General features: G+C 69.3%; 37 protein-coding genes and 1 pseudogene. 24 read left to right on the top strand and 14 right to left on the bottom strand.

The features are described 5' to 3' along the window. Positions 1-86 precede the first annotated feature (86 nt). The 6 genes from ACFVYN_RS35440 to ACFVYN_RS35415 form a co-directional block, all read right to left on the bottom strand. The gene (locus ACFVYN_RS35440) at positions 87-635 is read right to left on the bottom strand and encodes a DUF1062 domain-containing protein (protein ID WP_390006144.1); all 549 of its coding nucleotides are present in this window, start codon (positions 633-635) and stop codon (positions 87-89) included. 232 nt (positions 636-867) lie between these two features. Beyond that, positions 868-2,442 (bottom strand): sensor histidine kinase, encoded by a 1,575-nt coding sequence (locus ACFVYN_RS35435; protein ID WP_390006143.1) that lies wholly within the window; start codon positions 2,440-2,442, stop codon positions 868-870. Further along, positions 2,439-3,173 carry a response regulator transcription factor gene (locus ACFVYN_RS35430; protein ID WP_390006141.1) on the bottom strand — a complete coding sequence of 245 codons (735 nt, stop codon included), beginning with the start codon at positions 3,171-3,173 and terminating at the stop codon, positions 2,439-2,441. The genes ACFVYN_RS35435 and ACFVYN_RS35430 overlap by 4 nt, the downstream gene beginning before the upstream one ends. A gap of 584 nt (positions 3,174-3,757) precedes the next feature. Continuing rightward, positions 3,758-3,994, bottom strand: coding sequence for a helix-turn-helix domain-containing protein (locus ACFVYN_RS35425; protein ID WP_390006139.1), 237 nt, complete (start codon positions 3,992-3,994; stop codon positions 3,758-3,760). A gap of 14 nt (positions 3,995-4,008) precedes the next feature. After that, the gene (locus ACFVYN_RS35420; protein WP_390006137.1) at positions 4,009-4,347 is read right to left on the bottom strand and encodes a helix-turn-helix domain-containing protein; all 339 of its coding nucleotides are present in this window, start codon (positions 4,345-4,347) and stop codon (positions 4,009-4,011) included. After that, entirely contained in the window at positions 4,344-4,727 is a 384-nt protein-coding gene (locus ACFVYN_RS35415; protein ID WP_390006135.1) for a type II toxin-antitoxin system RelE/ParE family toxin, read from the bottom strand. Before ACFVYN_RS35415 ends, ACFVYN_RS35420 begins: the two co-directional genes overlap by 4 nt. Before the next feature lie 181 nt (positions 4,728-4,908). Here ACFVYN_RS35415 and ACFVYN_RS35410 point away from each other — a divergent pair, with 181 nt between their 5' ends. After that, positions 4,909-5,127 carry a hypothetical protein gene (locus ACFVYN_RS35410; RefSeq protein ID WP_390006133.1) on the top strand — a complete coding sequence of 73 codons (219 nt, stop codon included), beginning with the start codon at positions 4,909-4,911 and terminating at the stop codon, positions 5,125-5,127. A 420-nt stretch (positions 5,128-5,547) separates the two neighbouring features. Here the strand turns inward: ACFVYN_RS35410 and ACFVYN_RS35405 are convergent. Continuing rightward, positions 5,548-5,805, bottom strand: a pseudogene (locus ACFVYN_RS35405) (transposase); the annotation flags it as partial. A 267-nt stretch (positions 5,806-6,072) separates the two neighbouring features. Continuing rightward, positions 6,073-8,871 carry an aconitate hydratase gene (locus ACFVYN_RS35400; RefSeq protein WP_390006132.1) on the bottom strand — a complete coding sequence of 933 codons (2,799 nt, stop codon included), beginning with the start codon at positions 8,869-8,871 and terminating at the stop codon, positions 6,073-6,075. 398 nt (positions 8,872-9,269) lie between these two features. On the opposite strand from ACFVYN_RS35400, the gene ACFVYN_RS35395 reads away from it, so the two are divergent. From ACFVYN_RS35395 to ACFVYN_RS35385, 3 genes are all read left to right on the top strand, one after another. Then, a complete protein-coding gene (locus tag ACFVYN_RS35395) occupies positions 9,270-9,470 on the top strand; it encodes a DUF4236 domain-containing protein (protein WP_123763654.1) in 201 nt (66 codons plus the stop codon). A gap of 84 nt (positions 9,471-9,554) precedes the next feature. Further along, entirely contained in the window at positions 9,555-11,084 is a 1,530-nt protein-coding gene (locus tag ACFVYN_RS35390) for a helix-turn-helix domain-containing protein (protein WP_390006131.1), read from the top strand. Positions 11,085-11,594: 510 nt separating this feature from the next. Further along, entirely contained in the window at positions 11,595-12,347 is a 753-nt protein-coding gene (locus ACFVYN_RS35385; RefSeq protein WP_390006129.1) for an aspartyl/asparaginyl beta-hydroxylase domain-containing protein, read from the top strand. 33 nt (positions 12,348-12,380) lie between these two features. Here ACFVYN_RS35385 and ACFVYN_RS35380 read toward each other — a convergent pair whose 3' ends face one another. Genes ACFVYN_RS35380 through ACFVYN_RS35370 form a run of 3 tightly spaced genes read right to left on the bottom strand, consistent with a single transcriptional unit; the run spans position 12,381 to position 15,498 of the window. Next, positions 12,381-12,908: a copper chaperone PCu(A)C gene (locus ACFVYN_RS35380; RefSeq protein WP_390006127.1), complete on the bottom strand. Its 528-nt coding sequence runs from the start codon at positions 12,906-12,908 to the stop codon at positions 12,381-12,383. Then, positions 12,905-15,277, bottom strand: coding sequence for a heavy metal translocating P-type ATPase (locus ACFVYN_RS35375; RefSeq protein WP_390006126.1), 2,373 nt, complete (start codon positions 15,275-15,277; stop codon positions 12,905-12,907). The genes ACFVYN_RS35380 and ACFVYN_RS35375 overlap by 4 nt, the downstream gene beginning before the upstream one ends. After that, on the bottom strand, positions 15,274-15,498 hold the full coding sequence (locus tag ACFVYN_RS35370; RefSeq protein WP_390006124.1) for a hypothetical protein: 225 nt from the start codon (positions 15,496-15,498) through the stop codon (positions 15,274-15,276). Before ACFVYN_RS35370 ends, ACFVYN_RS35375 begins: the two co-directional genes overlap by 4 nt. A gap of 566 nt (positions 15,499-16,064) precedes the next feature. Between ACFVYN_RS35370 and ACFVYN_RS35365 the strand changes: the two genes are divergently transcribed. The 11 genes from ACFVYN_RS35365 to ACFVYN_RS35315 all read left to right on the top strand — a co-directional run bounded on the left by ACFVYN_RS35365 (position 16,065) and on the right by ACFVYN_RS35315 (position 29,521). Next, entirely contained in the window at positions 16,065-17,420 is a 1,356-nt protein-coding gene (locus ACFVYN_RS35365; RefSeq protein ID WP_390006122.1) for an MFS transporter, read from the top strand. A 140-nt stretch (positions 17,421-17,560) separates the two neighbouring features. Then, positions 17,561-18,622 carry a beta-ketoacyl-ACP synthase III gene (locus tag ACFVYN_RS35360; RefSeq protein ID WP_390006147.1) on the top strand — a complete coding sequence of 354 codons (1,062 nt, stop codon included), beginning with the start codon at positions 17,561-17,563 and terminating at the stop codon, positions 18,620-18,622. Continuing rightward, complete coding sequence (locus tag ACFVYN_RS35355) at positions 18,619-18,855, top strand: acyl carrier protein (protein ID WP_390006120.1); 237 nt, start codon at positions 18,619-18,621, stop codon at positions 18,853-18,855. The genes ACFVYN_RS35360 and ACFVYN_RS35355 overlap by 4 nt, the downstream gene beginning before the upstream one ends. A gap of 59 nt (positions 18,856-18,914) precedes the next feature. Then, complete coding sequence (locus tag ACFVYN_RS35350; RefSeq protein WP_390006118.1) at positions 18,915-19,799, top strand: TauD/TfdA dioxygenase family protein; 885 nt, start codon at positions 18,915-18,917, stop codon at positions 19,797-19,799. A gap of 1 nt (position 19,800) precedes the next feature. Next, on the top strand, positions 19,801-20,337 hold the full coding sequence (locus ACFVYN_RS35345; protein WP_390006116.1) for an FcoT family thioesterase: 537 nt from the start codon (positions 19,801-19,803) through the stop codon (positions 20,335-20,337). Positions 20,338-20,434: 97 nt separating this feature from the next. Continuing rightward, on the top strand, positions 20,435-22,027 hold the full coding sequence (locus tag ACFVYN_RS35340; RefSeq protein ID WP_390006114.1) for a long-chain-fatty-acid--CoA ligase: 1,593 nt from the start codon (positions 20,435-20,437) through the stop codon (positions 22,025-22,027). A 39-nt stretch (positions 22,028-22,066) separates the two neighbouring features. Next, a complete protein-coding gene (locus tag ACFVYN_RS35335; RefSeq protein WP_390006113.1) occupies positions 22,067-22,324 on the top strand; it encodes a phosphopantetheine-binding protein in 258 nt (85 codons plus the stop codon). Further along, on the top strand, positions 22,311-26,597 hold the full coding sequence (locus tag ACFVYN_RS35330) for an amino acid adenylation domain-containing protein (RefSeq protein ID WP_390006111.1): 4,287 nt from the start codon (positions 22,311-22,313) through the stop codon (positions 26,595-26,597). Before ACFVYN_RS35335 ends, ACFVYN_RS35330 begins: the two co-directional genes overlap by 14 nt. A gap of 55 nt (positions 26,598-26,652) precedes the next feature. Then, a complete protein-coding gene (locus ACFVYN_RS35325) occupies positions 26,653-27,681 on the top strand; it encodes an ABC transporter substrate-binding protein (RefSeq protein ID WP_390006110.1) in 1,029 nt (342 codons plus the stop codon). Between the two features lie 74 nt (positions 27,682-27,755). Next, on the top strand, positions 27,756-28,721 hold the full coding sequence (locus ACFVYN_RS35320; protein WP_390006145.1) for a FecCD family ABC transporter permease: 966 nt from the start codon (positions 27,756-27,758) through the stop codon (positions 28,719-28,721). Next, positions 28,718-29,521: an ABC transporter ATP-binding protein gene (locus ACFVYN_RS35315; RefSeq protein WP_390006108.1), complete on the top strand. Its 804-nt coding sequence runs from the start codon at positions 28,718-28,720 to the stop codon at positions 29,519-29,521. The genes ACFVYN_RS35320 and ACFVYN_RS35315 overlap by 4 nt, the downstream gene beginning before the upstream one ends. Here the strand turns inward: ACFVYN_RS35315 and ACFVYN_RS35310 are convergent. The 3 genes from ACFVYN_RS35310 to ACFVYN_RS35300 form a co-directional block, all read right to left on the bottom strand. Continuing rightward, entirely contained in the window at positions 29,514-30,008 is a 495-nt protein-coding gene (locus ACFVYN_RS35310) for a hypothetical protein (RefSeq protein ID WP_390006106.1), read from the bottom strand. The two genes, ACFVYN_RS35315 and ACFVYN_RS35310, sit on opposite strands and share 8 nt — an antisense overlap. Before the next feature lie 12 nt (positions 30,009-30,020). Further along, on the bottom strand, positions 30,021-30,716 hold the full coding sequence (locus tag ACFVYN_RS35305; protein WP_390006105.1) for a sigma-70 family RNA polymerase sigma factor: 696 nt from the start codon (positions 30,714-30,716) through the stop codon (positions 30,021-30,023). Between the two features lie 145 nt (positions 30,717-30,861). Further along, positions 30,862-31,593 carry a hypothetical protein gene (locus tag ACFVYN_RS35300; RefSeq protein ID WP_390006103.1) on the bottom strand — a complete coding sequence of 244 codons (732 nt, stop codon included), beginning with the start codon at positions 31,591-31,593 and terminating at the stop codon, positions 30,862-30,864. 674 nt (positions 31,594-32,267) lie between these two features. Between ACFVYN_RS35300 and ACFVYN_RS35295 the strand changes: the two genes are divergently transcribed. From ACFVYN_RS35295 to ACFVYN_RS35255, 9 genes are all read left to right on the top strand, one after another. Next, positions 32,268-33,167: an aromatic prenyltransferase gene (locus tag ACFVYN_RS35295; RefSeq protein WP_390006102.1), complete on the top strand. Its 900-nt coding sequence runs from the start codon at positions 32,268-32,270 to the stop codon at positions 33,165-33,167. Positions 33,168-33,177: 10 nt separating this feature from the next. Continuing rightward, a complete protein-coding gene (gene mvk, locus ACFVYN_RS35290; protein WP_390006100.1) occupies positions 33,178-34,299 on the top strand; it encodes a mevalonate kinase in 1,122 nt (373 codons plus the stop codon). Continuing rightward, positions 34,289-35,335, top strand: a complete 1,047-nt coding sequence (gene mvaD / locus ACFVYN_RS35285) for a diphosphomevalonate decarboxylase (RefSeq protein WP_390006098.1) — start codon at positions 34,289-34,291, stop codon at positions 35,333-35,335. Before mvk ends, mvaD begins: the two co-directional genes overlap by 11 nt. After that, positions 35,332-36,438 carry a phosphomevalonate kinase gene (locus ACFVYN_RS35280; RefSeq protein ID WP_390006097.1) on the top strand — a complete coding sequence of 369 codons (1,107 nt, stop codon included), beginning with the start codon at positions 35,332-35,334 and terminating at the stop codon, positions 36,436-36,438. Before mvaD ends, ACFVYN_RS35280 begins: the two co-directional genes overlap by 4 nt. Then, the gene (gene fni / locus ACFVYN_RS35275) at positions 36,435-37,526 is read left to right on the top strand and encodes a type 2 isopentenyl-diphosphate Delta-isomerase (RefSeq protein ID WP_390006095.1); all 1,092 of its coding nucleotides are present in this window, start codon (positions 36,435-36,437) and stop codon (positions 37,524-37,526) included. Before ACFVYN_RS35280 ends, fni begins: the two co-directional genes overlap by 4 nt. Beyond that, the gene (locus ACFVYN_RS35270) at positions 37,523-38,590 is read left to right on the top strand and encodes a hydroxymethylglutaryl-CoA reductase (protein ID WP_390006094.1); all 1,068 of its coding nucleotides are present in this window, start codon (positions 37,523-37,525) and stop codon (positions 38,588-38,590) included. Before fni ends, ACFVYN_RS35270 begins: the two co-directional genes overlap by 4 nt. Next, positions 38,587-39,783, top strand: coding sequence for a hydroxymethylglutaryl-CoA synthase (locus ACFVYN_RS35265; protein WP_390006092.1), 1,197 nt, complete (start codon positions 38,587-38,589; stop codon positions 39,781-39,783). The genes ACFVYN_RS35270 and ACFVYN_RS35265 overlap by 4 nt, the downstream gene beginning before the upstream one ends. Further along, a complete protein-coding gene (locus ACFVYN_RS35260) occupies positions 39,780-40,757 on the top strand; it encodes a 3-oxoacyl-ACP synthase III family protein (protein WP_390006090.1) in 978 nt (325 codons plus the stop codon). The genes ACFVYN_RS35265 and ACFVYN_RS35260 overlap by 4 nt, the downstream gene beginning before the upstream one ends. An 88-nt stretch (positions 40,758-40,845) precedes the next feature. Then, the gene (locus tag ACFVYN_RS35255) at positions 40,846-41,037 is read left to right on the top strand and encodes a hypothetical protein (RefSeq protein ID WP_390006088.1); all 192 of its coding nucleotides are present in this window, start codon (positions 40,846-40,848) and stop codon (positions 41,035-41,037) included. Positions 41,038-41,077: the final 40 nt, after the last annotated feature.

Here is a 41,077-nt window from a genome sequence, read left to right as displayed (position 1 = left end):
TTGTTTGTGTGGGGTGGGCTGGTTTTTTTTAATACGACCCGGGCGGGGCTTCGGGGGCCGGGCCGCCCCCAGCTGCCCCGGCGGACTCAGCGTTTGAGCGTGAAAGTGAAGGCGCTGGAAAGTCTGGCGTTCAGCCGGACCGCGGAGACCAGCTTGCCCTCCATGATGAGTCTCTCGGCCTCGGCCCGGGAAAGGCCGCAGCCCTCGGCGATCAGCCGCACCGGACGGATGGGGATCCGCGCCGCGAAACGGACCGATACATCGATCACCTCGCGGTCCAGATGATCCGATCCGCCGGTGTCGAGACGCCAGGCGTCGTCCCAGTCCAGGGCGATGCGGTTACGGCGTCGCAGGGCCGGGTCCTGCAGCAACTCGGCTGCGAGGGCGGGGTCGTTGTCGTGCAGCCGGTCCAGCAGTTCAGGTCGTACGGAACGCACCTGCGTCCGCTCCAGCACCGTGAGCTTCGCTGTGTCACCGCAGGCGGTGCAGAGCACGAGGAGCCAGACGTCGATGAGCTTGTGGTTCGCGTTGACGCGAAACTTGCCGTTCGCCCGGAAGCGTTCCGACGCGCACGAGTGGCAACGGCGGAGGACGAGCGGGAGACAGGTGGGCATGACCACCCAGTCGGTGAGCACAGGAGTACACCGGTTTCAGTGAGAAGTCCGCAGCAAAAAGCAGCGCGACGCACAGGTGCGACGCGCGACCGATCAGCGCTCGGGGGGTCTCACACGGTGTACAACGGCACGTCCTTGCCTCGGAGACTCGGTTCGGCAGCACGGTAATGGCGGGCAGCGGCGCGGATCCACTGGTTTTCGACCCTGCGACGGAACTGAACGGGACTGGGTGCCTGACGTCCCCGTAAGGGAGTTACACCGACGCCCCGTTGCCCGAGACCGCCCGCTCCTCCTCCACCACCGTCTCCATGGCCGCCGGAAGCTCGATCGTGAACTCGGTGCGTCCTGGGACGCTGGTCACCTGGAGGTGGCCTCCGTGGGCTGCCGAGATCGCCGCCACGATGGCCAGACCGAGGCCCGAGCCACCGGAGTTGGCGTCTTCGCGGGAGCGGGAGGCATCGGCTCGGGTGAAGCGTTCGAAGACCGTGGGCAGGAGGGTCGGGGGGATGCCGGGGCCGTTGTCGCGGACGCGGATCACGCAGCGGTCGTCCGCGGACTCCACCGATGCCGTCACCCTCGTGCCGGCCGGTGTGTGCATCCTCGCGTTGGCCAGGAGGTTGGCCACCACCTGGTGCAGACGGGCCGCGTCGCCGGTCACCAACGCCGGGGTGTCGGCGCTCAGTCGGAGGTGCCAGTCGTGGCCGCTCCCCGCCGCTCGCGCGTCCCACACCGCCTCCGCGACCAGTGCCGCCAGGTCCACCTCACCGGACTGGAGGGGACGGCCCTCGTCGAGGCGGGCCAGCAGGAGCAGGTCCTCCACCAGGCCCGTCATCCGCGCCGACTCCGCCGAGACCCGGCGCCAGGCCAGCACCGGTTCGATGCGGTCGGTGCCGCGGTTCATCAGCTCGGCGTATCCGGCGATCGAGGCGAGCGGGGTACGCAGTTCATGGCTGGCGTCGGCCAGGAAGCGCCGCATGTGTTCCTGGCTGCGCCGCATCCGCTCCTCGCCGCGCTGCCGCTCGGCGAGGGAGGACTCCACGTGGTCGAGGAGATGGTTGAGCGCGGCGCCGACCTGGCCGGCCTCGCTGCCGGGGTCGGTGTCGCGCTCTGGTACCCGGGGCAGGCCGGTGACCTCGCCGTGTCCGAGCGGGGCGCGGGAGACCTCGGCGGCGGTGGCGGCGACCCGGCCGAGGGGGCGCAGTTGCCGTCGTATGACCACCGCGCAGACGCAGCCGGCGACGGCGAGCCCGGCCACGGCGACGCCTGTCTCGATCATCACGAGTCCGCTGATCATGTCCTGGACGTCGTCCAAGGGCAGTCCGGCGAGGACCCGGACGCCTCCGTTCGTCAGGACGGTGACCCGGTAGGTGCCGAGGCCGGGCACGGTCCGGGTGTGCATCGTCCCGTCCGCCGGGATCCCGGCCAGGGCGGTGCGCTGGCCGGTGCCGAGCTCGCGGGTGGGGGCGTCCTGGACGACGACGGCCGCCGAGACGACGGCACCGTCCTGGTCCAGGCGGGCGGAGAGCATCCCGACGGGCTGCCCGGTCTCCTCCAGGAAGGTCAGGTCGTCCTCGCTGCCCGGGTGCAACGAGGCTCCCCCCAGGGCCCGTTCGGCGGTGTCGCGGACCCGGTCGTCCAGGTTGCCCATCAGATAGGCGTGCTGGAAGAGCGTGGTGATCAGGCCCATCGCGACACATACGACGACCAGCGTGGCGCTGACGAAGACGAGCAGGCGGGTACGGATGGACCGGGTGTGGGTGGACCGGGTGTGGGTGGACCGGGTACGGATGGACCGGGTGCGCGTCCTCGCGCTCCGCCGCCGGCTCATCTCCCGTCCTCCGCTGCCCTGATCGCGTACCCGAGACCGCGTGCGGTGTGGATCATCGGTGGCCGTCCCCTGTCGATCTTCCGGCGCAGGTTGGAGATGTAGACCTCGACGAGATTGCCGCCGCCGAAGGAGCTGCTCCAGACGTGGTCGAGGATCTGCGCCTTGCCGATGACCTGGCGCGGGTGGCCGAGCAGGAGACCGAGCAGGTCGAACTCCTTCGCGGTGAGCCGGACGGGCTCGCCCGCGCGGCGCACCTCGCGGGTGTCCTCGGTCATGACCAGGTCGCCGAGCACATGGACACGGTCGTCGGTGTGTCCGCGCCCGCCCCCGGCCCCGGACCCGGCCCGGCGCAGCAGTGCGCGCAGTCGCAGTACGACCTCCTCCAGGGAGAAGGGCTTGATGACGTAGTCGTCGGCGCCGGCGTCCAGCCCGTCGAGCCGGTGTTCCAGGGCATCGCGGGCGGTGAGCATGAGCACGGGCAGCTTCGGGTTCTCGAAGCGCAGCCGGCGCAGCACGTGGAGGCCGTCCAGGTCGGGCAGCATTCCGTCGAGCACGACGGCGTGGGGTGCGCAACCGCGGGCCACGCGAAGCGCACTGCGCCCGTCCAGGGCCGGGCAGGGGCACCAGCCCGCCTCGGTGACGGCGACGGACAGCACGTCGTTGAGTGCTCGCTCGTCGCCGACGATGAGCACGCGTACACGGCCCGTTCGGGGCCCGGAGGTGCCGGTCATGTACCGATCGTGTCCCGGCCCGCTGAGGGAATCCTGTGTTCCACCTGAGGGCGGGTGATGACCTGCGGCGACGGGGGTACGGCGAAGGGCCGCGCCCCCATCACCGGGAGTGCGGCCCAGGCCCTTGCGCGCCCGGAGCGCTTACTTGCGGATCAGGCTGCGCAGCACGTACTGAGACATGCTTCGATTGCCGTTCTTAACCCTATTCACCGCCGCCGTTTGATCTCACTCTCGACCAACCACACAAAACACCTGGCCAGAGGCGTGCCGAGGGATCAAGTAGGCACTACGGGGACTTTGAGCGATCGGCTTGAACCATTCCGGCGTGTCTGCCGGTATCAGGTTCGAGAAAGAGGTTGGGTCAGGGCCCGCTCCGCTTTTGTGAACGAGGACCGGCGTCTGACCAGCGAGTACATAGTACGTGTGCAGGCCAGGCCGCTCCTACCTGCAAGTTTGCTGGTCAGCGGGCGATTTTACAGTCGCCGGATGTTCATGCTCGTGCGCTGGAGTGTGCTGGTGTTGCCGTCACTACTGCCGTCAGTGGTCTACACCGCCTGGGGAATTCCAGGAATTCCGAATACGTGTCAAGCGGCTTTGTCGTGCGGGGTGAGGCTGATGGTCAGGTCGGCGCCGAGAGCCTGAGCCAGGCGGCGCAGGAGGGAAAGTGTGGGCACGGTCCCGCCGCCTTCGAAGCGGGAGATCTGCGGCTGCTTCATCCCACACCGCTCGGCCAGCTCGGCCTGGGACAGACCGAGCTCGATGCGCCGGTCGTGGATGAGTTGCCCGAGCTCACGGGCGAGCGCGGAAGGCGGGTCCTGCATGGTTCCTCCCCGCCTCAGGCCGCTGGGGCGACGATGGTGACGGTGGGCTCGTCTCCGCCGGCGAGGTGCACGTCCACCGTGAGGTCCAGCGCGCGGGCCAGGCGCATGATGACCGCGATGGGCGGCAGCTCGGTGGCCGTCTCGATGCCTTCGATGTCATCGACGTCGACGTGCATACGCTCGGCGAGATCGGCCTCGCTCAGACCCAGCTGCTTACGCCGGTCGTAGACGGCCTTGCCCAACGTCATGGCGAGGCCGGCCTCTTCGTAGACCCGGTCGTACTCGGAGTCAGCGTCCAGGTGCTCGCCCAGCAGCTGGCGGTGGCGACGGGTCCTCCATTCGCTGTGGTTCATCGGTTCTCCTTGAGGTTGCGGCTGTAGAGGTCGTGCTCAGCGGCGGCTTCATGTTCTGCCTCGCACAATCGCTGTGCGGCGTGGGCGCGGTCCACTTCGGCCTGCTCGCGCATCCTGGTCTTGCGGAACACGGTGAGCAGCACGACACGTTGGCCGGGCGCCAGCCAGTAGGTGATCCGCTGATGGGCATCGCCCAGGCGGAAGCACAGCTCGCGGAGTTCGCCGCCCAGGTGGCGGGAGTGTGGTTCGTCGAGGGTGGTGGGCTGCTCGGCGAGCAGGTCGGCGACGCGTTCGGCCTGCTTGTAGTGATGGGCGGGAATGTTCTCCAGCCACAGCCGCACCTCCGGCTCGATCTCGATCGAGTACCGCCCGCTGTCCATATCGCCGATGATATATGGCACGGGGTGCGAGAGCGCGAATACGTAGTTCAGGTCGTGTGTCGTCGCCGCGACCGCAGCCACTCCAGCGTCGCACACCCCGCACTCCCCCTTCGTCCTGATGCCACGGCGCCGCCCGCAAACCAGCGGCAACCTGCCGAGGCGGTGCAGGGTCGGCGGCGGGGTGGACCTTACGTACGGCGCCTCGGGCTGGTACCGCAGCGACAAGCCGTTCCTGTACGGCACGCCCGACGTCAACAAGGACGGCATCCCCGACATCTGGTCCGTACGCGCGGACGGCTCCGTCCGCTTCCACGCAGGCGGCAAGACCTCAGTCACCGACACCGGCAGCGAAGCAGTCGCCACCAACGACTACTGGCAGAAACGGATTGCCATCGGCTGACCGAGCCAAAGGTGGTGTTGGTCTGCCTGGTGCCCCAGGACACCAGTCCTGGGGCAGCGGGCGTTTGTCTGGGCCGTCGTGCCCCCTTGATCAGTATTCTGCTCCGCGTTGCTGTCAGTCGCTCCGGCGCAGCGGCGGCATGGGTCCGTCGCCAGGCCAGAGGGTTGCTCGGCCGCAAGGCCGGTGAGGAACATGCCGACCTCGGTCAGAACCTTGGTGCGGTCGTCGGTCCGTAGACGGTCAACTTCCCTCTGCTGGCCTTCGCCGCGCACCGGACCCGCATCACGCCCCATCTCGAGGCACCCCAGGCTCGTGGGTGGCTGGTGCAGAGCGTGTCCGCCGGGTGGTGAGGCCGTGCGGGATCGCGCGCTGAACATCGCCCATCTGCTGTGGCGGTCGGGGTCCGTGGTGTCAGTGCGGGCGGTGCGGAAGGCCGAAGTGCTGCCGTTGCACGTCGGCCGAACGGATGCCCTTCTTCAGAAACCCGGTGTCATCGACGATCAGGACGGCCTCCCGGTCTCCGAGGTGTTCCACTCGATCCGGTTCAGCAACCGGTGGATGCGGTCCGGCCCGGCATGGCCGACCTCCTCCGCCCCGGTTGAACCGGTGCACGGACCGCTCATGCAGTACGCCCAGCTCTCCGGCCCACAACCTGGCTTCTGCAAGGTCCCCACCCATGACCACACCTCGAACGAGCCGGCCAGCAGTCACGGCAAGCACCGTTGCGGTACTAGCGGCGCCCGTTCACCACACGCTCGCAAGGACAGAAGAGCCCCGCACCTGGTACCAGGTGCGGGGTTCTTCGTCGTCGTAGGATGCGCAGCTCCGCTCCGGGAACAGTTCGCGTGCGATCCTGCTCGCAGGCGCGTCTTCCGCCCCGTCGAGCGCGAGCGCCCCGTCCCCCGCGCGCGAGATGCAGGGGGAGGGGCGCTCGTTCACTTCAGGTCAAGAACCGGCAAGTTGGCGCAGTACATAGTGCATGATGCCGCCGTTGCGGTAGTAGTCGGCCTCACCGGGGGTGTCGATGCGGACGACCGCGTCGAACTCGACGCCCGTGTCGGTGGTGACCTTGACCGTGCGCGGCGTGGTGCCGTTGTTGAGCTCCTCGACACCGGTGAAGGAGAAGGTCTCCTCGCCGGTCAGACCGAGGGTCTCGGCGGTCTGGCCCTCGGGGTACTGGAGCGGGAGGACGCCCATGCCGATGAGGTTCGAGCGGTGGATGCGCTCGTACGACTCGGCGATGACGGCCTTGACGCCGAGGAGCGCGGTGCCCTTGGCGGCCCAGTCGCGGGACGAGCCGGAGCCGTACTCCTTGCCGGCCAGGACGACCAGCGGGATGCCCTGCTCGATGTAGTTGCGGGAGGCGTCGTAGATGAACGACACCGGGGCGCCCTCGACGGTGAAGTCGCGGGTGTAGCCGCCTTCCGTGCCCGGCGCGATCTGGTTGCGCAGGCGGATGTTGGCGAACGTGCCGCGGATCATGACCTCGTGGTTGCCTCGGCGCGAGCCGTAGGAGTTGAAGTCACGACGCTCCACACCGTGCTCGGTGAGGTACTTGCCGGCCGGGGTGTCGGCCTTGATGGCGCCGGCGGGCGAGATGTGGTCGGTCGTCACCGAGTCGCCCAGCTTGGCCAGGACCCGGGCGCCCGTGATGTCGGAGACCGGGGTGGTCTCCATCGTCATGCCCTCGAAGTAAGGGGGCTTGCGGACGTACGTCGACTCGGCGTCCCACTCGAAGGTGTTGCCGGTCGGGATCGGCAGCGCCTGCCACTGGGCGTCGCCCGCGAAGACGTCGGCGTAGGACTTGTTGAACATGTCCTCGCCGATGGCGTTCGCCACGACGTCGTTGACCTCGGCCTCGGAGGGCCAGATGTCCTTCAGGAAGACCGGGTTGCCGTCCTGGTCCGTGCCGAGGGCATCGCGCGTGATGTCCACCTTCATGGAGCCGGCGAGGGCGTACGCGACGACCAGCGGCGGGGAGGCCAGGTAGTTCATCTTGACGTCGGGGTTGATACGGCCCTCGAAGTTCCGGTTGCCGGAGAGGACCGAGGTGACCGCGAGGTCGTGCTCGTTGACGGCCTGGGAGACCTCCTCCGGCAGCGGGCCGGAGTTGCCGATGCAGGTGGTGCAGCCGTAGCCGACGAGGTTGAAGCCGACCTTGTCGAGGTAGGGGGTGAGCCCCGCCTTGTCGAAGTAGTCGGTGACGACCTTGGAACCCGGGGCGAGGGTGGTCTTGACCCACGGCTTGCGGGTCAGGCCCTTCTCCACGGCCTTCTTCGCGACGAGCGCGGCGGCGACCATGACGTACGGGTTCGAGGTGTTGGTGCAGGAGGTGATGGCCGCGACCGTCACCGCGCCGTGGTCGATCTCGTACGTCGAGCCGTCGGGGGCGGTCACGGTGACCGGCTGGGACGGGACAGCCGCGCCGGTGCCCTCACCGTGCTGCGGCGCGCCGGCGCCGTTCTCCTGGCTGCCGTAGGCGGGGGCGTCGGAGGCCGGGAAGGACTCGGCGCTCGCCTCGTCGACCGGGGAGGCGGATGCGGCGGCGGTCTGCGCGACGGGGGCGTCGACGTAGTTGAGGACGTCCTTCGCGAACTGCTCGGCCGCGTTCGCGAGGACGATGCGGTCCTGCGGGCGCTTCGGGCCGGCGATGGACGGGACGACCGTCGACAGGTCCAGCTCGAGCTTCTCGGAGAAGTCCGGCTCGGCCTTCGGGTCCAGCCAGAGGCCCTGCTCCTTGGCGTACGCCTCGACGAGCGCGAGCTGCTGCTCGGAGCGGCCGGTGAGCTTGAGGTACTTGATGGTCTCGTCGTCGATCGGGAAGATCGCGGCGGTCGAGCCGAACTCCGGCGACATGTTGCCGATGGTGGCGCGGTTGGCGAGGGAGGTGGCGGCCACGCCCTCGCCGTAGAACTCGACGAACTTGCCGACGACGCCGTGCTTGCGGAGCATCTCGGTGATCGTGAGCACGAGGTCGGTGGCGGTGGTGCCGGGCTTGAGCTCACCGGTGAGCTTGAAGCCGACGACGCGCGGGATGAGCATGGAGACCGGCTGGCCGAGCATCGCGGCCTCGGCCTCGATGCCGCCGACGCCCCAGCCCAGCACACCGAGGCCGTTGACCATGGTGGTATGCGAGTCGGTGCCGACCAGGGTGTCGGGGTAGGCCTGGCCGTTGCGGACCATGACCGTGCGGGCCAGGTGCTCGATGTTCACCTGGTGGACGATGCCGGTGCCCGGCGGTACGACCTTGAAGTCGTCGAAGGCGGTCTGGCCCCAGCGCAGGAACTGGTAGCGCTCGCGGTTGCGGCCGTACTCCAGCTCGACGTTCTGCGCGAACGCCTCGTGGGTGCCGAACTTGTCCGCGATGACGGAGTGGTCGATGACCAGCTCGGCCGGGGAGAGCGGGTTGACCTTCGCGGGGTCGCCGCCGAGCTCCTTGACGGCCTCACGCATGGTGGCGAGGTCGACGACACAGGGCACGCCGGTGAAGTCCTGCATGATCACGCGGGCGGGCGTGAACTGGATCTCCTGCGACGGCTGGGCCTGGGAGTCCCAGCCGCCCAGGGCGCGGATGTGGTCGGCGGTGATGTTCGCGCCGTCCTCGGTGCGGAGGAGGTTCTCCAGCAGCACCTTCAGGCTGTAGGGAAGGCGCGCGGAGCCCTCGACCTTGTCCAGCCGGAAGATCTCGTACGACTCGTCGCCCACCTGCAGCGTGCTGCGGGCGTCGAAGCTGTTCGCCGACACGACAGTCTCCTTCATTTTTGTGCGCTTACCACCGCATCCTGCCGCCACGCCCTCCTGGCCGATCCGCTAAGGTAAGGCTAAGTTAGGTACGCCTTACTGCCAGACCCGGCGAACGTGCGACTGCGGTACGCCTCGGCAGATATCTCGATGTCGAGATAACTCTAGTACATGAGGCCGGAATGGTCATGCCCGGCCTCGCGATGATGCCTCGGCGGCACCGGGGCGGCCTCGGCCTCTCGGGCGCCTCACTCGGCCGCGTCGGACTTCGCCCACGCGGTCGCCCGCCCCAACTCCCCCATGGCGGCGCGCCGATGCGCACCCGGCACCCATCACTTCGCCGAGCCGGGGTATTCGAACGCCATCGAAAGCACGCGACCGACCTTCAAGGGGAGGCCCCCATGCCGCTCACGTTCCGCAAGAGTTTCCGGATTCTTCCCGGGGTGCGGCTGAACATCAACCGGCGCTCCTGGTCCATCACGACCGGTGGCGGAAGCCACGGACCGAAGCACACGCACAGCAGCACGGGACGTCGTACGACATCGGTGGATTTGCCCGGACCTTTCGGATGGCGTCGAACCCGCACCGCCAAGCGTCACTGACGGTCGCTCAGGTCCACCCGGGCTCCTCACCCGAACAGACCCGTCCGGAATGCGCCATCTCATATCTGAGATAGCCTCAACCCCATGGCAGACGACTACCTCGTACGTATCGGCAAGCTCATCCGTGACGCCCGTCAGCACCGGGGCTGGACACAGTCGCAACTTGCCGAGGCGCTCGGCACCAGTCAGAGTGCCGTCAATCGCATCGAGCGCGGCAATCAAAACATCAGCCTTGAGATGATCGCCCGTATCGGTGAAGCACTCGACAGCGAAATCGTCTCTCTGGGCTACGCCGGCCCGATGCATCTGCGGGTGGTCGGCGGCCGTCGGCTGTCCGGCGCGATCGACGTCAAGACGAGCAAGAACGCGTGCGTGGCCCTGCTGTGCGCCTCGCTCCTCAACAAGGGGCGCACGGTGCTGCGCAGGGTCGCCCGCATCGAGGAGGTCTACCGCCTTCTGGAGGTGCTGAGCTCCATCGGGGTCCGCACCCGGTGGATCAACGACGGCGTCGACCTCGAACTCGTGCCGCCGGCCGAGCTGGACATGAACGCCATCGACGCCGAGGCCGCCGTCCGCACGCGCTCGATCATCATGTTCCTGGGCCCGCTGCTGCACCGCATGGACAGCTTCAGGCTGCCGTACGCCGGCGGCTGCGACCTCGGCACCCGGACCATCGAGCCGCACATGATCGCGCTGCGCCGGTTCGGTCTGGACGTCGCGGCGACCGAGGGCCAGTACCACGCCCGGGTCGACCGGGAGGTCCGCCCCGACCGTCCGATCGTGCTGACCGAACGCGGCGACACCGTGACGGAGAACGCGTTGCTCGCGGCCGCCCGACATGACGGCGTCACCGTCATCCGCAACGCCTCCTCCAACTACATGGTCCAGGACCTCTGCTTCTTCCTGGAGACCCTGGGGGTCGAGGTCGAGGGCGTCGGCACCACCACCCTGACCGTGCACGGCGTGCCGCACATCGACGTGGACGTCGACTACTCCCCCTCCGAGGACCCGGTCGAGGCGATGAGCCTGCTGGCCGCGGCCGTGGTGACGGAGTCGGAGCTGACGGTGCGCCGGGTGCCGATCGAGTTCCTGGAGATCGAGCTCGCGGTGCTGGAGGAGATGGGGCTCGACCACGACCGTACGCCGGAGTACGTCGCCGACAACGGCCGCACCCGGCTGGTCGACCTCACGGTCCGGCCCTCCAAGCTGGAGGCGCCGATCGACAAGATCCACCCGATGCCGTTCCCCGGCCTGAACATCGACAACGTCCCGTTCTTCGCCGCCATCGCCGCGGTCGCACAGGGCCAGACCCTCATCCACGATTGGGTCTACGACAACCGGGCGATCTACCTGACGGATCTGAACCGGCTCGGCGGACGCCTCCAACTCCTCGACCCGCACCGGGTGTTGGTGGAGGGCCCGACCCGCTGGCGGGCCGCCGAGATGATGTGCCCGCCGGCCCTGCGCCCCGCCGTGGTCGTCCTGCTGGCGATGATGGCGGCCGACGGCACGTCCGTGCTGCGCAACGTCTATGTCATCAACCGCGGTTACGAGGACCTGGCCGAGCGGCTCAACTCGGTGGGGGCGCAGATCGAGATCTTCCGGGACATCTGACGCCGCTCAGGACCGGTTTCCCGGCTCCTCGCCCGGAGCGGGGCACCCGGAGCGGGGCACCCGGAGCGTCGAACGAGCGTCAGGGCCGGTGGTGCGAAGCCGGCCCATGACCGCGCCGATGGCCCGGAGTGAAACGCCCGGGATCGAGGCGATGCCCGACAAGCGTGGGACCGGCCCTCTTCCATCCGATCGTTCTGCCGGCGTGCAACTCGTCGACAACCTCGATATCAGCGCCGGGGAAGGAAGCCCCCGGCGCTCTCGCATCGAGACCCGACTCCGTCACTGACTTGTTCTTTCCCAAAGAGAGTCGGCTCACGGCGCGCCCTGGTTCCCGGCAGCGGCCGGAATTCAGAAGCATGGGAAGCACTACCGGCGCACTGCACCACTCACGCCATCCGGTGTGCCCCCATACCGGCCACGCCGCACCCTTTCCCGGGGACGTGACGGGTACCTCCTGGGTACCCTCCACACGGATGCAGGGACCATCACGCTCGAAATCCTGGAGATTCCATGACCCCGGAGATAGAGAACGCCTTCGCCGCCATCAGGAGCGAGCACGGACCGGATTCGATCGCCCGGGTCGAGCAGATGCTTGCGGCGGGAAGGGGCGATCGCCATCCGTTGCAGAAGGGGGCCAAGTGGATCTTGCCGGGAATTTCACAGCAGCCCTGGCACGATCCGTACGGCCACCCCGAGTTGGCACCGGTGGTGCACGCCTTCGAAGCGAACCACGCCGCTATCAAGAAGGAGTTGGAGACCGCCTGGGCCGCCCGGCGGAAAGCCTTCTCCGATTACGAGCACTACCTCACCCGCCAGTCGGACTGGCAGGCCCTTTATCTCTTCCGCAAGGGCGGCCTGGTGAACGAGTCGGCCGACACGGTGCCGACCGCCTTCCAGGTGCTGAAGGAGGAGGCGGTCGACACCGGGAAGCTCTGCCCCCTGCTGGAGTGCCACTTCTCGACCCTGCTCCCCGGCGCTGCGATCGCGCCCCACTGCGACCTGTGGAACTTCAGCATCAACCTGCACCTGGCGGTCGACATCCCCGAGGAGTGCGGCATCACGGTCGCCGGCGAGACGCGCTCCTGGGTGGAGGGCACGTGCCTCCTCTTCGACTACTCCTTCGAGCATGAGGCGTGGAACGGCGGGCCGCGTCCGCGCACCTGCCTGCTCGTCGACCTGTGGCACCCGGAGACCACGGTCCCCGAGCGGAAGGCGCTCGTCGCGGCCGTCACCGAGATCCGGAAGCTGATGGGCGAAGGGTGACGACGAGGAACGCCTGGTGGCTGCTCTTCCTCGTCATGCGCGCGCAGGAACGGTCACCGCGTCCACGGTCACCTGGCCCGAGTCGCGGAACCACAGGTCGAAGCGGACCCTGTCCCCGACCTTCAGCCTCGGTGGATCCAGGACCATCACGTCGACGCCGTACGGGGTCATGTTCACGCGGCTTCGGGCCGGGATCGTGAGGGAGTCGAGCGGCTCCATGTGTCCTGCCCCGTCCCTCGTGACCCGCCGACCCAGCATCGTCACCCCGAGCTCCGTGGAGGAGACGGACGTCAGCACGTCGTCAGCGGCTCCGGTGTTGCCGATGTCGAAGAAGGCGGCCGTGTTCTCGGAGTTGGGAGGTACGAAGATGCGAGCGTTGCTGACACCGATCCTTGCCGGCGGTGCACCGGCCGCACCCGTTGTCGTGTAGGCCGTCAGGAGCATCAAGGCCGTCACGCAGGTGACCACGGGTACGAGAGCGGCGCTGAGCACACCGGCGGTCACCCGGCGCCAGGGCGGCGAGGAGCGTTCGGCCGGATCGGTGGACGAAACGGAGTTCATCGGATCTCCTCCAGAGACGAGGCGGTGTTGTTGTCCGCGGCGGACAGTCGTGTCCGACTGCCCTCGTCAGCGGAGGCGGACGCAGAAGCGGAGCGGTAGTCGTGCCCGGCGGGCGAATAGGCCCGCAGTCGCAGGCTGTTGGCGACCACGAGAACGGAACTGGCGGACATCGCCACAGCGGCGAACATCGGGTTGAGCCAGCCGGTGGCGGCCAGGGGAACGGTGACGACGTTGTAGCCGAAGGCCCAGGCGAGGTTGGCACGGATGGTTCTCAAGGTCCGGCGGGTGAGCTGTACGGCCGCGACCACCGCCTGCATGTCCTCGCGTACGAGGGTGATGTCGGCGGCGCCGATCGCCGCGTCGGTGCCGCCGCCCATGGCGATACCCAGGTCGGCGGAGGCCAGAGCTGCGGCGTCGTTGACTCCGTCGCCGATGACCGCCACCCGGCGTCCCTCGTCCCGCAGCTTCGCGACGATGCCGGTCTTCCCTTCCGGGGTCACCTCCGCGTGCACCTCGTCGATGCCGACCTGCTCGGCCACGGCATGCGCGGCGGCCGGACCGTCTCCGGTCACCAGAATGGGCTCGATGCCCAGCTTGCGCAGGCGTCGTACGGCGGAGTAGCTGGAGGGCCGCAGTGTGTCGCCGACCGCCAGGACGCCGACCGGGCGGCCGTCCTTCTCGACGACCACCGCTGTGCGAGCGGAGGCGTGGGCGTCATCCAGAGCCTGCTGAAGCGCACCCGGGAGCGGGGTGTCAGGTCGCGGGCGGCCTACGACGACCTCGACGCCGTCGACCTGGCCGCTGACGCCGGCTCCCGGAACGGCGCGGAAGCCGGCCACCGATGGCAGCCGTCCGCCGTCCGCGGCCTGGCGGGCGGCAGCGGCGATGGCTCGGCCGATGGGGTGCTCGGAGCCGTACTCGACCGCCCCGGCCAGTCGCAGGATCGCGCTCGCGTCTTCCCCGGCCACCACCGTCGTGTCGGCGAGGGTCATGCGTCCGGTGGTGAGAGTGCCGGTCTTGTCGAAGACCACGGTGTCGATCTGCCGCAGCCGCTCCAGCGCCTCCGGTCCTCGGAGCAGTACGCCGAGTTGCGCGCCACGGCCCGTGGCGGCCATGAAGGCCGTCGGAGTGGCCAGACCGAGGGCGCAAGGACACGCGACGACGAGGACGGCGACCGCCGCGGTCACGGCTGCCGAGGCGTTCGCCCCGGCGCCGAGCCAGAACCCCAGCACAGTGCAGGCCACGGTCACGATCGCGGGGACGAATACCCCCGCGACGGCGTCGGCCAGCCGCTGGATGCGGGCCTTGCCCGCCTGTGCGTCGCTCACCAGCTTGGTGATCCGCGCGAGTTGGGTGTCGGCGCCGACCGCCGTGGCTCGAATCACCAGCAGGCCGCCGGCGTTGACCGCACCGCCCACCACGAACGAGCCCGGCCCGACCTCCACCGGCACGCTCTCGCCCGTCACCAGTGACAGGTCCAGGGCTGAACTGCCGTCAGTGACCGCACCGTCCGTGGCGACCTTCTCACCCGGTCGTACCAGGAATTCCTGGCCGACCCCGAGTTCGGAGACCGGGACCCGTCGGCCCGGCTCACCCTCGTGCAACTCGACGTCTTTCGCGCCGAGTTGGGCGAGTGCCCGCAGCGCTGATCCCGTGCCCTGCTTGGCCCGTTCCTCCAGATAGCGACCGGCCAGCACGAACAGCGGCACGCTCACGGCCGCTTCCAGGTACAGATGCGCGCTCGCGCTGCCGGCCTCGGGCACCAGGCTGAACGCCATGCGCATGCCCGGCCGGCCCGCGCCTGCGAAGTACAGGGCGTACGTGGACCAGGCAAAGGATGCGAGCACGCCGAGGGATACCAGGGTGTCCATGGTCGCCGTGGCATGCCGTAGCCCCTTGAGGGCCCGTTCGTGGAAGGGCCACGCGCTCCAGCCCACCACGGCGACGGTCAGGTTGAAGCACAGCCACTGCCAGTAGGTGAACTGCAGGGAGGGCACCATGGAGAGCAGGAGCACGGGCAGCGACAGCATCGCCGTGATCAGCAGCCGGCCCCTGTCACCGACGCCCGCGCCGGCCGTCCGCTGCTCGCGTGCCGCGTCCGCGTGCTGCTCCTCGGCGGGCGGCGGCGGGACTTCGGCCGTGTAACCGGCGCTCTCCACCACTGAGATCAGCTGCTGAGCGGTCACCGACGCGGGATGGGAGACACGGGCCCGCCCGGTGGCCAGGTTGACGGTGGCCGTCACGCCCTCGACGCGGCCCAGTTTCTTCTCGACCCGGCCCACGCACGCGGCGCACGTCATGCCGCCGACCAGCAGATCGGTGGTCGCCCCGGGCTCGTTGGCCCGCTCACGGTGATCGGCGGTGGTCATCGGCTCACCCGTACTTCACCGTCGACCGGAGCCAGGCCATGCATGCCCGGCATCCCCGGCTCCTTCGACTCCTCGGAGGCGGGCACAGTGCGGTGCATGCCCGGAGCCACCGGACCTGCCATGCGTCCCACGGCGTACGACACCGCCGTCAACGACACGAGCAGGACGACGAAGCCCAGTAGGGCCGGCGGGAAGAAAAGGACACGCTTCGACTTCTCCATGCGTACATACGGTAGGGGGGTACCCGGCCAATGGCCCGGATCGGGCGTGTGACAAAAAACTTCACTGTCGCCGGGAACCAGACTCCTTCGCCCTGCGACTCTCTATTACTGGGAGTTTCTCCATCCTTTCGAAATATCGCACTCCGGGATTATGAAGGTGCTGAAATCAGCCATCCCTGCCGCGCCGAGATTCGACCGATAAGGCTGGAACCAGCAGACGCCGTCACCCGACCTGTCGAATAGGGAACTCACGCCTCCGCGATCCGCGCGCAGGCCGACACCACTCCCGTTCCCCATTTTTGCAAGCCCACCTGGCATGTTCCATCGCCGGCCCCAGGAGCGACCGCCCCGAATGTTCGACCTTCAATGACGTAGCGAACGATTCTCACAACCGGCTCGCAAGCCAGTCCGAAAGTGAGAGGAGAGTGCTTGTGGCGAGCACAGGAAGTGAGCCAAGCTCCCGGGGTGAGCCGCCGTCCTGTTCCACGGGACGGATCCTTAGGGGGAATCGTTCCGCAATGCCTGCAGTGAATTCGCCATCTGCTCCGTCGCACCAGCGCCTGGGGTTGCCGCTACTGATCCTGGCCGCCGCGCAACTGGTCATCTCCCTCGACTACAACATCGTGTACGTCGCCCTCCCCAGCATCGGCAGCGCCCTCGGCTTCTCCGGACAGGACCTGCAGTGGGTGGTCAGCGCCTACGTCGTGACAACCGGCGGCTTCCTGCTCCTCGGCGGTCGAACCACGGACCTACTGGGACGCCGCCGGGTTTTCGTCGTCGCCGCCCTGCTGTACGCGGTCTCCTCACTGGTGGGCGGATTGTCGGAGTCGGCGGGCGTGCTGGTCGCAGTGCGTGCGGTGCAGGGCATCGGCGGTTCGCTGCTGTTCCCCGCCGCGCTCTCCCTCATCAACACGCTCTACGAGGAGGGTCCCAGCCGTAACCGGGCACTGGCCGCGTGGGGCGCCGCCGGTGCCGGCGGACTGTGCTTCGGTTCGCTGCTGGGCGGGGTCCTCGTCGACGCCTTCGGCTGGTCGGCGGTGTTCCTGGTCAACGTCCCGCTGGCCGGGGCCATCGCCCTGGCTGGAACGTTCCTCTTCCCCCCGGACGGCCCACTGCCCCGACAGCGGGACTTCGACCTCCCCGGCGCCCTGACGGCCACCGCGGGCATCACACTCCTCGTCTTCGTCCTCATCCATGCCCCGGAGGCCGGCTGGACCAGCCGCAGCGTCCTGATATGCGCGGCCCTCTCGGTGGCCTCGCTGTCCGTGTTCGTCCTCGTCGAGACCCGAACGCACGCCCCGCTGACGCCGGGACACCTGTTCCGCCACCGGAGCCTGCTGGGTGCCATGGTGCTGACCGCCCTGTTCAGCGCCACGTTCAGTTCGCTGCCGTACTTTCTGACCCTCTACTTCCAGACCGTGCATGGCTACAGCGCCATGGCCACGGGGGCCGCCTTTCTCATACCGGCCGTCGTCGTGGCCGCCGGGACGAAGGTCGGCGAGAGGGCCGTTGCCGCGCTGGGCGTGCGCACCATGCTGCTGGGCGGCATGGCGACGGGAGCCGTCGGTGCCCTGCTTCTCGCCCTCGCCTTCAGTGCCGACGGCTCCTACGCGCGCCTGCTGCCCGGGATCGTCCTGCTCAGCCTGGGTCAGGGCGCCACCTGGACCGGCATGTGGATCGCGGCCGCGACCGGCATCCCTGCCCAGGACCAGGGCATCGCGTCAGGCCTGGCCTCCACCACGCTGCAAGTGGGCAGCGCCGTGGGCCTGGCCGCCCTCGTGGCTGTCGCCGGCACCGGCGGCCACGAACTGACGGCCGCCGGTCTGCTGGACGGAATCCGAGCCGCCGTTTACGTCGTCACCGCCGGAATCTGTCTCGGCGCAGTGGCCCTGCTGCCCTTTCGGAGGCGGGCGGACGTCTGAGCGCGCCCGCTCCCCCATCTCCTTACGACCGTTCCCCCTCTCCTTACGACCGCTCCCCCCTGTCACCCCAGAGATCTCGCCCCAGGCCACCGGGAAACTTAGGAGCCCTTGTGTCCAGCACCGATGACCAACCGCTCAGCATGTCCGTACCTCCCACCCCGCCGCATGATCGTGCTGCCGTCCTGTGCGGGCTCGCGGGCTGGCTCCCGCCGCGTGTCGTGACCAACGAGGAGCTCTCCCGACGGCTCGACACCAGCGACGCCTGGATCCGGTCTCGTACCGGAATCGGCCGACGCCACTTGGCCGAACCCGGCCAGGCCACCTCCGACCTGGCGGTGGAGGCAGGTCGGCGAGCCCTGGGGTCCGCAGGTGTGGACGACGTGGACGCGGTCGTCGTCGCCACGACCACTCCCGACCGGTCCTGCCCGGCAACCGCCCCTCTCGTGGCCGACCGTCTCGGTCTGACGGGGGTGGCGGCCTTCGACGTCGGCGCCGTGTGCACCGGGTTCGTCTACGGGCTGGCATCGGCCGCCGGGCTCATCGCGGCCGGAGTGGCCGAACGCGTACTGCTGATCGGCGCTGATACCTACTCGACGATCGTCGACCCGGACGACCGGTCCAACGCGATCATCTTCGGCGACGGCGCCGGAGCCGTCGTCCTGCGCGCCGGCCACGCCGACGAACCCGGCGCCGTCGGCCACTTCGACCTCGGCAGCGACGGGGCCGGCGAGGAACTGATCATGGTGGCGGCCGGTGGCTCACGGCAGCGCTCGGGCACCGGTCCGGTCGCCCTGCGGGACCACCACTTCGCCATGCGCGGCAAGGAGGTCTACCGCCACGCGGTCACCCGCATGACGGCCTCGGCCCGGGCCACGCTCACGCTGGCCGACCACAAGGTCGACGACATCGACCGCATAGTCCCCCACCAGGCAAACCTGCGCATCCTGCACTCGGTGGCGGACGACCTCGGACTGCCCACGGAACGACTGGTGAGCAATGTCGGGTCCGTGGGCAACACAGGCGCCGCATCGATCCCGCTGGCCCTGGCCGATGCGGCCGCCCGGCGCACCATCCACGCGGGCGAACGCGTGCTGCTCACTGCGTTCGGTGGCGGGCTCACCTGGGGGTCCTGCCTCCTGACGTGGCCCGCTCTCGCCCGGACCGATCACCCGCACCACACAGGAGGAACGCAGGAGCCATGAGCAACACCTACGACCAACTGGTCGAGATCGTAAAGAAGCTCCACGACGCCCCGAGCGACCGGATCAGCCCGGACGTCACCTTCGCCCAGCTGGACGTCGACTCTCTGACGATGGTCGAGATCAGCATGGGCATAGAGCGCGAATTCGGCGTCCCCATCGACGACAACGAGCTCGAGGAGGACCTCTCCCTCGGCGCGACCACCAAGCTCATCGACTCGAAGCTCGCCCAGTAGCCGCTGTCCCCACCGCTACCACGACCTCTACCGAGGTTTCCGTCAAGAGAGCAGGGATCATGCAGATCAAGGAAGTCACGGGCAAGGAAATCGGCGCCACGGTCGAAGGCTTCGACTACGCCGCTGCTTCCGCGGAGGACATCGACGCCATCAAGGATGCCGTCTACACGAAGAAGATCGTCGTCCTGAAGAACCAGGACCTGGCGCCCCGTCAGTTCCTCGCGCTCGGCCGGCTTTTCGGCCGTCCGGAGACGTACTACGAGCCGATGTACAAGCACCCCGAGGTAGAGGAGATATTCGTCTCCTCCAACGTGCCCGAGGACGGCAAGCAGATAGGCGTGCCGAAGACCGGGAAGTTCTGGCACGCCGACTACCAGTTCATGCCGGACCCCTTCGGCCTGACGTTCATCTACCCGCAGGTCGTCCCCGAGAAGAACCGGGGGACCTACTTCATCGACATGGGCAAGGCGTACGAGCAGCTTCCGGAGGATCTCAAGAAGGAAGTGGCAGGCACCTTCTCCCGGCACTCGGTGCGCAAGTACTTCAAGATCCGGCCCTCGGACGTCTACCGGCCGATCTCGGAGATCATCGAGGAGGTCGACACCAAGACCCCGCCGGTGGTCAAGCCCAGCACCTTCATCCACCCCATGACTGGAGAAACGATCCTCTACATCAGTGAGGGCTTCACCATCGGCATGGAGGACGAGGACGGCAAGCCGCTGGAGACCGACTTGCTCCAGCGCCTCTTCGAGGCGACCGGCCAGCTCGACGACACCTTCGACCACCCCAACATCCACCTGCAGACCTTCGAGAAGGGCGACCTCCTGGTCTGGGACAACCGCAGCCTGATCCACCGCGCCCGGCACACGACCACCCCGGAGCCGACCGTCTCCTTCCGGGTGACCGTGCACGACGCGCGCAAGCTCTACGACGAGGCCGCCTGAGATGGGGACGCACCTCCAGCACAAGTCGTTGGCGCGGGAGTACGACAACGACGACGAACTGCTGCCCCAGGTTCTGCGGCCGTACAAGGCGCACTGCAAGTACCTGAAGTCGGCGGCGGTGAGCACCCGGTCCAGCCTCGTGTCCGCGCGCTGCGAACTGGCCATCCCGCAGTCCTGCTACATCGACGACACCGGCCATCTCAACGCCGTCGAAGTCAACATCAGCTACAACCAGATGATGTATTACACCGTCGCCAAGGCGGTGAAGGAGGGGCTGCTGGAGGAGTTCGCCGGCTGGACGCTGGAGGACTACTGGCGCCATCAGCTGCCGGACATCCTGATCGCCCGCTTCAGCGGCAGTTTCCGGCGCCCCATCAACGCGCGTTCCTTCTCCGGAGAGATCGAGTTCCTGTCTGTGGAGCGGCGCTCGCCGGGCGGAGAACCGCTGCTCGTCGCCGACACCGCGTACCGGTACTGGGACGACGCCGGCGGCCGGTGCGACGGCACCGTGAAGCTCGCCTTCGTCAACGCCCCGTAGACGCGCGGCAACCGCACCACGGTGTGCCGCCGCCCCATCCGGTGGCGGCGGCACACCCTCCGGCAGACCGAGAGCAGAACGAGAGGCAGGCCCGCCCATGGCCGAACCGTCCGCGCCCGGGACACCCGGCGAAAGGCTGCACCACCCACAGCTCAGGACACTCGTCGACACGGCACGTTTCCACGCCGCGCAGAGCCCGCAGGTCACCGCGGTCAGCTGCGAGGACCGCGACCTCGATTACGCCCAACTGCATGGCGAGAGCAACCGCGTCGCCCACGCGATCCGCGCCGCCGGGGCCGGTCCCGGCGCCCGCGTCGCCTACCTGGGCAAGGAATCCGAGCATTACTACGAGATCCTGTTCGGCTGCGCCAAGAGCGAGACGGTTCTGGTGCCCATCAACTGGCGGCTGACCGCCCCCGAGATCAGCCACATCCTCCAGGACTCGGGCAGTGAACTGCTCTTCCTGGAGGACGAGTTCGCCCCCACCCTCGACCGGCTGCCGACCGCCTCGCCGAAGACGGTCGTCCGGCTGGGAACCGGAGACGGCTTCGACGCCTGGAAGGCGGACCACCCGGTCACCGAACCCGCCAATGCCGCCACCCCCGACACACCGGTCGCCCAGCTGTACACCAGCGGCACAACCGGCCTGCCCAAGGGCGTCGTCCTGGCCCACCGGAGCTTCTTCGCCATCCGTGACGCACTGGCGAGCGAGCAACTCGACTGGATCGACTGGCGAGTCGGCGACGTCGCCCTGGTCGGCATTCCCGGCTTCCATGTCGGCGGCCTGTGGTGGGCGACGCAGAACTTCAACGCCGGCGTGACCGTGGTCGCGATGCGTGCCTTCGCCCCCCGGGAGGCGATCGACCTCATCCGCGACAGGGGCATCACCACCGCGTGCGTGGTCCCCGCCATGCTGCGCATGATGCTGGCCGAGCCCGGCGTGAAACCGGACGACTTCACCACCCTGCGCAAGATCGTCTATGGCGGCTCGCCGATCTCCGAGGCCCTCCTCGAAGAGAGCCTGGCCATGTTGGGCAGCGAGTTCGCCCAGATCTACGGCCTGACCGAGACCGGCAACACAGCTGTGTGCCTGCCGCCCGCCGACCACGTCCCCGGCGGCCCGCGGATGAAGGCCGCGGGACACCCGTACCCGGGCGTCGACAGCAAGGTCATCGACGGAGACGGCAAGGAACTGCCGACGGGTGCCGTCGGCGAGATCTGCCTGGCCACGCCGGCCCACATGGTCGAGTACTGGGGTCTGCCCGACAAGACCGCCGAAACCCTCGTCGACGGCTGGATCCACACCGGTGACGCCGGATACGTCGACGAGGACGGCTACATCTTCATCCAGGACCGCATCAAGGACGCGATCCTCGTCGCGGGCGAGAACGTCTACCCGGCGGAGATCGAGAACGTGCTGGAGCGGCACCCCGGGGTCGCCGAGGCGGTGATCGTGGGCGCCCCCGACGAGCGGTGGGGCGAGAGCGTCCACGCCTTCGTCGTACCCGTGGCCGGGCAAGAGCCCTCCCCACGGGACCTGCACCGGTTCCTCGTCGACCGCCTGGCCGCCTTCAAGCTGCCCGCGGCCTACGAGTTCATCGAGCACGTCCCGCGCAATCCGAGCGGCAAGATCCTCCGCCGTGAACTGCGCGACCGCTTCTGGAGCGACTCCGACCGCAAGGTCAACTGACCGGCCCGCGCCCCCGTGCAGCTATCAAGAGAGAACACCATGCCTGAGCCCCTGACGCTGGACGCCTTCCGCACGGATCTGGCGGAGTTCCTGCACCAGCAACCGGACGAAGTCGACCTGGACGAAAACCCCCTGGACGCGGGCCTGGACTCGCTGCGCATCACCACCCTCGCCGAGCGGTGGCGGAGCGCCGGTGCGCAGGTGAGCTTCGTCGAGCTCGCCGAGCGCACCTCCTTCGGCGCGTGGTGGCAGTTGCTGTCCGAACGCCAGGCAGGAGCAGCCCATGCCGACGCCTGATCCGCACACCGAGCACCAGCCCCTCCTCGCCGCCCAGGAAGGCATTTGGACCGGCCACCACCTCGATCCGGACAGCCCCGCCTACAACACGGCCGAGTACGTGCACATCCATGGCCCGGTGGACACGGCGGCGTTCGAGAAGGCCCTCCGGCACACCGTGGCCGAGACCGAGGCCCTCAACGTCCGCTTCGTCACCGACGAGACGGGCCGGCCCTGGCAGGTGAGCGTCCCCGGCATCGAGTGGGAACCGCACATCGCCGACCTGAGCACTGCCGCCGACCCGCGTCAGGCGGCCCTCGCGTGGATGGCCCACGACATCGCCCGCCCCCTCGACCTGGAACGGGACCCGGTCTTCGGCCATGCCCTGCTGCGTACGGCTCCCGACGAGTTCCTCTGGTACCACCGCGTCCACCACATCGCACTCGACGGATTCGGCCTGTCCCTGGTCGCGCGCCGCGTGGCGCAGGTGTACACGGCCCTCGTACAGGACGCCCCGCCCGGCGAGAGCGGCTTCGGCACCCTGGAGTCGGTACGGCAGGAGGAGGCCGCCTACCGTGCCTCGGAGCGTTTCACCAAGAACCGCGCCTACTGGACGCAGCGTTTCGCGGACCGCCCGGCGGTCCCCAGCCTCGTCGCCGGACAGGCTCTTCCCGCCCGCACCTTCCTGCGCCGCGTCGTTGACCTGGGTCCCGACGAGACGGAACGGCTGCGCGCTGTCGCCGACGACTTGTCGGTGACCTGGTCCGATCTCCTGCTCGCCGTCACCGCCGCCTACATCCACCGGGTCAGCGGCGCCCCCGAGGTCGTGCTGAGCCTTCCGGCCATGGGCCGCCTCGGATCGGTCTCCCTGCGTGTGCCCTGCATGGTGCGCAACATCCTGCCCCTGCGCGTCGCCGTGGACGAGCAGGACGGTCTGCGGGACCTGGCCGTCAGGGTGGCCGAGGAGCTGCGGGCCGGCCGGCCGCACCAGAGGTATCGCTACGAACAGCTACGGCGGGACCTGAGGTTGGTCGGCGGCAGGCGACGGCTGTCCGGGCCGGGCGTGAACATCATGCCCTTCGAGTACGACCTCCGGTTCGCAGGCCACCGCAGCACGGTCCACAACGTCTCCGCGGGGCCCGTCGACGACCTCGCGGTCAACGTGTACGACCGCGCCGAGGGCGCGGGCCTGCGCATCGCGGTCGACGCCAACCCGGATCTCTACGACGAGGCGGACCTGGCCGCGCATCAGCAGGGACTGCTGGCACTGCTGCGCGAGGCCCTCGCCGCACCGGACCGTGCGATCGGCCGGCGCCCGTTCACCGTCCTGGACGGCGGACCGCTGCCCGGCCCGGCCCGGCCGGTGCTGAGCCTCATCGCCGACCATGCCGCCCGGCGCGGTGGTGCCACAGCCGTCGAGCACGACGGACGGAGCATCACCTTCGCGGAGCTGTTCGGCTCCGCACGACAGCTCGCGCGACGACTCGCCGCCCAGGGCGTCGGCCCCGGTGCGGTGGTGGCCGTCGCCTTGCCGCGCGGCATCGACGCCGTCACCGCCATCCTCGCCGTGCTGCTCTCGGGCGCCGCGTACTGCCCGCTCGACCCCGACGCCCCGGAAACGAGGACGCGAGCGCTCCTGGACAGCGCCCGGCCCTCGCTCGTCCTCACCCGCGGCTCGGACGCCGCTCGCTTCGCGGATCGGCCCGCCCTCCTGCTGGACATCCCCGGCGACGAAGCCGAGGCACCGCTCGCCCCGGCCGGAACGGCGGACGATCCGGCCTATCTCATCTACACCTCGGGCTCCACCGGCCGGCCCAAAGGCGTGGAGATCAGCCACGGCGCCCTGGCCACTTTCGTCGCCGGTGCCGCACACCGCTACGGCCTGCGCCGCGAGGACCGCGTCCTGCAGTTCGCGCCCCTGCACTTCGACGCCAGCGTCGAGGAGGTCTTCCTCACCCTGTGCACCGGCGCCACCCTCGTCATACGCACCCACGACATGACCGAGTCGGTGCCCCAGTTCCTGCGCGCGGTCGACCGGCTGCGCATCAGTGTGCTGGACCTTCCCACGGCCTACTGGCACGAACTGGCCTACTCCCTCTCCACCGGCGCCCCTCCCCTGCCCGACGGGGTGCGGACCGTCATCATCGGCGGAGAGGCCGCCCTTCCCGAACGCGTCGACCGCTGGAGGAACGCGGTCGGCACGTCGGTACGGCTGTTCAACACCTACGGCCCGACCGAGGCGACGGTCGTGGCCACCGTCGCCGCGCTCCACGAAACCCCTGCGGACCCCGGCGAGGTACCGATCGGAACCCCGCTGCCCGGAATGCGTACGGCGATCGTCGGTGGCGAGCTCTACCTCCTCGGCGACGCACTGGCTGCGGGCTATCGCGGCGCGGACGCGCCGGACGACGCCCGGTTCGCGCCGCTCTCCCAACTACCCGGCGCCCCAAGGGCGTTCCGCACCGGCGACCTGGTACGCCTCGGCGACGACGGACAACTGCGGTTCCTCGGACGGGCGGACGACGAGTTCAAGATCAGTGGGCACCGCGTCCATCCCTCCGAGGTCGAGGCCGCCCTGCTCGCCCAGCCGAGCGTCCGCGAGGCCACCGTCGTCGGGCAGGTGCTGCCGGATGGAACACGGCGGTTGGCCGCCTACGTGGTCGCGCAGGATCCGCGGCCCACCGCCGCGGACGTACGAGAGCGGCTACGGGCCGTCCTGCCGGCGGCGATGGTCCCGTCGGCCGTGGAGTTCACCGACCGGCTGCCCCGTACCAGCACGGGGAAGATCGACAGGAACTCTCTGAGCACGGTCGTGGCGGATCAGGCTGGCCCGGCCGAGGAAGTGGGTGGCATCGAGGCAACCATCATCCGGATCTGGTGCCAGATCCTGGGCGTTGAGCGCATGACGCCCGAGGACGACTTCTTCGATCTGGGCGCCCAGTCGCTCCAGGCGATTCAGGTCGCCAACCGGCTCGGCGTCGAGCTGGAGCGGGAGGTCCGCGTCGCCTGGCTCTTCGAGCACCCGACGGCCGCCGACCTCGCACACCGCCTGGAGCACCGCGATGACGCCCCGGTGTCCACGCCCGCGCTGCCCGAGGCCGTCCTGCCCGAGACCGTTGTGGCCGACGCCGTTCTGGACGACGACATCCGGCCCGGCGCCGCGCCCCGTAGGACCGGACCACCACGCACCGTTCTGCTCACCGGCGCGACGGGCTTCGTCGGCCCCCATCTGCTGGCCGAACTGCTCAGGGCCACCGACGCCGAAATCGTCTGTCCGGTCCGGGCCGCGACCCCCGCCGAGGCCGCCGACCGCATCCGTCAGGCCATGGCCGCTCAGGAGATCCCGCTTCCGGCGGACGGCGAGCGGATCACCGCTGTCCCCGCCGACCTCGCCCGGCCGGACCTGGGGCTGGGCTCCGGCCGGTTCGCGGAACTGGCCGGGACCTGCGACGCCATCGTCCACAACGCGGCGACGGTCAGCATCATGCGTGAGTACGGCAGCCTGCGCGCCGCCAACACCGAATCGACCCGTCAGCTGCTGCGGATGGCCTCCGCACGCTCGATCCCTGTGCACCTGGTGTCGACACTGTCCGTCGCCCCGCCCCGCAGCCGGAGTCCGGAGGTGCCCGAGGCGTTCTTCCCACCGCATCCGGGGCTGGTCAGCGGCTACCAGCAGTCAAAGTGGGCGTCCGAACGCCTCCTGGAACAGGCGGCCGAGCGCGGTCTCCCCGTCACCCTGCACCGCTTGGGCCGCGTGACGGGAGCACCGGACACCGGCCAGGTGAACCGGCGGGACTTCCTGTGGAGCGTCCTGGCCTCCGGCATCCCTGCCGGCATCGTGCCCGACCTGTTCGAGGCCGAGGTGTGGACCCCGGCGGACTACGTCGCCCGTGCCGTCGTACAGCTGTCCCTGACCGCCGCACCCGGCACCGTCTTCAACCACGCCCCCGCCGCCCCCGTGCGACTGGCCGACGTGTACGACTGGGTGCGGGAGTACGGATACGACGTCGAACAGATACCGCTGACGCAGTGGCGCAGGGACCTCCCCCGCTCCGCCGACGTGGCGGCGACAACCGGGGCGTTCTTCGATTCCCTCACCGGCGGCGAAGAGGGCGAGCCGGAGCTCGCGCTGGGCCGCGTGCGAGCGGACAACGTACTGAGCGGACTCGAAGGCACCGGCATCACCTGCCCGGAGGCCGACCGGGCACTGGTGTTCCGATATCTGGACCACTGTGTGAAAAACGGAATCGTGCCACCCCCGGGAGGGCGAAACGCCTGGCCTCCCGGGAACTAAGCCCCACCCCGCACCGACTACTTGAACGGAGTCCTTCCCGTCCCAAGGAGATCGTGTGCAGACGAAACGGCCCGCTGCTGTGGTCCTGGCCGGGGCTCTGTGCCTGGCCGCCACGGCATGCGGGGCCTCGTCGTCCCCGACGGCCGAGGCCGCCGCGGACGCGAGCGCCCCCGGTTATCCGGTCACCCTCGAGAACTGCGGACAGACCACCACGTACACCAAGGCGCCCCGCCGGGTGGTCACCATGAACGGTGCCTCCGTCGCCGAGGTCTCCTCGTTACTGGAGTTGGGGCTCGGTGACCGCATCGTGGCGAACGAGCAGTCCTACGGCCGCTCCGAGGTCCCGGGCCGGGCCGCGGCCATCAAGAAGCTGCCCACCGGCGACATCAAGCTCAACGACGCCTACGACATCCCCCGCGAGGCCATGCTGGGCCTGGGCCCGGACCTCGTGCTGTCCACCACCTCGTACGGCTTCGACGCCAAGAACGGCTTCGCGACCCGTGACGACCTCAAGGCGGTCGGCGCCCACACCTACGTCTCCCCGCAGGGTTGTGACCAGGACACCTCCCGCATGACCATCGACGACAGCTATCAACTGCTGCGTGATCTGGGGAAGATCTTCAACGTCAGCGACCGCGCCGACGAACTCGTCACCGAGTCGCGCAAGCGGATCAGCGACGTGTCGGCCAAGGTGAAAGGCGCGAAGAAGCCCAAGGTCATGGTGGTGTTCTCCAACATGAGCATGGGCGGCAACGACTTCAGCTCCATCGCGGCCCACGGCATCTGGAACGACATCCTCGCCAAGGCGGGCGCCGGCAACGCCTTCTCCTCCGCTTCCGAGACCGCCTTCGCCGACCTGAGCAAGGAGAAGGTCGCCGCCGAGCAGGTGGATGCCCTCGTGGTGATCAGCTACAACGACCCGAACCCCGAGGCGTACGCCCGCAAACTGCTCAAGGAGTTCCCCCAGTGGCCGGCCGCGAAGAACAAGCGCTCCCTCGTGCTGTCCGACTCGGTCTACCTCGGCCCCAGCAACGACCTGGCCGTGGAGAAGATCGCCAAGATGCTGCACCCGGGCGCCTTCTGACCGGACCGGGCCGGCGGAAGCGGCTCAACCCCGTCCTGGCCCTGGTGGTGCTGCTGGCCGTGCTCGTGGGCGCCATGATCGTCGCGATCAGCATCGGTGCGGTGACGGTGCCGGTGGGTGAGGTGTGGCGGATCATCTGGCGCCATCTGACCGGCGGCGGGACGGTCACGGACCCCGCCATGGACCAGATCGTCTGGAACTTCCGCACTCCGCGCGTCGTGCTGGCGGCGCTGGTCGGCGCGGGACTGGCCGTTGCCGGTGTGGTCCTCCAGGCCGTCGTCGCCAACCCGCTCGCCGACCCGTACGTCCTGGGCGTCTCGTCCGGTGCGTCGCTCGGGGCCGTGCTCGTCATCACGCTCACCAGCGGCGCGCTCGGCGGACTCGGCGTGTCCTCGGCAGCCTTCCTCGGCGCCGCCGCGGCGGCGGCCCTGGTCTTCCTCCTCGGCCAGAAGCAAGGACGTCTCGCACCCACCCGCCTGGTTCTGTCCGGTGTCGCGGTGGGCTACCTGTTCCTGGCCGCCACCAGCTACCTGCAACTGCGGGCGACCCCGACCGAACTGCGCACGGTGATGTTCTGGATGCTGGGCAGCGTCGCCGGTGCCCAGTGGGGGCAGCTGCCCGTGGTCACCACCGTCGTCCTCACCACCACCGTGGTCCTGACCCTTTTCGGCCGCCGGCTCAACGCGCTGCTCGTCGGCGACGAGTCCGCCACCGCCCTCGGCGTCGACGTACACCGGCTGCGCGCCGTCCTGCTGGCGCTGTCCTCCCTGGTGACCGGCACGGTCATCGCCGTCGCCGGCGGGATCGGCTTCGTCGGCCTGATGATCCCCCACCTGGTGCGTCTCACGACCGGCGCCGACCACCGCAGACTGCTCCCCCAGGCCGCCCTGGTCGGCGCCATCTACCTGGTCGTCGTCGACCTGCTCTCCCGCACGGTCAACCGCCCCAACGAACTCCCCCTCGGCATCCTCACCGCCCTGTTCGGGGCACCTTTCTTCCTGTGGCTGCTGCGCCGCAACAAGAGCCTGGACACCGTATGAAGCTCACCGTCGAACAGATTCACGTGGAACTCGGCCACCGCCCGATCCTCCACGACGTGCATCTGGAGGCCCGGCCCGGCGAGATCGTCGGCCTCGTGGGCCCCAACGGCAGCGGCAAGTCCACGCTGCTGCGCACCGTCTACCGCTCTCTACGCCCCCACCGAGGCGTGGTGCGCGTGGACGGCGACGACGTATGGGGACTGACCGCACGCAGCGCCGCCCGCCGCACCGCCGCCGTCCTCCAGGACGCCGGCGGCACCCCGACGGGCATGTGCGTCACCGAGATCGTCGCCCTCGGCCGCACCCCGCACCACGGGCTCATCGGCCGCGACAGCGCCGAGGACCACGAGGCCGTGGACGAGGCTCTCGATCTGTGCGGGATCCGGCACATGGCCGAACGCGACGTCACCTGCCTGTCCGGAGGCGAACGCCAGCGCGTGCTGCTGGCCCGCGCACTCGCTCAGCGACCCCGGCTCCTCGTCCTCGACGAACTCACCAACCACCTCGACATCCGCGCCCGCTTCGAGGTCCTCGACCTCATCCGGGCGACCGGCATCACGACGCTCGCCGTCCTGCACGACCTCGACCTGGCCGCCCGTCTGTGCGATCACCTCGTGGCACTCCACGCGGGACAGGTGGTGGCCGCGGGCCAGGTCCTGGACGTGTTGACGCCCGATCTGCTGCGCGACGTGTTCGGCGTCGCCGCGACCGCCGACCGCCATGCCGACGGCGTCGTACGCATCACCTACGGAGCCCAGCCCCTCGCCCTGGAGCGGCTGTCGGAGGCCAAAGTCAGCTGACGGGCCGGTCGTACTGCGTCCCCTGGCGGACCGAAGGAATGACGTGCGCATTGTGGCGTCGGTGCCGAATCCGCTGCGGGAGGATACGGCCACCCGGACGCGCTCCACGTACTCCCGCCTGCTGCTGCAGCCTGCGTAGGGCAAGACCGCGCGCCTCGCGGGTCTGCAACTCGGCGAACCGGGCCGTCTGCTGCGCGACACCACGCCCGTGATCTTCCGCCACCGAGGACAGCGCCACCTCGATGGCGGACGTACCGCCTCCCGCGGTGATGACATGACCGTCCTTCACCAGGGTTTCGCTGGAGTGCAGGTTGATGTCCGAGAACGGGCGGGCGGGTTCGTCGGATACGCCCCGGTCCGTGGTGGTCCTGCGGCCGTTGAGGACGCCCGCCCAGGCAATCAGGAAGGCACCTGGACCGCCGAGTTGTCCGCTCAGGTGAAGTGGGGACTTCCGCGAGGCTCGGTGCCCACCCGCCAGGACGGGCACCGAGCCTTCCGGTCAGGCCGCCGCGGCAGCCAGGACCGTTGCCACCGAGCGGGGCGGCCGGATGGACGCCGGCTGATCGCTGCTGCCCGCGCAGGGCTTCTCCGGCTCGGCGAGCAGATCCAGAAGCATTGCGCGGGCTCGAGCCACCCGCGAACGGATCGTGCCGACAGGGCAGTCGGTGACCTCGGCCGCTTCCGCATACGAGAGCCCGAGCAACTGGGTGAGGATGAACGCCTCGCGGCGCTCGTCGGGCAGCGCAGCCAGCAGATCGAGGAGCGCAATGCCCTCCTCGAACCCCGGCACGTCGACCGGTTGCACCTGTTCGGCAGCCTGCCGCCAGTCATGGCGATCGGCCAGGCGGGGCCGTGCGGCGGCACGCCGGAAGTCGTCGATCACGGCCCGACGCGCGATCGACAGCAGCCAGGAACGCGCCGAGGAACGCCCCTCGAACCGGTGCAGGCTGCCCAGCGCCCGTAAGAACGTCTCCTGGGTCAGATCGTCCGCCGCCTGCGGGTCCGCACTCAGGTGGGCGACGTAGCGCAACACGTCGCTGTGCAGGGCACGGATGAAACGCTCGACGGCATCCGCATCGCCGCCTCGGGCGGCCAACGCCCATCCAGTGATCAGTTCGTCGACCTCTTCGGTCTTGTCGTGCTTCTTACGTTTCTTGCGTCGCCCGCGTAATGCGGGCAGGGCAGGAGCAAGCACCTGGGGTCCTTTGCGAATCACGCATGGACCGGCGCGCAGACACGCCGGTCCAGCAACAGGGGGACTGTGGCCGCGCGCGGGCACGACCGCAAACCGAGGCACGGTGTCGACTACACCGGAAAGCGGCCTCGGGGCAGCTGCTGTTCTAGACGACAGCGGCCCTTGAAGGCGGTCCCCGAATCGTGACCGCGCGAACGAGGTGCAGACGGTACGGCGCCCAGCGCGAACGCCTCCGCCTCACGAGACGGCGAGGACGCCGCGGCAGCGCGGGCAGGGCGAGCACCAGTCGCAGCGGCGCCGCCAGCCACCCGGCCACGGCGCGCAGCACACGGTACGCACCCCGTTCGCCGCACCCCAGCCACAGGCCGCACAATACGGCGGCCACCAGGTGGGCCCCGGACATGCCGAGCGACGGCATACCGTTCACCAGCCAATGCCCCAGAACGGCGCGAGGGCCCGCCGCCATGTGGGCCGAGTGGCTCATGCCTGTGGAGCGCATGTTCATGTGCATGGAATGGACGTCCATGCCAGGCATACCCATGGAGTTCATGTCATGCCGCATGGAGCCCATCGGCATGGCGCCCATGCCATCGCGGGACGCGTCCGAGTGGGTCAACCCCACGGCCGACTGGGCGAGCGAGAACCCCCGGTGGAGGACTGTCTGGGCTCCCACCACAAGCGACACGATCAGTGCCAACCCGCGTTCCCGGCCGGCGAACGCCCAGCCCGCGGCACCTGTTCCGACCACCCCGGCGAGCAGTGCCCACCAGGGCACCGAACAGCCGGACATCATGATGTGCCCCAGTGCAGCGAGCAGCACGCACACGGCCGCGAACACTGCGGCCCGTACCGTACGCGCACCCGATCCGGCATCCATGACTGGCTTCATCCTTGCACCCGGAGCGCGGTCGTTACGGATCACTACGCAAGTTGGCCGGGTGTCACCCTCACAGAGAGCGGTGTGAACAAATACCTGGCGAAGGCGGGGAACTCCCCGGATGTACTGGCCGACTCTCTCAAGAGAGCCATCGTGGCAATGAGTGAGTTCGACGGGGTCGGTCCTCCCAAGGGGCATCGACAGAGCATGGGAAGAGACTTGATCACGGGTGGGAGAAGGCGCCCGACGCCTGAAGTCCTTGACCAGGCCTGTCAGTTCGCGACCGCTTCCCCCGCAACCCGCCTCCAGGTGACGCACGTCACTATTGAGGGCTCTTGGTGAAGGTGCGCCCCGCGTGTCACTATTCCTGCACGCCAACCCTGCCCAAAAACTGCTGACGCTGCAGATTGAGCATCCCCCTCCGCACGCGCCCTCACGGCTGCCGGAGGCTGGAGCGGCGTCGGTCGGCGGCTTCGGATCCGAACCCGCCGGGCCCCCACCAACGCGTGCGCGGGCCAACTCTTCGGCAGCTCAAGGCACGGCCGACTCATTTCTCCCGTGGTGCCGATGACATGCGCGTCACGAGCACCGGCATCCGTCGCCGCCCACGACGCCGCGTTGCGCTTCCACTTCGCACCCGCGCCCGCACGCCAAGATCTACAAATGGAGGAAGAATGTCAGACTCCGCTGAATTGACGGACCTGTACTCGGCCATTGAGGAAACGGCTCGGGTGATGGGTGTGGCGAGTTCACGTACCAAGGTCTCGCCTGTCCTGACCGCGTACCAGCATGTGATGGCCCAGGCCGTGATCTCTTTCCGGGCACAGACCGGCCCGCGCGGCATCGGAGATCTCGACTGCCGCTGGACGATGCTCCCCAAGGACCTCGATCCGTACCGCGTCGCCCTGTCCAGCGACCTCATCGCGGAGACGGACCACCCCGTGGGCATCCTGCCGGGGGAGATCCACCGGCAGTTCCCCGTCAACGGCTACGGCTTCGACTTCGGCGTCGCCGGCGGCTTCAAGAAGACCTGGTCCTTCTTCGACGCGGCAGCCCCGCACTCGGTGGCGGCGCTCGGCGACCTTCCGTCCATGCCGCCCAGCGTGTCCGAGAACCTCGGTTTCTTCACGAAACACGGTCTGGCCGACCTGGTGAACACGGTGGGAATCGACTACGTGAAGCGGACGGTGAACCTGTACTTCGCCCGGCCGTCGGCGGAAGCCTTCGCGCCGGACGGCGTCCGGTCGATCCTCCGTGACGCCGGCATGCCCGAGGCCAGCGAGCAGCTGCTGCACTTCTCCGAGCAGGCGTTCGGCGTCTACACCACCATGAGCTGGGACACCTCGAAGGTCGAGCGGGTCACCTTCGCCGCCAGGACCACGGCCCCCCTGGAGCTCCCCGTGGACATGGACCCGAGTCTCGAGCGGCTCGTGAAAGAGGCTCCCTACGACACCGTCGGCCGGCAGTTCGTCTACGGCATCTCGGCAACTCCCAAGGGCGAGTTCCACAAGATCCAGTCGTACTACCAGTGGCACGACCGGGTGGTGTCGATGCTGGAGCCGGTCGACGCCTGACAGGCCTCCAGTGGGAGGAATCCGCAGACGGAGCAATCTGCACACAAGGGTTTGCAGGGACACGGAACGTGGGCCCCTGCACACCTTCTTTCGTTCGCAGAAACGACAAAGGGGGCTGAGTGCGTTGACTCTACCGACCTCAGCGCAGGGGATATCGGAAAGTCGCCTGGCTCGCTCGGTCGGAATCGGCCGCGCCCACGCGAAGGCCATCGTGCTGGGTGAGCACGCGGTCGTGTACGGTGCCCCGGCGCTCGCTCTTCCGGTCCGGCAACTGACCGTCACGGCAAGTGCCGGGTGGTCTGCTCGCTCCCCTGACGACACGGGCGATGTGTCCCTGACGACGACCGGTTCCGCGGCCCGGCCGAGGGAAACGCAGGCCTCCGACGGTCTGCGCCGGTTGACCGCCGAGTTCCGGGCAACCATGGGTCTGACCGAACCGCTGCACCTCGATCTGATCATCGACTGTGCGATCCCGGCCGGCCGAGGGCTCGGTTCCAGCGCTGCGTGTGCCCGCGCGGTCGTCCTCGCGCTGGCCGATCTCTTCGGTCGCGACGTATCGCCGAGCACGGCGTTCGACCTGGTGCAGACAGCCGAGAACGTGGCTCACGGCCGGGCCAGCGGCGTCGATGCCCTGGCCGTCGGTGCCCGTGCCCCGATGCTGTTCCAGGCAGGCGAGGCCCAGGAACTGTCCATCGGCTGCGACGGCTTGTTCATCGTCGCGGACAGCGGCGAGATGGGCAGGACGAAGGACGCGGTCGAGCTGTTGCGTACCGAGTTCCAGCGGCATTCCGGGGCGCAGGAGGCATTCGTGCGCCGGGCGTCGCGGCTGACCGAGGAGGCCCGCCAGGCCCTCACCGACGGCAAGCCGGCACAGCTCGGCGCGCGCCTCACGGCGTACCACGAACTGCTCCGCGCGGTCGGCCTCAGTACCGACCGGATCGACGCACTGGTCGAAGCCGCGCTCACGGCAGGCAGCCTCGGAGCCAAGATCACCGGCGGGGGCATGGGCGGCTGCGTGATCGCGCTGACCCGGCCGGAGCACGCAAGGGAGGTCACCCGGCGCCTGCGGCAGGCCGGCGCCGTCCAGACCTGGGACGTACCGCTGAAAGGGCACGCCGACCATGCGCTCTGAACACCGGACCACTACCGTCCAAATCCGGGAACCGCACACCGAGGGCTGCGCCACCGCCGTGGCGCACCCGAACATCGCGCTGATCAAATACTGGGGCAAGCGCGACGAGCGGCTCGTGCTGCCGCGGACCGACAGCCTGTCACTGACCCTGGACGTCTTCCCCACGACCACCCGCGTCCGGCTCGCTCCCGAGGCACTGCACGACGAAGTGACGTTCGGCGGTGTGCCCGCGCAGGGCGAGGCCCGGCGCCGGATCATCGCCTTCCTCGAACTGGTGCGGGAGCGGGCCCGGCTCCCCCAACGGGCCGTCGTGGACACCGAGAACACCGTTCCCACCGGGGCGGGCCTGGCATCCTCGGCCAGCGGGTTCGCCGCGCTCGCCCTCGCCGCGTCCACCGCGTACGGGCTCGATCTCGACCCCACCGCGCTGTCCCGCCTGGCCCGGCGAGGCTCCGGGTCCGCTTCGCGGTCGATCTTCGGCGGCTTCGCGATCTGGCACGCCGGCCGGGACACGGATCCCGACCCGGACCTCGGCTCCTACGCCAGGCCGGTGCCGGCGGGAGACCTCGACCCGGCGCTGGTCGTCGCGGTGGTCGACGCGGGGCCCAAGACCGTCTCCAGCCGTGAGGCCATGCGGCGGACCGTGGACACCTCGCCGCTGTACCCGTCGTGGGCCGCCTCCAGCGAGGACGACCTCGCCGAGATGCGACGGGCGCTACTGAGGGCCGACCTCGACGCGGTCGGGGAGATCGCGGAACGCAACGCGCTCGGCATGCACGCGACGATGCTGGCGGCGCGCCCGGCGGTGCGGTATCTGTCGCCGGCCACGCTCACCGTGCTCGACAGCGTGCTGCAGCTCAGACGTGACGGCGTACCGGCGTACGCGACCATGGACGCCGGTCCGAACGTCAAGCTGCTCTGCCGCCGTACGGACGCGCACCGGGTGGCCGGGGCCGTGCGCGCCGCCGTCCCGGCGGGCACGGTGCACATCGCCGGACCGGGCCAGGGCGCCCACCTGCTGGACGAGGCGCTGTGACGTCCCGCCCGGGAACCGTCGTCCGGCGTGCGCCGGGCAAGTTGTTCGTCGCGGGCGAGTACGCGGTGGTGGAGCCCGGCAACCCGGCGATCCTGATGGCGGTCGACCGGCATGTCACCGTCACCGTGTCCCCCGTCGAAACCGGCGTCGTGATCTCCTCCGACCTCGCCGCGCGGCCGGTGCCCATGCGCTGGCGGGACGGCAGGCTCGGCGCAGCCGACGCGCAGCGCGCCCGCGACGGGCTGGCACATGTGGTGGCGGCCGTCGAGGTGGTGGGCCGACTGCTGGGCGAACGCGGCATGCCCGCGCCGGCCTGCGAGGTTTCGATCAGCAGCCGACTGCACGACAACGGCACCAAGTTCGGCCTGGGATCCAGTGGTGCGGTCACCGTGGCGACCGTCGCGGCCGTTGCGTCCTTCTGCGGGCTGCGGCTGTCGCGCGACGACCGGTTCCGTCTGGCGATGCTCGCGACGGCCGGCATCGATGCCAAGGCCTCCGGCGGTGATCTCGCCGCCAGCACATGGGGCGGCTGGATCGCCTATCAGGCACCCGACAGGGCCGCCGTGCTCGACCTGGCCCGGCGCCGGGGCGTCGAGGAGACGCTGCGCGCCCCCTGGCCCGGTTTCGGAGTACGCCGGCTGCCTGCCCCGCACGGCCTCTCCCTGGAGGTCGGCTGGACCGGCACACCCGCCTCCACCGCATCCCTCGTCTCCGACCTGAACCGGCGGACCTGGCGGGGCACCGCGTCGCACCGGAGCTTCACGGAGACCACCACCGACTGTGTGCGCGCCTCGGTCTCCGCACTCGAGCGAGGCGACGGCGCGGAGCTGCTGCGCCAGATCCGTCGCGCCCGGCGGGAGTTGGCCCGGCTCGACGACGAGGTCGGGCTGGGCATCTTCACACCCGGTCTGACAGCACTGTGCGACGCCACCGAAGCGGTCGGCGGCGCGGCCAAACCCTCCGGTGCGGGGGGCGGCGACTGCGGTATCGCGCTGCTGGACGCCCAGGCGGCGGCGCGGATCTCTCAGCTACGGCAACGGTGGGCCACGGCCGGGGTGCGACCCCTGCCGATCCGTCCCGCCATGGAAGGGAACGAGGAATGATCGCTCAACGCAAGGACGACCACGTCCGGCTCGCCGTCGAGCAGCAGCACGGCCACCTCGGACGCAACCAGTTCGACGAGGTGTCGTTCGTCCACCACGCCCTGGCCGGCATCGACCGGCCGGACGTGTCGTCGGCCACGACCTTCGCCGGCATCACCTGGCAGGTGCCCCTGTACATCAACGCGATGACCGGTGGCAGCCTCAAGACGGGTGAGATCAACCGGGATCTGGCCATCGCCGCCCACGAGACCGGCGTGCCCATCGCGTCGGGATCCATGAGCGCGTACTTCAAGGACCCGTCGTGCGCCGACACGTTCCGCGTGCTGCGCCAGAAGAACCCGGACGGGTTCGTCCTGGCGAACGTCAACGCGACGGCCTCGGTCGACAAGGCACAGCGGGCCGTCGACCTGCTGCAGGCCAACGCCCTGCAGATCCACGTCAACACGGCGCAGGAGACGGTGATGCCGGAGGGCGACCGGTCCTTCTCGTCCTGGGTCCCGCAGATCGAGCGGATCGTGGCGGCGGTCGACGTACCCGTGATCGTCAAGGAGGTCGGTTTCGGGCTCAGCCGGGAGACCGTCCTGCTGCTGCGGGAGCTGGGCGTGCGGGTGGCGGACCTCGGCGGACGGGGCGGCACGGACTTCGCCCGCATCGAGAACGGCAGGCGAGAACTCGCCGACTACGCGTACCTCGAGGGCTGGGGCCAGTCCACTGCCGCCTGTCTGCTGGACACCCAAGGCGTCGGCATCCCCGTGCTGGCCTCCGGGGGTGTCCGCAATCCGCTCGACGTGGCCCGCGCGCTGGCACTCGGCGCGTCCGGCGTCGGAGTGTCCGGCGGATTCCTCCGCACGCTGATGGACGACGGTGTCTCGGCGCTGATCGCGCAGATCTCGACGTGGCTCGACCAGCTGACCGCGCTGATGACCATGCTCGGCGCGCGTACTCCGGCCGAGCTGACGCGCTGCGACGTGCTGCTCCACGGCTCCCTTCGGGACTTCTGCACCGACCGTGGCATCGAGACGGGGCGGTTCGCCCGGCGTTCAGCCAGCCTCGACGCCCTGACCGAGATGACGGGAATCACACGATGACCGAGACGCACGCGATCGCCGGGGTCCCGATGAAGTGGGTGGGCCCCCTGCGGATCTCGGGGAACGTCGCCGACGTCGAGACCCAGGTCCCGCTCGCCACCTACGAGACGCCGCTGTGGCCCTCGGTGGGCCGTGGGGCGAAGGTCTCCACGATGACCGAGCGGGGCATCGTCGCCACCCTCGTCGACGAACGGATGACGCGTTCGGTGCTCGTGGAGGCGACGGACGCGCAGACCGCGTACACGGCCGCACGGACCATCGACGCACGGCTGGGCGAGCTGAAGGAGGTGGTCCGCGGTTGCAGCAGGTTCGCCGAGCTCATCGGCATCCGGCACGAGATCAACGCCAACCTTCTGTTCATCCGGTTCGAGTTCACCACCGGAGACGCCTCCGGGCACAACATGGCGACACTGGCGTCCGACGCGCTCCTTCAGCATCTGCTGCGGACCGTTCCGGGAATCTCCTACGGATCGATCTCGGGAAACTACTGCACCGACAAGAAGGCGACCGCGGTCAACGGCATCCTCGGCCGCGGCAAGAACGTGGTCACAGAGCTGCTCGTGCCGCGCGACGTGGTGGAGCGCGTGCTGCACACGACGGCCGCCCGGATCGTCCAGCTCAACGTACGCAAGAACATGCTCGGCACACTGCTCGCCGGTGGCATCCGCTCCGCCAACGCCCACTTCGCCAACATGCTGCTCGGGTTCTACCTGGCGACGGGTCAGGACGCGGCCAACATCGTCGAGGGATCGCAGGGCGTCGTCATGGCCGAGGACCGCGACGGCGACCTCTACTTCGCCTGCACGCTGCCCAACCTGATCGTGGGCACCGTGGGCAACGGCAAGGGGCTTCCCTTCGTGGAGACCAACCTGGACCTGCTCGACTGCACGGCCGAGCGCGCCCCGGGAGAGAACGCGCGCAGGCTTGCCGTCATCGCGGCGGCGACCGTGCTGTGCGGCGAGCTCTCCCTGCTGGCGGCACAGACGAACCCGGGCGAACTCATGCGCGCCCATGTCCAACTGGAACGCGGCAGCACGACGAAAAAGGTGGGTGCTCAGGCATGACCGGCGAAACGGCCATAGGAATTCACGATCTGTCCTTCGCGACGACCGAGTTCGTACTGCCGCACACGGCGCTCGCCGAGTACAACGGCACCGACATCGGCAAGTACCACGTGGGCATCGGCCAGCAGTCGATGAGTGTGCCCGCCGCCGACGAGGACATCGTGACCATGGGCGCGACCGCGGCCGCTCCACTGGTCGCCCGGCACGGCACGGACCGCATCCGGACGGTCGTGTTCGCGACGGAGTCCTCGATCGACCAGGCCAAGTCGGCCGGTGTGTACGTCCATTCGCTGCTCGGGCTGCCGTCGGCCACCCGGGTCGTCGAACTCAAGCAAGCCTGCTACGGGGCGACGGCGGCCCTGCAGTTCGCCATCGGGCTCGTCCACCGCGACCCCGCCCAGCAGGTCCTCGTGATCGCGAGCGACGTCTCCAAATACGACCTGGACAGCCCGGGCGAAGCGACGCAGGGTGCGGCGGCGGTGGCCATGCTGGTCGGCGCGGACCCCGCGCTGGTGCGCGTCGAGGGGCCCTCCGGCCTGTTCACCGCCGACGTCATGGACTTCTGGCGCCCGAACTACCGGGACACCGCGCTGGTCGACGGGCAGGAGTCCATCACCGCCTACCTCCAGGCGGTGGAGGGTGCCTGGAAGGACTACCTGGGGCAGGGGGGCCGCTCGCTGGAGGAGTTCAGCGCGTTCTGCTACCACCAGCCGTTCACGAAGATGGCCTACAAGGCGCACCACCACCTGCTGAACTTCTGCGGGTACGTCACCGATGTGGCGCGGATCGCGCGGGCCATCGGGCAGACCACGGCCTACAACAGGGTCGTCGGCAACAGCTACACCGCGTCGGTGTACCTCGCGCTGGCCGCGTTGCTCGACCAGGCGGAGGACCTGACCGGGCAGTCCATCGGCTTCCTCAGCTACGGATCCGGCAGTGTCGCCGAGTTCTTCGCCGGGACCGTCGTACCCGGATACCGAGAGCACCTGCGGACCGAGGAACACCGCGAGGCGATCGACCGGCGTCGGCCGGTGGACTACGCCGGCTACCGCGAGCTGCACGGGCGGACGTTCCCGGCCGACGGTGGCGACCACCTCACCCCTGCGCAGACCACCGGTCCCTTCCGGATGGCCGGGCTCAGCGGTCACAAGCGCGTCTACGAGCGGCGCCTCCAGGGGCGGACGGCCGTATGACCGACATCGGGATCCTCGGTACGGGTGCCTATGTGCCGGACCGGATCGTCTCCAATGACGAGGCCGGTGCGCCGGCCGGGGTCGACGACGCCTGGATCACTCGAAAGACCGCGATCCGGGAGCGACGCTGGGCCGCGCCCGAGCAGGCCACCTCCGATCTGGCCACGGCCGCGGGACGGGCGGCGCTGCGTTCGGCCGGCATCACCGCCGCTCAGCTGTCCGTGATCGTGGTGGCGACCTCCACGCCGGACCGGCCCCAGCCGCCGACGGCGGCTTATGTACAGCATCGACTCGGTGCGGTCGGTGCGGCGGCGTTCGACGTCAACGCCGTCTGTTCCGGCAGCGTGTTCGCGCTGTGCGCGGCCGAGAGCGTGCTCGCGAGACGCGGCGGCCATGCGCTGGTCATCGGCGCCGACCTGTACTCGCGCATCCTGAACCCGGCCGATCGCAAGACGGTCGTCCTGTTCGGTGACGGTGCCGGCGGGCTGGTTCTGGGCCCGAGCACCCGGGGCCCACGCGTGCGGCACGTCGCACTGCACACGTTCGGCGCACTGGCCGGGCTGATCGAGGTGCCCGCCGGCGGCAGCCGACTGCCCTGCGACGAGCCCGCCCTCGCCGCGGGTCTGCAGTACTTCGCGATGGACGGGCGGGAGGTGCGCCGCTTCGTCATGGAGCAGCTGCCTCAACTGACCAAGCAGTTCCTCCACGAGGCCGGTGTCGTGCCCGACGACATCAGCCACTTCGTCCCGCACCAGGCCAACGGCGTCATGCTCGACGCCGTCGCCGCGGATCTGCCTCTGCCGCGCGCCACCACACACCGGACGCTGACGCACTACGGCAACACGGGCGCGGCCTCCATCCCGATCACCCTGGACGCGGCCGCCCGCGAGGGCAGCTTCCGCCCTGGGGAGCTGATCCTCCTCGCCGGTTTCGGCGGCGGCATGGCGGCCGGGTTCGCGCTGGTGGAGTGGTGATGACGACCCTGACCGCCCGGATACCGGGGTCGAACCCGACGCGCGGTCACTGTTCCCGGTCTGGGCACGCGGGGGCTTCACCGTGGCCATGGGTGACATCTCGGACACGTTCATGACCCTCGCCGCAATCGCGCCCCTCGCTGACGCGTCCATCGGCATCGAGGGCATCGGACACGCGCGGCCGAAGGAGTCCGACCATGTCGCCGCCGTCATGTGGCGTTTGTTTTCCAACCATGAACTCCCTTCGTACACCGGCCGGTTGGCAGAGGAGCTTCGTTGAGCAGGTTGCGCTGGCTGACCGCGGGGGAGTCCCACGGTCC

This window comes from Streptomyces sp. NPDC058307 (assembly GCF_042880295.1).
GTDB lineage: Bacteria > Actinomycetota > Actinomycetes > Streptomycetales > Streptomycetaceae > Streptomyces.
Note: the sequence above shows the minus strand (reverse complement) of the source record. Positions and strands in the feature narration are given on the sequence as shown.

What these genes read in the sequence shown, in the direction of transcription:
- ACFVYN_RS35435 (WP_390006143.1), bottom strand. Translation starts at nt 2,442, where the DNA reads ATGAGCCGGCGGCGGAGCGCGAGGACGCGCACCCGGTCCATCCGTACC.
- ACFVYN_RS35430 (WP_390006141.1), bottom strand. Translation starts at nt 3,173, where the DNA reads ATGACCGGCACCTCCGGGCCCCGAACGGGCCGTGTACGCGTGCTCATC.
- ACFVYN_RS35425 (WP_390006139.1), bottom strand. Translation starts at nt 3,994, where the DNA reads ATGCAGGACCCGCCTTCCGCGCTCGCCCGTGAGCTCGGGCAACTCATC.
- ACFVYN_RS35420 (WP_390006137.1), bottom strand. Translation starts at nt 4,347, where the DNA reads ATGAACCACAGCGAATGGAGGACCCGTCGCCACCGCCAGCTGCTGGGC.
- ACFVYN_RS35415 (WP_390006135.1), bottom strand. Translation starts at nt 4,727, where the DNA reads ATGGACAGCGGGCGGTACTCGATCGAGATCGAGCCGGAGGTGCGGCTG.
- ACFVYN_RS35395 (WP_123763654.1), top strand. Translation starts at nt 9,270, where the DNA reads ATGCCGCTCACGTTCCGCAAGAGTTTCCGGATTCTTCCCGGGGTGCGG.
- ACFVYN_RS35390 (WP_390006131.1), top strand. Translation starts at nt 9,555, where the DNA reads ATGGCAGACGACTACCTCGTACGTATCGGCAAGCTCATCCGTGACGCC.
- ACFVYN_RS35385 (WP_390006129.1), top strand. Translation starts at nt 11,595, where the DNA reads ATGACCCCGGAGATAGAGAACGCCTTCGCCGCCATCAGGAGCGAGCAC.
- ACFVYN_RS35380 (WP_390006127.1), bottom strand. Translation starts at nt 12,908, where the DNA reads ATGAACTCCGTTTCGTCCACCGATCCGGCCGAACGCTCCTCGCCGCCC.
- ACFVYN_RS35375 (WP_390006126.1), bottom strand. Translation starts at nt 15,277, where the DNA reads ATGACCACCGCCGATCACCGTGAGCGGGCCAACGAGCCCGGGGCGACC.
- ACFVYN_RS35370 (WP_390006124.1), bottom strand. Translation starts at nt 15,498, where the DNA reads ATGGAGAAGTCGAAGCGTGTCCTTTTCTTCCCGCCGGCCCTACTGGGC.
- ACFVYN_RS35360 (WP_390006147.1), top strand. Translation starts at nt 17,561, where the DNA reads ATGTCCGTACCTCCCACCCCGCCGCATGATCGTGCTGCCGTCCTGTGC.
- ACFVYN_RS35355 (WP_390006120.1), top strand. Translation starts at nt 18,619, where the DNA reads ATGAGCAACACCTACGACCAACTGGTCGAGATCGTAAAGAAGCTCCAC.
- ACFVYN_RS35350 (WP_390006118.1), top strand. Translation starts at nt 18,915, where the DNA reads ATGCAGATCAAGGAAGTCACGGGCAAGGAAATCGGCGCCACGGTCGAA.
- ACFVYN_RS35345 (WP_390006116.1), top strand. Translation starts at nt 19,801, where the DNA reads ATGGGGACGCACCTCCAGCACAAGTCGTTGGCGCGGGAGTACGACAAC.
- ACFVYN_RS35340 (WP_390006114.1), top strand. Translation starts at nt 20,435, where the DNA reads ATGGCCGAACCGTCCGCGCCCGGGACACCCGGCGAAAGGCTGCACCAC.
- ACFVYN_RS35335 (WP_390006113.1), top strand. Translation starts at nt 22,067, where the DNA reads ATGCCTGAGCCCCTGACGCTGGACGCCTTCCGCACGGATCTGGCGGAG.
- ACFVYN_RS35330 (WP_390006111.1), top strand. Translation starts at nt 22,311, where the DNA reads ATGCCGACGCCTGATCCGCACACCGAGCACCAGCCCCTCCTCGCCGCC.
- ACFVYN_RS35320 (WP_390006145.1), top strand. Translation starts at nt 27,756, where the DNA reads ATGATCGTCGCGATCAGCATCGGTGCGGTGACGGTGCCGGTGGGTGAG.
- ACFVYN_RS35315 (WP_390006108.1), top strand. Translation starts at nt 28,718, where the DNA reads ATGAAGCTCACCGTCGAACAGATTCACGTGGAACTCGGCCACCGCCCG.
- ACFVYN_RS35300 (WP_390006103.1), bottom strand. Translation starts at nt 31,593, where the DNA reads ATGGATGCCGGATCGGGTGCGCGTACGGTACGGGCCGCAGTGTTCGCG.
- ACFVYN_RS35295 (WP_390006102.1), top strand. Translation starts at nt 32,268, where the DNA reads ATGTCAGACTCCGCTGAATTGACGGACCTGTACTCGGCCATTGAGGAA.
- mvaD (WP_390006098.1), top strand. Translation starts at nt 34,289, where the DNA reads ATGCGCTCTGAACACCGGACCACTACCGTCCAAATCCGGGAACCGCAC.
- fni (WP_390006095.1), top strand. Translation starts at nt 36,435, where the DNA reads ATGATCGCTCAACGCAAGGACGACCACGTCCGGCTCGCCGTCGAGCAG.
- ACFVYN_RS35270 (WP_390006094.1), top strand. Translation starts at nt 37,523, where the DNA reads ATGACCGAGACGCACGCGATCGCCGGGGTCCCGATGAAGTGGGTGGGC.
- ACFVYN_RS35265 (WP_390006092.1), top strand. Translation starts at nt 38,587, where the DNA reads ATGACCGGCGAAACGGCCATAGGAATTCACGATCTGTCCTTCGCGACG.
- ACFVYN_RS35260 (WP_390006090.1), top strand. Translation starts at nt 39,780, where the DNA reads ATGACCGACATCGGGATCCTCGGTACGGGTGCCTATGTGCCGGACCGG.
- ACFVYN_RS35255 (WP_390006088.1), top strand. Translation starts at nt 40,846, where the DNA reads ATGGGTGACATCTCGGACACGTTCATGACCCTCGCCGCAATCGCGCCC.